43 protein-coding genes (2 of these 43 running past the window's edge) are annotated in these 57671 nt (G+C 43.0%); 6 read left to right on the top strand and 37 right to left on the bottom strand.

From position 1 onward, the window contains the following. The 8 genes from AC58QC_RS08110 to AC58QC_RS08075 form a co-directional block, all read right to left on the bottom strand. On the bottom strand, positions 1-849 hold the 5' portion of the coding sequence (locus AC58QC_RS08110; protein ID WP_497414666.1) for an AraC family transcriptional regulator. 750 nt of this gene lie to the left of the window's left edge; 849 of the gene's 1599 nt are visible here — the first part of the coding sequence; it begins with the start codon at positions 847-849; the stop codon falls past the left edge of the window. Beyond that, positions 842-2641: a cache domain-containing sensor histidine kinase gene (locus AC58QC_RS08105; protein WP_497414665.1), complete on the bottom strand. Its 1800-nt coding sequence runs from the start codon at positions 2639-2641 to the stop codon at positions 842-844. The genes AC58QC_RS08110 and AC58QC_RS08105 overlap by 8 nt, the downstream gene beginning before the upstream one ends. Before the next feature lie 135 nt (positions 2642-2776). Continuing rightward, positions 2777-4114, bottom strand: a complete 1338-nt coding sequence (locus tag AC58QC_RS08100; protein WP_497414664.1) for an ABC transporter substrate-binding protein — start codon at positions 4112-4114, stop codon at positions 2777-2779. Positions 4115-4242: 128 nt separating this feature from the next. After that, complete coding sequence (locus AC58QC_RS08095) at positions 4243-5031, bottom strand: carbohydrate ABC transporter permease (protein ID WP_497414704.1); 789 nt, start codon at positions 5029-5031, stop codon at positions 4243-4245. 134 nt (positions 5032-5165) lie between these two features. Next, positions 5166-6071 (bottom strand): carbohydrate ABC transporter permease, encoded by a 906-nt coding sequence (locus tag AC58QC_RS08090; RefSeq protein WP_497414663.1) that lies wholly within the window; start codon positions 6069-6071, stop codon positions 5166-5168. Positions 6072-6261: 190 nt separating this feature from the next. Beyond that, positions 6262-8070 carry a galactose-binding domain-containing protein gene (locus AC58QC_RS08085; protein ID WP_497414662.1) on the bottom strand — a complete coding sequence of 603 codons (1809 nt, stop codon included), beginning with the start codon at positions 8068-8070 and terminating at the stop codon, positions 6262-6264. Positions 8071-8318: 248 nt separating this feature from the next. Beyond that, positions 8319-8933, bottom strand: coding sequence for a PH domain-containing protein (locus tag AC58QC_RS08080; protein ID WP_497263455.1), 615 nt, complete (start codon positions 8931-8933; stop codon positions 8319-8321). Between the two features lie 92 nt (positions 8934-9025). Further along, complete coding sequence (locus tag AC58QC_RS08075) at positions 9026-9925, bottom strand: AraC family transcriptional regulator (protein ID WP_497414661.1); 900 nt, start codon at positions 9923-9925, stop codon at positions 9026-9028. A gap of 100 nt (positions 9926-10025) precedes the next feature. Here AC58QC_RS08075 and AC58QC_RS08070 point away from each other — a divergent pair, with 100 nt between their 5' ends. Continuing rightward, a complete protein-coding gene (locus tag AC58QC_RS08070) occupies positions 10026-10808 on the top strand; it encodes a phytanoyl-CoA dioxygenase family protein (protein ID WP_497414660.1) in 783 nt (260 codons plus the stop codon). 193 nt (positions 10809-11001) lie between these two features. On the opposite strand, the gene AC58QC_RS08065 is transcribed toward AC58QC_RS08070, so the two are convergent. The 16 genes from AC58QC_RS08065 to AC58QC_RS07990 all read right to left on the bottom strand — a co-directional run bounded on the left by AC58QC_RS08065 (position 11002) and on the right by AC58QC_RS07990 (position 34044). Further along, positions 11002-12429: a glycoside hydrolase family protein gene (locus AC58QC_RS08065; RefSeq protein WP_497414659.1), complete on the bottom strand. Its 1428-nt coding sequence runs from the start codon at positions 12427-12429 to the stop codon at positions 11002-11004. Between the two features lie 120 nt (positions 12430-12549). Further along, on the bottom strand, positions 12550-15288 hold the full coding sequence (locus tag AC58QC_RS08060; RefSeq protein ID WP_497414658.1) for an alpha-mannosidase: 2739 nt from the start codon (positions 15286-15288) through the stop codon (positions 12550-12552). 88 nt (positions 15289-15376) lie between these two features. Then, positions 15377-16927 carry an ABC transporter substrate-binding protein gene (locus AC58QC_RS08055; protein ID WP_497414657.1) on the bottom strand — a complete coding sequence of 517 codons (1551 nt, stop codon included), beginning with the start codon at positions 16925-16927 and terminating at the stop codon, positions 15377-15379. An 83-nt stretch (positions 16928-17010) separates the two neighbouring features. Beyond that, complete coding sequence (locus AC58QC_RS08050; RefSeq protein WP_497414656.1) at positions 17011-17895, bottom strand: carbohydrate ABC transporter permease; 885 nt, start codon at positions 17893-17895, stop codon at positions 17011-17013. Between the two features lie 20 nt (positions 17896-17915). Continuing rightward, positions 17916-18779 (bottom strand): ABC transporter permease, encoded by an 864-nt coding sequence (locus tag AC58QC_RS08045; RefSeq protein WP_497414655.1) that lies wholly within the window; start codon positions 18777-18779, stop codon positions 17916-17918. 300 nt (positions 18780-19079) lie between these two features. Continuing rightward, positions 19080-21275, bottom strand: coding sequence for a helix-turn-helix domain-containing protein (locus tag AC58QC_RS08040; RefSeq protein WP_497414654.1), 2196 nt, complete (start codon positions 21273-21275; stop codon positions 19080-19082). A 306-nt stretch (positions 21276-21581) separates the two neighbouring features. Then, positions 21582-22340 (bottom strand): DeoR/GlpR family DNA-binding transcription regulator, encoded by a 759-nt coding sequence (locus AC58QC_RS08035; protein WP_497414653.1) that lies wholly within the window; start codon positions 22338-22340, stop codon positions 21582-21584. 31 nt (positions 22341-22371) lie between these two features. Then, positions 22372-22917 (bottom strand): D-lyxose/D-mannose family sugar isomerase, encoded by a 546-nt coding sequence (locus AC58QC_RS08030; RefSeq protein WP_497414652.1) that lies wholly within the window; start codon positions 22915-22917, stop codon positions 22372-22374. Positions 22918-22920: 3 nt separating this feature from the next. After that, a complete protein-coding gene (locus AC58QC_RS08025; RefSeq protein ID WP_497414651.1) occupies positions 22921-24144 on the bottom strand; it encodes a carbohydrate kinase family protein in 1224 nt (407 codons plus the stop codon). A 2-nt stretch (positions 24145-24146) separates the two neighbouring features. After that, positions 24147-25304 (bottom strand): Gfo/Idh/MocA family protein, encoded by a 1158-nt coding sequence (locus AC58QC_RS08020; protein WP_497414650.1) that lies wholly within the window; start codon positions 25302-25304, stop codon positions 24147-24149. A 27-nt stretch (positions 25305-25331) separates the two neighbouring features. Further along, positions 25332-26165: a class I fructose-bisphosphate aldolase gene (locus AC58QC_RS08015; protein ID WP_497414649.1), complete on the bottom strand. Its 834-nt coding sequence runs from the start codon at positions 26163-26165 to the stop codon at positions 25332-25334. Positions 26166-26249: 84 nt separating this feature from the next. Next, positions 26250-28181 (bottom strand): DUF8034 domain-containing protein, encoded by a 1932-nt coding sequence (locus tag AC58QC_RS08010; RefSeq protein WP_497414648.1) that lies wholly within the window; start codon positions 28179-28181, stop codon positions 26250-26252. A gap of 31 nt (positions 28182-28212) precedes the next feature. After that, positions 28213-29112: an aldo/keto reductase gene (locus AC58QC_RS08005; RefSeq protein ID WP_497414647.1), complete on the bottom strand. Its 900-nt coding sequence runs from the start codon at positions 29110-29112 to the stop codon at positions 28213-28215. Positions 29113-29282: 170 nt separating this feature from the next. Beyond that, entirely contained in the window at positions 29283-31544 is a 2262-nt protein-coding gene (locus AC58QC_RS08000) for an AraC family transcriptional regulator (protein ID WP_497414646.1), read from the bottom strand. 371 nt (positions 31545-31915) lie between these two features. After that, the gene (locus AC58QC_RS07995; RefSeq protein WP_497414645.1) at positions 31916-32722 is read right to left on the bottom strand and encodes a sugar phosphate isomerase/epimerase family protein; all 807 of its coding nucleotides are present in this window, start codon (positions 32720-32722) and stop codon (positions 31916-31918) included. 14 nt (positions 32723-32736) lie between these two features. Then, a complete protein-coding gene (locus AC58QC_RS07990) occupies positions 32737-34044 on the bottom strand; it encodes a DUF455 family protein (protein WP_497414644.1) in 1308 nt (435 codons plus the stop codon). Positions 34045-34184: 140 nt separating this feature from the next. On the opposite strand from AC58QC_RS07990, the gene AC58QC_RS07985 reads away from it, so the two are divergent. Then, complete coding sequence (locus tag AC58QC_RS07985; protein ID WP_497414643.1) at positions 34185-35039, top strand: AraC family transcriptional regulator; 855 nt, start codon at positions 34185-34187, stop codon at positions 35037-35039. A 61-nt stretch (positions 35040-35100) separates the two neighbouring features. On the opposite strand, the gene AC58QC_RS07980 is transcribed toward AC58QC_RS07985, so the two are convergent. The 4 genes from AC58QC_RS07980 to AC58QC_RS07965 form a co-directional block, all read right to left on the bottom strand. Continuing rightward, complete coding sequence (locus tag AC58QC_RS07980) at positions 35101-36660, bottom strand: ABC transporter substrate-binding protein (protein ID WP_497414642.1); 1560 nt, start codon at positions 36658-36660, stop codon at positions 35101-35103. 63 nt (positions 36661-36723) lie between these two features. Then, positions 36724-37605 carry a carbohydrate ABC transporter permease gene (locus AC58QC_RS07975; protein WP_497414641.1) on the bottom strand — a complete coding sequence of 294 codons (882 nt, stop codon included), beginning with the start codon at positions 37603-37605 and terminating at the stop codon, positions 36724-36726. 47 nt (positions 37606-37652) lie between these two features. Further along, positions 37653-38576 carry an ABC transporter permease gene (locus AC58QC_RS07970; RefSeq protein ID WP_497414640.1) on the bottom strand — a complete coding sequence of 308 codons (924 nt, stop codon included), beginning with the start codon at positions 38574-38576 and terminating at the stop codon, positions 37653-37655. Between the two features lie 560 nt (positions 38577-39136). Continuing rightward, entirely contained in the window at positions 39137-41170 is a 2034-nt protein-coding gene (locus AC58QC_RS07965; RefSeq protein ID WP_497414639.1) for a beta-galactosidase, read from the bottom strand. Positions 41171-41291: 121 nt separating this feature from the next. Here AC58QC_RS07965 and AC58QC_RS07960 point away from each other — a divergent pair, with 121 nt between their 5' ends. Continuing rightward, positions 41292-42113, top strand: coding sequence for a helix-turn-helix domain-containing protein (locus AC58QC_RS07960; protein ID WP_497414638.1), 822 nt, complete (start codon positions 41292-41294; stop codon positions 42111-42113). Between the two features lie 637 nt (positions 42114-42750). Here the strand turns inward: AC58QC_RS07960 and AC58QC_RS07955 are convergent. Further along, positions 42751-43335, bottom strand: coding sequence for a TetR/AcrR family transcriptional regulator (locus tag AC58QC_RS07955; RefSeq protein ID WP_497414637.1), 585 nt, complete (start codon positions 43333-43335; stop codon positions 42751-42753). Between the two features lie 280 nt (positions 43336-43615). Here AC58QC_RS07955 and gdhA point away from each other — a divergent pair, with 280 nt between their 5' ends. Then, positions 43616-44989 carry an NADP-specific glutamate dehydrogenase gene (gdhA, locus tag AC58QC_RS07950; RefSeq protein ID WP_497414636.1) on the top strand — a complete coding sequence of 458 codons (1374 nt, stop codon included), beginning with the start codon at positions 43616-43618 and terminating at the stop codon, positions 44987-44989. Positions 44990-45082: 93 nt separating this feature from the next. Here the strand turns inward: gdhA and AC58QC_RS07945 are convergent, their stop codons facing one another. From AC58QC_RS07945 to AC58QC_RS07920, 6 genes are all read right to left on the bottom strand, one after another. After that, positions 45083-46087, bottom strand: coding sequence for an asparaginase (locus tag AC58QC_RS07945; RefSeq protein WP_497414635.1), 1005 nt, complete (start codon positions 46085-46087; stop codon positions 45083-45085). Between the two features lie 25 nt (positions 46088-46112). Then, on the bottom strand, positions 46113-46985 hold the full coding sequence (locus AC58QC_RS07940) for a sugar phosphate isomerase/epimerase family protein (RefSeq protein ID WP_497414634.1): 873 nt from the start codon (positions 46983-46985) through the stop codon (positions 46113-46115). Positions 46986-47005: 20 nt separating this feature from the next. After that, positions 47006-48280 (bottom strand): alpha-L-fucosidase, encoded by a 1275-nt coding sequence (locus tag AC58QC_RS07935; protein ID WP_497414633.1) that lies wholly within the window; start codon positions 48278-48280, stop codon positions 47006-47008. Between the two features lie 35 nt (positions 48281-48315). After that, positions 48316-50022 (bottom strand): ABC transporter substrate-binding protein, encoded by a 1707-nt coding sequence (locus AC58QC_RS07930; RefSeq protein WP_497414632.1) that lies wholly within the window; start codon positions 50020-50022, stop codon positions 48316-48318. Between the two features lie 99 nt (positions 50023-50121). Then, complete coding sequence (locus AC58QC_RS07925) at positions 50122-51057, bottom strand: carbohydrate ABC transporter permease (protein ID WP_497414631.1); 936 nt, start codon at positions 51055-51057, stop codon at positions 50122-50124. Between the two features lie 12 nt (positions 51058-51069). Then, positions 51070-51975 carry an ABC transporter permease gene (locus AC58QC_RS07920; RefSeq protein ID WP_497414630.1) on the bottom strand — a complete coding sequence of 302 codons (906 nt, stop codon included), beginning with the start codon at positions 51973-51975 and terminating at the stop codon, positions 51070-51072. Between the two features lie 132 nt (positions 51976-52107). Between AC58QC_RS07920 and AC58QC_RS07915 the strand changes: the two genes are divergently transcribed. Together AC58QC_RS07915 and AC58QC_RS07910 are read left to right on the top strand one after the other, a co-directional pair. Beyond that, the gene (locus AC58QC_RS07915; protein WP_497414629.1) at positions 52108-53886 is read left to right on the top strand and encodes a sensor histidine kinase; all 1779 of its coding nucleotides are present in this window, start codon (positions 52108-52110) and stop codon (positions 53884-53886) included. After that, positions 53883-55403: a response regulator gene (locus AC58QC_RS07910; protein ID WP_497414628.1), complete on the top strand. Its 1521-nt coding sequence runs from the start codon at positions 53883-53885 to the stop codon at positions 55401-55403. The genes AC58QC_RS07915 and AC58QC_RS07910 overlap by 4 nt, the downstream gene beginning before the upstream one ends. Positions 55404-55528: 125 nt before the next feature. Here the strand turns inward: AC58QC_RS07910 and AC58QC_RS07905 are convergent, their stop codons facing one another. Both AC58QC_RS07905 and AC58QC_RS07900 read right to left on the bottom strand, forming a co-directional pair. Continuing rightward, on the bottom strand, positions 55529-56419 hold the full coding sequence (locus tag AC58QC_RS07905) for a glycoside hydrolase family 43 protein (protein ID WP_497414703.1): 891 nt from the start codon (positions 56417-56419) through the stop codon (positions 55529-55531). 24 nt (positions 56420-56443) lie between these two features. Further along, on the bottom strand, positions 56444-57671 hold the 3' portion of the coding sequence (locus AC58QC_RS07900; protein ID WP_497414627.1) for an MGH1-like glycoside hydrolase domain-containing protein. 428 nt of this gene lie beyond the right edge of the window; 1228 of the gene's 1656 nt are visible here — the last part of the coding sequence; its start codon lies beyond the right edge, outside the window; it ends in the stop codon at positions 56444-56446.

The following is a 57671-nucleotide window of genomic DNA, read 5'->3' as shown; positions in this document are numbered from 1 at the left end:
CTTCAATTCACTAGGTGTAGAAATAACATCTCCCGTAATAAACGAAGTATTCACTTTCACATATTTGGCGAGTGCTTTCTGGATATTGGAAATCGTATCTCTAATCGTCTGATACACATTGACAACTAAGGAATTCTGATAAGGAAACAGTAAGATGGTTTCATTGGCTTGGTAAGGGAATACGATCGCTGTTTTGGAATCCACAACTTCATTGAGCACATTTTCTATGGCAAATTTCAACGTATCTTCCGCTTGAAATCGCTCTAGCGTACTCTGGTAATGATTGACAAAGCAAGTAACTGGAACAATCTGTACGGAGTGAAGTCCACAGACTTCTCGTGCTTTACTCCACTCTTCTTCGCTCATAATCGGTTGATGCAGTAAAGCACGAATGAACTTTTCCTTGTAGATGAAATTATGCTGTTCAGCAATCTGTTTGAAGCGCTCCGTGTGCTGTCTAGCATGTTGAGCAACATCCAGATTCTCAATAAGCTTGCGCAGGATGGGCACGATGGTTTGAGCATTCAATGTCTCTTTCAGTACATATTCATGAACATTTAATTTCACAGCCATTTGGGCATATTGAAATTCATTATGGCAGGACAGAATGACGGCATGTAGATCCTTATGCTCCTCTTGCAGGAGCTTAATTAATTCCAGGCCGTCCATAATCGGCATCCCGATATCTGTTATTAGAATATCTGGGCAATTCTCTAAAGCTGCTTTGTAAGCTTCACTACCATCTTCGTGCATGCCTACCACATGCAGCCCAAGCCCTTCCCATGGAACAATTTCTTGCAAATAGGATAGGACCAGGTAATCATCATCAACAAGCATCACCTTATACATTTGTCCTAGCCCCCTTCCGTTCATTCGGAATAAATAACGTAATTGTAGTCCCTTTTCCTTGCTCAGAATGGATCAACATCTCGAAATCTTGTCCGCACATAATTTTCAGCCGATCATACACATTTTTCATCCCTATACCAGATACTTTCGATTGGTGATTCTCGCTTTGCTTCAGCTCCGATCGACCGTATAGTACGTCTGAAATTGCAGTCAATTGCTCCGCTGTCATCCCGATGCCATCATCTTCAATGGAAATGAAATAGCCACCTTCTGATTTTCTGGAATCAATCAGAATTAATCCGCGCTTTTGTTTTAAACCATGGATGTAAGCATTTTCAATAATGGGCTGCAGCGTAAATCTAGGAAGCTGTTCCAGCAGTGTCTCCGTCTCTAAATTCACAATCAATTCAATACCTTCTTTGTGCCTGAAATTCATTAATTTAATATAATGTTGGACCGTTTGCACTTCCTCGTGCAGCGATACGAATTCATTATTCCGATTAATTGTCATTCGCAGCAAATTGGATAAAGAACTAATTAATTCTGCTCCCTCGAGATCACCGCGCATTTCGATGCGAATCCGCATGGAATTCAAAATATTAAACAAAAAGTGCGGATTGATTTGCGCTTGAAGCAAGTCAATTTCCGCCTTATGCTTAAGCTGCTGCTCCAGCGTAATCTGCAAAATCATGTCTTGTATATGATCGAGCATGTTGTCGAAGGATTGACCCAACCTGCCAATCTCGTCATCCCCACGAATATGTGATCTTACGTGCATATTCCCTGAATCTACATGTGCAGCCACACGATCTAATTTCATGATTGGCCTTGTGAACCTTCTGATTAAATAAAATAGGAACACTGAAAACATAACCATAAACGCGCATTGCACAAGAAAGTTGATCTGATATAAATAACTAAATTTAGCTGCAGCTTGCTTGAAAGGCGTTAGACTCACTATTTTCCAATCTGCAAAACGAAGATCATGTTTATTGGCTAGATACTTAACATGATTTATGGTAATGATATCTGCCGCTTTACCTTCAGATAACAAATCCAAATAAGGAAAGGTTTTTCCTATTTGACTTTCATCCCGATGTGAGACCAGCACGCCATTCACATCCATCAAGAAGATGTCACGACTTTGATCATATTTCTCAAGAATTGGACTAATTTGTTTAACTGGTCTGCTAACTATCACTTGCCCCGGCGGCAATTTACTGCTTACCTTGAAATTTCGAACCACAGTTAGCAGGCTTGGCGTATTCCCCGTTTCCGGTTTCACATAATTCGGTTGAATGCCTGCCCAATAGGTCTGATTCACAGGTTTATCCCTGATTTGGGTTAACCACTCCAATTGAAGCAGGGAAGCCGAATTACTTTCATTAGCAGGATAATTGGTAAAAGAAAACCCATCTGGCATCATGATCGTAATATACGTATTTTCACCCGCGACTGACATACTTTGCAGCCGATTAATAATCTGGCGGTATTTTAATACGTCGATGTTCCCCGTTTCGTTTAAGCCATACCAGACTTCCTTCATCTGGGATTCCATTTCCGTATCCGAGAAGATCGAGTTTAAGAAATACATCATATTGCTGCTCATATTTGAAATAAACAAATCAATCACATTCAGGCTCTCATTCGCTTTTTCTTCTGCTTGATTCTTAATAATATCTTGTGTGATGTAATTCGTAACACCTAATGTAATGAAGGCAGGCAATATTAAGCACAATAATGAAGTAAGAATAAGCTTCTTTCTCCATGAAATTTTATAAGATCGAAACATCTATTAGCCTCCTCTACTTCACTATGATAAATCTTCTAAAGAAGTGATTCAAGGAGGATCTTTGTGGTAAAAGGGCAAAAGAAGAATGCCAAAATGGCATTCTTCTTGCATATGATTTACACGACTAGCTAGGTCCTACTTCTTATTGGCATCTACGATTTTCTGCAAGGATGTTTTGATCCCTGTCATTGTCGTGGTGATATCAGCCTTACCTAACAAATATTTCTCAGCTTCAGCTACATAAGCTTTTTCCAATTCAGCCAAGTAGTCAGGCACAACTGGGGATTTACCAAATTTGGATACTTTCAACGTATTCACCAATGATTCTTTGTCAATCAATTCTGGTTTCAACGACTGTTTAATGATAACGTCTAATTCTTTGTTTAGGTCCGCCTTCTTCCAGGAGGATAATCCACCTGTTGCTTTCAGAGAGATCCCCTCAGTCGTTAAAAATCTTGCAAATTTATAGGCTTCCTCTTTATGTTTGGAATTTGCGGAAATAACGATTGGATTAGAAGCTCCATTTGAGTAAAAATCATCTGATTTCGAATTTTTCGGTACAGGCGCAAAAACAGTTTTAAATGTAGTAGGAAGCTTATCATTTCCACCAGCCTCGCCTGCCAAGAATGAACCGATGACCATCATTGCTGCTTTTCCGCCAAAGTATTGATTGCGGTAAGGGATTTTTTGTGAAATAACATCTGAGTAGGAAGCCGCAGCTTTATCCACATTTTGTAATTGATTCATTAATTCCAAGGATTTTTTGAAGTTAGGGTTATCAATATTTAATGCCGAAGCGTCATCTTTCATCAACCCTTGATCTGCAGGCAAGTTTAATGTTGTCAGACGGAAAAACTCTTTAAAGGTATGGAAATGAGTACCATAACGCTTAGCAGCACCTTCGCCTTTCGTTAACTTCTTCGCGTAGTCCACATACTCTTCCCAAGTCCAATCTTTCGGCACCGGGAGTTTAGCTTCATCCAAGAAATCCTTGTTCAATACAACCAACTGTTGTTGGAACAGACCTGGCAATGCATAGATCTTGCCATTCAAAGCCATATCACTTTTATATTCATCGGCAAACTTCACGCCTTCTTTGGTCAAGTAGCTGTCCAATGGCTCATAATTGGTCAAAGCGCGCTTGGCGTAGTTCGCCATGCTATTGATCTCAATAACGTCCATTTCCTCGCCAGATGCGCTTAGAATGTCCAATTTCTTCATCGTTTCCGTTGCATCGTTCTCAACAACAGATACAACTTCTACTTTAATATTCGGATTCTTGGACTCAAAGGTCTTAATGACATTCTCGAAATCTTTCGCAGGAATCCACGTGTGATATTTAACTGTCACTTGTTTCGCTGGAGCCTTGCTCTCAGCCGCCGTTGTCTTTTTCTCCGCTGCTTGGCCACAACCCACTGCGAACCCTGCTACGAGAAGAAGTGATAAACCTGCTGCAATTTTCTTTTTACTCATCAATACCTAGCCCCCTATTTAGTAAGTGCTGCATCCGCTTTCATGATCCTAATTTATCATAGTAAATGATTACACAATACATCCTATTTCTACATTTTAGATAAAATTTTTACATTTTCGACTCTTTGCTATCCTTTAACACCGCCTGAAGCAATGCCTTCAATAACTTGTTTCTGAGCAAAGATAAAAATAATGATCAACGGAATAATCGCCGAAACTGCACCGGCCATCATTAAAGAATAATACGCTCCGCTCGCGCTGGCAAACTTTCTCATCGCTAATTGCAAGGTGGCCATATTATCTGTTTTCAAGAAGATCAATGGATTTGAGTAATCATTCCAGGTCCATATAAATCTTAGAATCGCATAGGTTGCCAACGACGGACGAACAAGTGGCAAAGCGATATGGGTGAATGCCTTGAGATGGCTGGCTCCATCGATCTTCGCCGATTCAATGTACTCATTATGAATACTCATAAAAAACTGCCGCAGCATGAAGGTACCTAACGCACTAAACGAACCAAGTAAGATCAAACCGATATGTGTGTTGAATAAGCCAAGATATTTGAATACTAGAAATTGCGGAATAATGATCGAGAAATGCGGGATCATGTACGATGAAAGGACAATAAGAAAGATAAAATCCCTGCCTTTGAAGGTAACCTTCGAGAATCCATAAGCTGCTAAACTAGATACCAGCACGGAAGTAATCATCGTCAGTACACTAACTTTAATCGTATTCCAGTAGTACAGCGTAAATGGATATTTGCCATTCCATATTTCCTTGTAATTCTCAACAATGTTCCAATGCCTAGGAATCCATTCAATTGGGAAATTAAATACATCTAATTCGGGCTTAAAGGAAGTTGAAAGCATCCAAATAAAGGGCAGTATAAACAGGATGCCAATACCAAACATCACAATGGTTAAGAAGATCTTTGTATAATCAATTTTTCTACCCTTCGCTCTCAATACATTTGATTGTACAACATTCGCTTTCACTACGTTTACACTCACAGCATTTGTTTTCATAGTTACACCCTTCTTACGATTTAATAGTTTACCCATTTCTTCTGGCCATACCATTGAACCGCTGTAATGACCATTACACAAGCGAATAAGAACCAAGCCATAGAAGAAGCATAACCTGTTTTCAAATCCTCAAAGGCCGTCTTATATAAGTAGTAGCCGATAACAGATGTTGAATACGAAGGTCCACCCGAAGTCAGTACGGAAACGATGTCAAAGACTTTGAAGCTGGCAATGATCCCTGTGATGAAGAGGAAAAAAGTAGTTGCTGATACCATTGGCACCGTAACATTTCTAAACTTACCAAAAGCACCTGCGCCATCGATATCTGCTGCTTCATATAAATCCTTCGGAATGGATTGCAAGGCCGCTAAGTAAACGATGAGGAAGAATCCAATCCCCACCCAAACCATAATCATCATGACCGATGGAAGCGCGTAGGTCAGATCGGCAAGCCATTTTGGCGGATTCTCAATGCCGAGCGCCATTAATGTTTGGTTCACAGGACCAAGTGATGGATGGAATAACACCTGAAATACGACTGCAACAGCGACAATACTGGAAATGTAGGGCATGAAGAAGACAACTTTGAAAAAGCTTTTGAAGTACACATACTTGTTTATTGTGACGGCAAGTAATAAAGAAACGATAATTTTAATCGGTACCACCAAAATAAGCACCACGTTGTTGCGAACAGATAGCATAAATTTATCGTCATTGAATAAATGCACATAATTTTTGAAGCCTGCGAACTTCATATGCTCCAGTTTGGTCACAAAATTCCATTCGGTAAAACTAATAATAAGTGAAGCCAACGTTGGGATAATCGTAAAGATGATTAGTCCGATCAGCATTGGTGTTATGAACATATATCCAGCAAATGCTTCTTTTAATTGCAGCTTGTTTCTTCGCTTTATGACTTGGCTCATAGTGTCCCATCCCTTCTTTTTCATCATTATATAAATTAAAGGGGGGCATCAGTAAGTTACAATCATGTCATTTTTGATAAAAATTTTACATTTGTCGTCAATTGTATTAGGGAATGATGTTAGTACCGATACAAAAAAATTCCTGCCTCCCCAGTAGGAAGACAGGAATAACATCATGAATTGAATCGAATTAGTTAGGTGTAAGGATTACAACAGAAACATCGTTTGGTGCAAGTGGAAATGTAAATACCCCATTTGAGAGCGACGAAACAATGGTGCTTGTTGGTTTTTCAAGTGTCGTTGCACCGTTGTAAACATAGTTACTATGCGTTGCCCCCACGATATATCTTTCCACTTTAATATTCTTGCCAGCAAAACCTGGAGGTAAGGCACTTATATTTAGTTTCACATCATAAGGAGTAGTTCCTGTATTTTGATAGTTCCAAACTAGAACGGCTACTTGATTATTATTTTTTGTAGCAAGCGCTCTTACACCTTGACCACCGCTCGCCGTTTGATCACTAGTTGTATTCACACGGGAATTTGTACTTTCGTCTCCCAGCATATTCTGCATTTTTAACAAAAAGCCAGTTGGATACGTTACTGAGACACCAAAGACATCATTAAAAACAACTTGATCCGTTGAAGTCTGAACAGCGAATTTGTATTGCCGTAGATGTCCGGACTTCCATGAAATCTTAACAGAACTGACCGTTTTGGATGAACCCAGGTCCAGTGTGACCTGCCTTTTCCATGTTGAGTCCTCTTCCCACCAAGTATTGAAATTATTATCGTACATTTTATTAAGATTACTAAAGTCCCCACCAGCATAAGCAGAAACTATTGGAATAACTTGGCCGTTCTGATCCAAGACTTGAATTTCTTTAATTGATGTAAAATCGTCAATTTCATTCCCATAGCCCTGAATTCTAACGTATCTGGCTGTCTCATTCGCAGGGAAAGGGTAATTCTCTAACTGAGCCGTCGTACCTGTGCTCCATTTAAAATTATAGCCATACTGACTTTTCAAATAATTTGCCGAATGTTCATTGATCCATTGAACAGGCTTTGCTCCCGCAGCAATGAACTGATATCCCATACTCGCTACTAAAGCCGTTTGTTTAGCTAGTTCGGTTGCTGAAGGATTAAAATCTGTTCCTCCTCCTACAATGCCATATTCAGAAATGATGACTTCAGCATTCGGATAACCATACTGAGTTAACCAACCCTTAACTTCACCCACACTCGGACCAACATTTGCATCGGAGGAATAAGCATTCCAAGTAATAAAGTCAAGTTTTCTGCTATTTGCTTGAGCATCCTGAATAAATGGTAAAATCCAGTCTGTACCATGATAACTCGCAGTAATCGGTCCTCCCAGTTTTAAAGGTGCACCATGATTCACATCCGTATTGACTCTATCGACAGCTTTTTGAAATACGCCATACAGTTCATTATAGGTGGTTACATTTGCAGCACCGTTGGGCATAGGTCCATCGGGATGATTAGGCTCATTCCAGCAAGTAATATATTCCAGCTTGCTATATTTTTCCTTCATATACTTTAGTCCTTCATAAAGGACATCCTCAAATTTAACTGCGTCCCAATTCGCTCCAGACAAACTTGAAGGCGCAGACTTTATTGGCATAAGGATAGAATCCGCGTACAGCTCAGCTTGGTTCAACCTGTTGTACCATTGGTCAAACCAATCCATATCCATCGTTGTTAGGTCAGTTGGATCTGTAAACCAATTTTCGATGTGAGAAAAATATCTAACCATTTTGGTGTCATAGCTATTAAAATCATTGATCTGAGTATCTACAGCGCCTCTGGGGTTAAGATTGTTATATTGCGCGAGGTTGTAATAGTTAGGTTTGACAACGGATAGATCCACCCCAACATTTGCCACAGTAGCCGCACTTGCGGTGCCCATACTGCCAAAAAGCAAAGACATGCCCATAGAAATTCCTAAGATTTTTTGGAATGCTCGTTTTCTCATTAATTAAACTGCTCCTTTCGATTCTGAGATAAAGCTTGTGATTATAGCTAAATAATTTTCAACACTTCCTTATCAACCGAGTGGCAGCACCCCTTTCTATTGTTAGCGCTTACATTCATTTTATATATATTAGTGCGATTTCGGAAAGCAATAATCTTGTCATTTCTGATAATTATTTTACTTAATTAAAGAAAAGAGCCCTCCCTATTCGGAAAAGCTCTTCCCTATATCGTTGCTGACCGAGACTATTAGTTGTTAATATAACGTTCAAAGATGGAACCGAAATCCTTGACCTTTAACTCCGTATGCTTGCCCTTCAACCAATTGTAGGCTGATTCATTAATCGCATCGAATTGCGTGACAGGTGAGGTCGTCTGTGTCGATATACGACCTGTTGCTTCCTTCGCAATAACGACACTTTGCTTGGCATAATCAAACAAGTCCTCGTTATGCGCCACCGTCTCAGAAATCTTGATTAAGGCTTTGTATAAGTCTTTGATCTGTTCAATTTGCTTCTTATCCACATCAATCGAGAAGTTCGTGTGACCGATAATGAACTTGATCTCAACGTCAAGATCAATCGTTCCTGCCGTTTCCATATAGACCTCGGAAATCGCATGTTTGTGATAGCTGTAACGTTTCAGCACACGCTTACTGCTAATCGCACTATCGCCATCTAGATGAATGAGGGCAAGGTTCGTAAAGCAGTATTCGTCCTTCTTCGATTTGATGATGAAGAAAATTTTCTCGCCATCCTCATGCATGACGTAATCATCGGAATCTACCTTATCGAAATCAACCGGACTAATCACTTTACCGATATCGCTTAAACCTAATGCATCCGCCGCAAATTTCTTGAACAATGGAATCATCCTCTCATATTAGAAGCTTATTTCGTTCTAATCTATTATACAAGATTGGTAGAATTTACATAAGTAGTAGATTGTTACCCATTCTATCGCTTCTCTTTTTGGCGGAATCGGCCAGGAGGCACCTTTTTCTCCAATAGGAACGTACGTGTAAAATAATGCACCGAAGAAAATCCAGTCATCTCTGCAATTGCTTTAATAGGCAAATCACTGCTCAGTAAGAGATAGGCAGCTTGTCGAATACGTTCACTCCGGATGAAATTAGTGAAGCTCTCATGGATTCCCTCCGAGAATAGACGCGATAGATGACGCTCCGATACACTCAAGTAGCTTGCAACATCTTTGAGTTGGAGTGCTTGGGAGAGATTGTCGCGAATATAAAGCTTGGCTCGCCGCATCAAGACATGTGTACTTTTATGACGAATGACAGGCGACTTGCTCAGCGTTCCGAATACAGCTGGAAACGAAACTAGTAAGGCGTAGGCCACAGACTGAACAGCCGCAAAGGGGAGACTACCCTGCCCTTCTCGGATGAGAAGTGACCGCCATAATTGCGCCGTCGGTTGATCCTCAGCATCGTATACAATGACATCACCATGGAGTGCAAGCTCATTGAAAGCTTCCTGCATCCTATATTCACTTAAGGTCTCATCTAGCTCGAAAGCAATATATAAAATGTTTAGCCCTTTTTCTGTACGAATTTGGTGGATAATGCCAGGCTTTGAGCAAAAAAGAGTACCAGCACGTAGTGAATAGACCGTATCCTCTTCCGAATATTCCCCTTCTCCATCCAATATGTAACAGATTTCGAAAAAGGAGTGCTTATGCGGTTGATTCTCAAACAAACAAGGATCCACGCCCCAATAATGAACTTTAAAGCAGGCTCCTGGTCCCTGGATAACATTGACGGCCTCATTAAGCATCGAGTACGTTTCCTTATATAGATACATGGCTTCACCTTCCAGAAAAGTGTCCTTATTGTGCAAAACTATGTCCTCTGTTGAAAAAGATTACTTTGGCATATGCTCTTATAATTATAGATAGATAGCGGTATAAACAGCAACCACAAAATGGAGGCATGGAACAATGATACAATCCAAAGATGTCGATTTTTACAAAGAAAATGGCTACTTACTCGTCAAAGGGGTCTTCAATGAAGATGAAGTTGTTGAGATGAGATCAGCTGTGGAGAAGATTATTCAGCGCGCAGCACTCGCTAAAGCAGATAGAAATGATACTTGGCAGGGCGACTATCTACCAGCTGAAGAGCTGAAGAAGCTTGTTCTTAAAGGCTTTCATGATGTGCATTACCACGATTCCGCGTTTATGAGAGCCGTCATTCACCCTAATATGGTAGCTGTTCTAAGACAAATCATCGGGCCAAACGTTCAGCTTCATCATTCGAAAATGCTTGTAAAACCGCCTGAAAACGGTGCTGCCTTCCCTATGCATCAGGACTACCCGTATTTCCCGCATGAGAAGCATACGATGCTCGCGGCAAGTGTCCATTTGGATCGAGCGGATGAAGAGAATGGCTGTCTGCGTGTCATTCCAGGATCCCATCTCGCGGGAAGCTTACCCCATATCGGCACCCATTATCTGAATCATAAAGAATATCCGATTCATATGGGGACACCTTGTGAAGCGGAAGCAGGCGATGTATTGTTCTTTAATTATTTAACCATCCATGGATCTTCCTCGAATAAGAGCACAAGAACGAGAAGAAATGTGCTGTTTCAATATCGAGAAGCTAGCGATTACCCTAGCAATCAGGAACATATTAATTGGGGCATGGGACTGATGGTTAGCGGGGAGAATCCCAATTTCACGAAAGTGAAACCGAACTTCCACATTATCAAAGAAGCTTAAAGATTACCTAATAGGCTGTTCTGAAGTAAAGTCATCTACTTCAGAACAGCCTATTCCTTTAGGTAAATACACTTACCTGCAAATGGCTCAAGCCCACTAGAACATATACAAAAAAGGACCGCTGCAATTGAACGCAGGCAACGGTCTCTTCACGCTTTAGGTCTAAGTTCTTATCTTAATAGATCGCCAAAGGTCAGTTAACCCCAACCTTATCTTCTCTCACATATGACGTCTGGTACCATAATGTACGATATTCTAGTTGATGACCTGAACGCCAAGAATCCAGATAGAATGGTACCGTGAAGAATTCGTAATGCCAGGTTGAACTAAACTGCTGCCTAGTTATCGTTCTGGAAGCGAGCACAGCCCCTCCATCACTAGCATCGACGACTTCCAAGGTGACAACGTCTAAGTTATCCGCATTGTTGTTGTCGACCATCAATTTCCAAACAGCCGTATTTTCGCCAACATTCGTAACTGTCGTGTAAGGTCCGTATTGCATGTAGTTTGGTGAATCCAAGCCCGTATCGGCAGACCAACCATCCGCATCCGCCCTGCCAATGACATGCCCCAGACTTTCAGCTTCCCAAGAATTCGTGATCCCGCCGTTCAATTCATTCGCGATGCGAGCACGTCTCGTATGATTGTCTGATGAGCCTCCGCCAGGTACAACGCCACGGTAATAAATATAAGGTACCCCGCTAACTGTGATAAAAGCTGGACCGTCATTGCCGTAATAATTTTGAGTTTGTGGCAAAATTGGATTTTGCGAATATTTGGTCCAGCTAATCAAATTGGAAGAACGTGCCAGACCGCTGGACCATTTGGCCGAGCCGAAAGGAGCATCAGTACTTCCTTCATACACCATATAGTAGTATCCGTTCTCATAGATGATATCTCTTTTGCCAACCGTACCAGAATCCCAACCGCTGCTGGAGGTGTTAATGATCGGGTTAGCACCGTTCCTGCTAAGGCTAGTTAGCGATGTTCCAGTCGCAACGCCCACACGGCAATCCGTCCAATCGTATCCGTGATAGAACAGATACCACGTTGATCCTACCTTATAAAGACTCGGCGTTCCAATATTCGCTGATTCCCAGCCAGATGTATTATGCGTAAGTATACGCCCCTGTCGAGTAAAACTAGTTCCATTCGTGGAAGTGGCGAGCCCTATATCCCCCGCTGATCCGTTACCCGTCCCTTCATATACCAGATAAAAGGTGCTGCCATCGTACCAGATGCCGGGGAAGCTGGCCATGTTGTCGTCCCATTGTCCGGGAGAGCCTACATCCAGTACGAGACCATTATCTGTCCAGCTCGTGCCATTTGTTGATTTGGCTAATCCGATGGCTAATTTTCCCGCTCCATTGAGTTTAATGTAATAAGCCCAAATCGTTCCACTTATTGTAACTGTAGAGATATAATGCATGTCAAAGCTAGCACCCATGTTGTTATTCGTTTTATCCAGCTTTGCGAATGCTTCATTCGAATTAAACATCGTACTTACAGAAGCGGTGTAACTGCTGTTTGTGGCGAAGGATGCGGAACTAGTGCCGAATAGTAGTGCGACTATGAGTACCATCATCGTTACAGACCTTCCGAACCGAAACCGAACCTTCATGGAATCACTCTCCTCATTTATGGTTGCAAATATAAATACTACGATCCTCCTTTCTCTTAAAAATTCCATCAGAGACAGCACTGCTGAGCACTGCCATCAATGAAGGCTTCCAGTCTTTATTTAAAAAGAAATCTGGATGCTGATAATTTGCTTCGACCTTGCTGCAATGGCGATGACATTCTCAGTGAAATCCGCAAGACCTTGCGTTTCTTCATCCAAATTAACGTAATCAGCACTCATCAGCTTACGATCACATGTAATCGTTCCTTCTACGGATTTGTCCGCGATGTTGAAGAGACGAATAACAAACGTATCGTCTCGATCTTCGGACGCCTTGACGGCGCTAACGATAAGCTCAGCCGGACTTACTTGAAGAAATGAATGCAAGAGTGATAAATCCGCCTCGCGTCGTTGCAGCGATTCGTAAACAACTTTTTCCAATTTTCTGTCAATTGTACGAATTCCCGCCACAAACTGCTGATGTTCATTCCAAATGCGGCTTGTATGCGCCTCGTTAACGGCAAAGGGACTGATCGCGTAATGAAACTCAAGCTCTGTTAGAAGCTGACCACCATCCCCGCCATCTGAAAGAACCTCTTTGCCTGTACTGCGAAATAAAGTCAGAGCTACAGTTCTCGATTCATCCCTGCGAACTGCCGCTTCATATAATCCCTTGCTGTACACAGCTAATCCACTGGTGCCATCATCAATTGTAATGATGCCATTATGTGGAACAACGTCTCGCGACTTTTCCATGTACCCCGTATAGTCCGGAGGTTTAATGTTTCTTTTCACATAGTCAAACGGCGTACTCGTGTGGAAATGTTCCGTTTGCAGCCCCGAAGGAAACAACAGACGCAGACGGTGATCGCGCGCACGATTGTTTACCACGGTTCGGCATCGCAGAATCGGATCATCCTTCCGTATTTCCAGAAAGGTCGTGACTTCAACCGTAACAAAATCTTCGCTTCTTCTCGTTTCTTGTGGATGAATGGCATGTGGAATGCATAGCGAATTGCGGATTCGAATACGCGTCTGCAGCGGGCCGTCGTAGACAACAGAAATGTTGGCGTGCGAACCATAGGAAGTAAAGACTTCGTTCGTTACTGGGCTCACATGGTTCCAACCTTCACCGATATCCGCTTCATCCTCAAGGAGCAGCAAACCAACATAACACCGCCCCGTCTCTAAATCCGTTATATCAATGGTGCCATTCGGACGGACTTCCACCCGGATTCGCCCATTTTCCCAAGAATTGGCGTTCATCCCCATGGACCCAAGTAAACGTACGGGAGCCGTTAAATTAGGTGCATGGTATTCACCAGGACCAGGGCCAATTAACGGTGTTTTTTTAGTTACATAAACGGCATATCCGAATGACGGAACGCGGGCATGGAAGGCAATGCGGCACCGATCTACCGTGTCGGAATAAGGAATATCCCGGTAAGGCCTCCACATACGTGATCTGTTTTTGCGAAGCTCCAGCAGTTGATACGGAATCTCGTTTCTTTCATGATCATAAAGACGGAATGAAGTTCCGCCCAAGTGAAACATCGTCGCAGCTGCATCCGACATCACAGGCATGGCGAACTCAATTTCAATGACACCGTCAATTGCGGACTGGGAAGCATTGAAAACAGTAATTACTTGATCTCCGTCTTGGTCTGAAAGCCCGTGATGATTAGAAATATAAAGGAGCTGCTCTCTAACCATTCCTTCGGCAATGAGTCTGCTCTGATCAAAGCGATACATCATATCGCGATGAACTTGATCGATCGAACAGCCGCATATGGAATCGTGAGGATGATTTTGAATCAAATACTCCCAAGCTTTCGCTAAGAAGTTTTTGGGATATGCACGCCCTTGGAGCGATGTAAATACGCCCCACGGCTCCGCCCATTTCTCTAGCAGCGTTTCGCAAGCTTGATTGTTCATCTTCAAATGAATCCGAGAAGAAAGCACATTAGCAAGCACCCAATTATTTACGCCGTTATACCCAGGTGATCTTTGCTCGCCTCTATACACTTGGAGCTCACCAATTTTTTCACGCAAATCCCTGACATAATCTTCTAAAGAACAATGCTCAAACTTGGCACCCAAGTTAGCTTCATTCAGTGTTTTCAGTATCCACGGCAAACGAGGTTCAATCTCGATGTGATCTACACCGTCAAACCCAGCAATGATAGAGGTTGTAGCTCGTTTGGATTTGTAGTCCAACATGTCATTTGCCCGCCTGATTAATTCCTCGGGTTCATACTGAAATTCCCGATCTGCGAAGGGCCACCGAATAAAGAAGTAAAAGTCTCCATAAGAACGATCCTCATCGAGTTTAAGCCCCAATACACGACTGCCGTCAACACCCTCCCACCAAATCTCCGAAGCGTCTGCATCTCCGTAAAATCCACGGAACAATACGGCATTATCAATCCCGAAGCCTTGCAAGATTTGTGGAAATTGACTATTGTGACCAAAAATATCGGTGATATACCCGGATTTCATCGGGCGGGCGCCGAAAGAGCGTGATCTGCGGTATCCAATTAGAAGATTTCGAATCAAAGATTCCCCACTGACGAGAAATTCATCCGGCATGACATACCAAGGACCTATGGAGATCCGACCCTCCTGGATAAGCTTCATGAGACGCTCTCGGTTCTCTGGCCGTATCTCTAAGTAATCGTCCAAAACAATGGTCTGACCGTCCATCATAAAATGGCTATATGCTGGATCTTGCTCCATTTTTTCAATGAGCTCATCAACTAAATAAACAAGCCTTGTGCGGTATCCCTGAAAATCCTGATACCATTCGCGATCCCAATGTGTATGAGAAATCACGTAGACCTTTTCTATTTCTTGAGGCATATTCATCCGATCTCCTTTTTAAAAATAAAGACGGACAGTCCGTATTTTACTTCACAGATTGTCCGTCTGATTCTTTATCGTTCCATGCCTATTTTTTACTAGCCATAAACGCATCCAGCTGTTTCTGAACTTCAGCAATCGCTTTATCGATGCCGGCCTGTTTCATTTTTTCTTTAAATTGCGGCAATACTTTATCCACATCGGCAGTACCGCTTTTTAATACCGTTCCAAATTCAGCATTTACGCTATCAAGGGAAGCAACCTCTGTTTTAATCGTACTCGTATCAAAGAGGAAGCCCATCGCAGGGAATCTCAACGTAACATCCTTATCATAGTCTTTATAGGCTTCAAAGAACCCCTTCACATCCGTGCCTTTGGACTTCATAAATTTCGGATTTTGCCAGATCCATTCAAATGGCAAGTAAGGAGGTTTAGCAGGGTCAACGCCAGCTGGGAAGTTCACTGCGCCGTCTTTGATGACATAATGTTTGCCCTCAACCCCTAAAGTTAAGAGATCGTAGTTTTGCTGGTTTTTTTGGAACCAGTTTAGGAACGCAACCGCCTTCTCAATATTCTTGCTTCCTGCTGCTATACTTTGGTAGTTCCAGGTGGTTACCTCTTGGTAGACCTTAGGCGTGATCTGAATTCTGACGAATTCGACTTGAGCGCCTGGTATGGCGGATGCAGTCCTTGCATTGATATTGTACTCCGGTAGATCTCCTATCACGGAAGCTGCTTTACCTGCGGCAAAAGCCGCCCGGAAATCCTTGATCGATAAGACATCCTTCGAAATATATCCTTTGTTGAACAGTTCCCTATGGAAGTCCAGCCCTTTTTTGTACGCTGGCGTATCCAATATATTCTCGGCCTTCATCGTGTTCATATCGATCCCAACACCGCTTGGTAATCCGCGAACAAATTCTTCTTTGAAGTTTAAGTCAAAGGAGGTGTTGCTTTGGCTCAGCGGTATGATTTCAGGATTGTTCTTCTTCACTGCTGCGTAGAACGCTAACAAATCATCCAATGTTTTGATTTCTGGCAGTGCGTATTTTTCCCTTAAATCTTTCCGAATCGTGAATGTGGCATAGCCGGCAGCCGTGCCAATCTGAGCTGCGGGCACACCGTAGGTTTTACCCTTCACTTGAACGACAGGCCAGTAGTAATCTGGAATATTCGCTTTTAAATCTTTACCTACCTTAGCAATCGCATCGTCAAGCGCTGCGACGGAATTAGAGCTGATCAGTTGGGCAAGCAGCTCCGGATGCGTCCAGAGAATATCTATGTTTCCACCTGTCGAAGTCATCACTTTGACTTTCGTTGCATAATCGTCCCATGGCACGTAAGTATAGTTGAGTTTAACATTAAGCTCATCTTTGACAGCTTTCTCAATCGCTGCATTTACAGCGGCTTGATCAGGCTGCGGATCCCCAGGAAACACAATGTTTAAGGTCACTTGTTCAATTGGCTTTGCTGTTGCTACAGGCTGAGCAGTTGCCGTTGTGGCCGTACTGGCGGCAGGTGTAGCTGGTGCAGGAGTGGATTCGGACGAATTGGAAGAACAGGCTGCAAGTGTTGCCATCGTAGTAATCATCATCGTGGAAACCAATATCTTGGAACCTTTCGTTTTTTGTCCTGACATGTTTTGAACCTCCCATTTTTTATTGTTTCGGGTGAAATTTATATATATAAACGGCGTTTAACCGCGTATATCGAATCTTCAAGCTACCCTTTTACGCCACCGACCGTTAAGCCTTTAATAAAATATTTTTGCACGAACGGGTAGACAAAGATGATCGGCCCGATTGTCACAATCGTAATGGCCATTTTGATCGATTCTGCGGGAACAGCTGAAGCTGCATACGTACTGCCAACACCTCCAGAAGAGATATACTGCATACTGGATAAGACCATTCGCAGTAAATACTGTACCGGATACAGTTTCTGATCATTAATCAACAAGAGTGGAAGCCACCAATCATTCCAATATTGCAGCGCATAGAACAATCCGACCGTCATAACCCCAGGCAGGGCTAAAGGGAATACGATCTTAAACAAAATGTTGACTTCACTAGCGCCATCTATTCTTGCCGATTCCAACATCGCATCGTCAATCGTCGAGAAAAAGTTCCTCAGCAGAAACATGTTCCATGCGTTTACCGTGTAGGGCAGAATAAGTCCCCAAATCGTATCGCCAAGATGCAAATATTTCGTCGTAACGATATACCATGGCACCAACCCCCCATTGAACAGAATCGTAAAGAAAACAATAAACGATAGGCTATTCCGAAATTTCAATTCTTTTCTAGACAGTGAATACGCAAGTAATCCAGTTATGATCATACTGAAAGCGGTACCAACAACAGTTACAAAAATAGTCACCCAATACGCCTTTCCTATCGATGAATTCCCCGAAAAAATGTAAGCGTATGCCTTTAAGGAAAAAACATGAGGAAGAATGCTGTAACCGTTCAACTGCAAATATTTCTCATCCGTTATGGAGCCGGAGAACATGATGAAAAAGGGGATGACACAGAGCAAGGCCAGCAATGATAAAAACACATACGCTGAATACATCACGATTTTATCCTGCACATAGTTATTTTTCATTCACTATCTCCTAAACGTAGTTAGAATAATGAACCTTCGCTTTTGTACTTTTTGACAATCGCATTGAATCCCAGCACCAAGATAAATCCAACCAAGGATTGATATAGCCCCGCGGCAGATGACATCCCTGCATCACCAATGGTTCGTAAGGAACGATAGACGAACGTATCAATGACATCCGTTGTGGCATACAGACTCGCATTATCACCAACGAGCGCATAGATCATGCCGAAATCCCCGTAAAAAATCCTCCCGACTGACAACAGCACCATAATGGTTATTGTCGGTGAAATAACGGGCAGCGTAATATAACGAATTTGTTGTAATTTCGTAGCGCCATCCAATGCTGCGGATTCAAAATACTCCATGTTCACGCCCGTTATTGCTGCAATGTAAATTACAGTCAGAAAGCCTGCATACTTCCAAATCGAAAATAAAACGAGAATACCCGGCCATAAGTCCGCGCGCTGACCCCACGCTACCTGAGGCATATGGAGAAACGCCAGAATACTGTTGAGCAAACCACCTTCAGAAGCAAACAAATTGTAGGCAAAAACGCTTACCACGATCCATGAGATGAAATATGGCAAAAAGATAAAGGACTGGGTCACCTTTTTAAAAAACTTGGAACTGACTTCATTAAGAAATAGGGCAGTGACGATAGCGATTGCTTGTTGAAAGAAGATAAACATGGAATTCAAGAAAACGGTGTTCCATGTAACTCTTAGCACTTTATCGCTGCTGAATAGGAATTTAAAATTATCAAAACCCACCCATTTGCTGCCTAATATACCCAAATTCACTTTATAATCTTTAAATGCTACGATAATGCCGGCCATAGGCAGATAAGCAAATAAGAGAAAATATAGTAACCCAGGTAGCATAAAAAGATATAGGGCTTTGTTTTTTGAAATATCCAGCAGAACCTCAAATACGATGAATTTCCTTTTTCTGATTTGGCTCCTCCACCTTTCTCCGGCCGCTTGCTGCTTGGCTGTTTACACCGTTAGTCTATAAGTGTTTGAGCAAATTTGGAAGTTAAAAGACTATACATGGTTTATATTTGCATACTTCTAGGCCGATAAATTAGATACCCCGGTTGCAAAAACATACTTGTTCTAACGAAAAGGCCACTCCTTGGTGAAAATAGGACGTGGCCTTGGAAGTTTCAATTATAATAGCTCTCAGATTTTCAATTTATTTCTATATTCGCTCGGGGACATTCCGGTATGTTTTTTGAATAGCGTGACGAAATAGGACGGGTTGTTAAAGCCAACTTTACTGCCCACTTCTTTAATGGCGATTTGATCTTGTTCCAAATAGGCCTTTGACTTATTTAATCTCATTTCCGTGATGTATTCTGAGAACGATTGGTTAAATAGCTCCTTAAAGAGCCTCCCAAAATACATCGGATTATAGTCAAATCGATTCGCAACCATCTCAACGGACAACTCCGTATTGGCGTAACAGCCTTCAACGAAACCGCGGATTCTCTCTAGGAGGTCAGAATTTAGGTGCTTTCTTTTCTCCTTAATTCGTTGCATGTCATGAAGAATATATTGAGCGAACCAAAGCTTCATCTGCTCTAACGTCTCCAATTGCCTTAGTTTGCTAACCGCATTGTTAAAGTTCGTTAGAAGGTCATCCTTTACATCATGGATTGAAAGCTCAGTCGTAATAAACACCGTAAGCAATAGATGATTAACCGATAGCTTAATCAATTCGTATTGGCATTCTTTTAAAGCATTAAAAATATCATCCAGTGCTCCCCTAATATGCTCCTCTTTACCTAGCTTGATTGCATCCAAAAGCGTTTTTAAATGCTGCTGCGGATAATCAAACTCATGCTTCAAATTAGCACAGACCGCCTCATACGTTAGAATACTTTCTAAGCCATACACAATTCGATAATCCGCTGCTTCCAACGCTTCTTGAAACGATGTGTGGAATTTCGCTGTATCATTTACATATGTCCCCCAGGCTGCAGTGACAGAAGCATCCATAGCTTGTTTGAACTGTTCTTGCAGCCTTTTTATTATATCTATTAAGAGTTGATTATGATTGGAAGCGTTGTCATGATTGATCAACAAAACGATATCTTTATTAATTTCAAGTGATTCATAGGCAAAATGTGTGGACATGAGCTCGAAAACCATATTCAACAAGTTCGACCTCATTTGTTTGTGACTTTCTTCTGCAAGCTCTTCTACTTCCAAAGTAGTTGTATCAAAAAGCTCATCTATTCGAAGGATTACGATGCTCGTACCCTCAAGCAAATCGACACGCAAAAGAAACTCAAGTTCGCTGGAAGCCTGCGGTGCCTTTACACCACCCAGGATATCTTTCAAATAATCGACCTTCAGATTGTTCTTTGATTTCTCTTTCATTAATTCCAAGGTTTCAACAAGTCCGCGTAATGGCGATGAAAGCTTCCCGCTCACGAATAAGGAGGCTATCCCGCTAAAAGCAAATAAAATCAAGCTGATCCAGATTACAGTGTTTCGAAGTTGACTGATACTGATGACAGCTGCTTGATAAGGTACAACATGAAAGAAATGCCACCCCAATTTACTAGAAAAACTATGTGTGACCAACACTTCTTCACCGCTGAAGCTGTTGTCTACGAAACTGTTCGTACCTTCCTCCGTCAGACTCTTCTTGATAGTGCCTAGCTCTGAGTAGTCCTTCAAAAATGCGCCGCCTGTTGGATCCGAAATTACTCTGCCGCTTGAATCTAGAATTAGAATGTTCCCTTGATCTAAACTTTCATTCGGATTTATGCCATTACGAACCGCTTTCTCCTTCACATTTACAATGAGAGCATTGAGGATGGCGTCGGTTGATTTATCCCTGTTGTAATAAAAAATAGAATACACATTTTCTTCTTGGCTGCCAGAATTCAGCTTTAATTTGCGGGGCATAAGCCGGATTTTCGTTTTGGGATCGGAGTTTTTCAACATCTCAATAGCTTCCGTATCTATATTCGGATAGTCGCTCGTAAGATATGTGGCCTTATTCCCATTGTATATCCCAATCGAATAAATACTTTCATTGATGAAGATGATATCGTTCAGCTTTTTTAAAGAATTGTTTTCTACAATAGGATCACTCTCAGCGGTATTCATTTGTTGAATGATTGGATAATCGAACGATAGCTGTGCGGAAATTTGCATGGCTTGGTTCATAAGGTACTCGGTAGAATTTTGGCCTTGCATCAGAGTACGATAGGAAATCTCATTGATTTGGCGAATGGCGCTGTTTGAAAAAATGTGAAATAACCAAATCGAAATAATTGAAATTGCAAGCGTTAACAAAAGAATGTACGCGAAAAAAAACTTCGTAAACATGGTTTTGACAGGAAACCTCGTTTGAATGAACATGACACCCCGCCTTACATATTCAATGTATTCTATCTCTACTTCATTTTATATTCTGTCCATCCGTCTTTTACCATTCGTTCACACAAAAAAATCTAACACGTTTCCATTTCCACCAAAAGCTACATCCGCTACAATAAATGCTGCTATGTTATTCTTCGCCATCTATTGTCGACCTCCTCTGTTGTAAACCTACATAAAATAGCTTTTGCAAAAAAATTAGAGATATAGCAACTCGTTCTAACACAATGAAGCCGTTCACTCTTGCTGTTGCAAGGTTGACGGCTTGTGATTAGAGGATCAAATGATTCAGTTACTCGCCACAATGTTCACAGCTTCTTCTTTGAAGGCGTCTTCTAAGACCTGATCAGGTAATTGGTCCGTAATAATGCGGTCCACAGCCTTTATGCTTGCGAAGGAGAACAGGTCCTGCCTGCCAAACTTGGAATGATCCATCACAATATTCACTTCGGATGACTGCTGGATGGCAAGACGTTTGATCTCAGTCTCGTGCATATTGGAGTTGCTGAAGCCATGCTTCAGGCTCACACCTGTTGTTCCAATAAATGCCCTGTTAAATGCCATTTTCTCCAAGGCCTCCGTTGCAATTGGTCCTACAAGTGTAGAAGTTTGGCCCATCAGCATGCCGCCAATAACGATCGTCGAAATCTGCTTACCTTGCAGCTCCGCAGCAATATTGAGTGCATTGGTCACAACCGTAATATGCTGGTTCATCTGTATAAACTTAGCCACCTGGAGCGTTGTCGATCCGCCATCAAGAAAGATAGACTCCCCAGGCTGAATCAGCTGCGCGGCTAGTTTTCCAATCCTTATTTTTTCTTCAATAAAAACGCCGGACCGCTCGTGCAGCGTAATATCATTACCGACTAATATCGCTCCACCGAATGTTCGCTTAATATATCCCCCTTGCTCAAGCTTCTCCATATCTCGGCGCAGGGTCATCTCTGTGACCTCGAACATTTCTTTTAATTCGGCCATTTTGACTTCACCATCGACAGCCATCCGATCCAGAATTTGCTGCTGTCGGTGATTGATTGGGTTTTGCATATGGAAAGCCTCCGTGTCAGTTCTGATCTTACTAGTCTTCTTCAATAAGCGGCATCCGTTCAACGCGCGGGTCGGTGAATATATCAAACTCATCTCGACTGGTGCTGGAAAATTCAGAAACAACCGCGCCATGATCCCCTGCTTGAAACCAATGTTTAATGCCAGGCTCAATTGTATACTGCTCACCTGGAAGTAATTCAATTTCGTGAAACACCGTAAAGTAAGCCTCACTTCCGGCAGGAATTACTGCGTTAAGTACGACAGCTGCTTCACCCTCCACATATAGCCAAACGCTTCCTGAGCGGCAGCGAAACGTTTCCATTTTACCGGGATCATTTCCTACTGGAGGATGTAGATGCTCTGGGCAGGTCTGTCTAGGGAACAAAACTAATTCCTTCGCGCAATAACGGTCTGTATTCACATAGGTAACCAACTCGAGACCTTGAACATCCAATTGCTGGAGCCCGAAACCAGCTACTTCAATGCGCCGAATTTCATCCTCCGTCAACACAATTCCGCTCAACTCCAATAGGTGCGCCGTACGCTCCTGCGCTTGACGAATTTGACTTCTTTTCATGGATTATCGGCTCCTCCGGCTTTTTTTGTGTTGCGGCCCGATCCATACGAGCTGCTCATTCAAGACCCAGTTAGGTAACTCTAACTTCATCTCATGTTTGGCCCAAGCGTTATTTATACGTTCCCAAACCTCAGAACCCGTTCGAATTCCGCTTATCGCATCCGCATGCTCCACATTGAAAGCACCGACACCAAGTGCGGTTTGCAGGATATGCTCAAGCTTCATTCCGTTTAATAAACTATATAAGAATCCTGCAATCGTGCAATCACCAGCTCCTGTTGTGCCAACAACATCAACTTGATAACACGATGAAATCAATTCATTATCCAACCAATTCTCAATCAAATCCTCTGCAGGTGAACATCTTCCCATTGCGGACAGACGAGCCTCGTCACCAGTCGTACGAACATACAGTCCATGCTCGCCTAGCTTTAATCCGACGATTGCGACTCCCATTTCCAATAGTTCCTCTGCTATCTTAGAAAGAAAGTCTCCTGTAGCAAAAGGAAGCAAATCTCCTGAGACTGATTCACGCATCCAAGCCTCATACCGCTCCCGATGAAGCATATAAACAATCTCTTCAAAGCTAGGCAGAAACACATCAACGTAAGGAAGGGCTTTTGTTAATATCGCACGCCAATCCGCGCGCCCAGCATCGGATGCAGGGTCAGGCTTGGCGAGATCAAGGGATACTGTCACCCCACTGCTCTTAACCTTTTCCAGTAAGAAAACCAGCTCATCACCATTATTCTGATACATGCTGCGCATCAAAGGCGGATACCCAAAATGAAACAAACGAGCAGCTTCAAGCTGCTCTACGTGCAGGTCAGCCGCTGAATACGTATCGTTAGCTCCAGTCGAATGCAGAAAGATCCGATCGGTTTGCGGCGGACTAATGACAATAGAGTAAGAGCTGTTTTCACCTGAAGCAATGATCATCCCCTGTGCTAAGGATGGATTGTGACCGCCAAGAATAGATAGTATGGCTTCACCAAATAAATCATTGCCCACTTTGCCCATTAGACTAACCTTGCTGCCGAGGCGATAGAGCGCTATCCCCGTATTGGAAACAGCACCTCCTGTCGAGATCACAGCCTTTCCAACATCAACAAGCTTTCCCGGTACAAATAACGCATCCAAACCTATATGCTGGCCACGAATCGTTGGGATAATATCCAAACAAATATGTCCGGCTACAATCACTTCCGCTTGGCTCTGCCTGGACAAGTTTAGTTCCTCCAGTCAATGGGTATCGTTTGACCTGTTCGATGCGATGCCAATGCCGCTGTAAAGATGATATGGCTATCTCCTGCTTCCTCAGGAGTAGCGCAGTGAAAAGGCTGTTGAATTGCCTTATTGTGAACCAGTTCATCGCAGAAGGCTGCCCACATTTGGAGAATCGAATCGGAGAAGCCAAATTCGAAAATGCCTCCTGTAATCGTAGCGTAGGCTGATTTATATGGCGCATCTGCCACATGCCAAGCCTGAACGCCTCCTGGTGTATAGGGTAAGGATGCTACCTGCTTCGGATTTTTCGTTGTGAATTCGGCAGAGAATGCCGTTCCCGTAATACGAATAAACCAAGTATTGGCATGGCCTGGAGCAATTCGTTTCGTAGACAGCACCATTGGAAACTGCTGGCTCACCGTCTGAACATCACAGGCGAGAATGGCATTATCCCAAGTTTCACATGGCACCATTACCCCATTGCCGTCAGGTCGGTTAGGCACAATTTTGGACAAGAGCGCTCTCACCGATTGGGGCTTCCAACCAAACCGCAATGGCAGATGCAGGACATGCATGCCTAAATCCCCCATGCATCCATATTCGCCATTCGTGGCGATTTGCCTTTTCCAATTAATAGCTTTGGTAGGGTCCAAATCGCTGGAATGCCAAAAGCCGGCCTCCACCTCAATGATTTTCCCGAATTTATTTTCTTTCACCCAAGCCGCAATTTGCTGCGCCCCAGGGAAAAATGGAAACTCCGAAGAGCATCTAACGATAACATGAGGATTCTCTTGAATGGCTTGCTGGATAAGGGAATTCGCCTCTTGATCGATACCGAATGGCTTTTCCCCTAACAAATGTTTACCAGCCTTGATAATGTCTATATAAATTTGAGCATGTAGATTGTGCGGAACGGCACAATAAATGGCATCCACATTCGGATTAGTCAGCAATTCCTTATAATCCGTATAAGCAGCTTCCACACTAGGGACATTCTCTTGAAACCACTGGGTAGCGGAAGCGTTTGCATCACATACGGCTATGATACTTGGCGCAAAATCTACCTGTGTCAAATGACACCAACGGGCAGCCGCGCTAGCGAATTCCTTGCCCATAAGTCCACAGCCAATAACACCAAAGCGAATGATTGTTTTTGACATATACGCATACTCCTTTGTTTGATTTGGTTAGGTGGACAACTGGGCAAGTGCTTGCTCGGCTGTTGCGCCATGATGAACAATAGACATTAAAGCTTTGGTCATTCCTGCAGGATTCGGATGTTGTATGACATTGCGCCCATATACAATTCCCGAAGCGCCTTGCCTCATCAATTCAACCGTACGCGTCATGATTTCTTCATCACTTGCTCGGCCACCCCCGCGCACCAATACAGGAATACCGGAAGCAATCTCAATGACGCGGGCATATTCCTCTACGTGATCGCATGGATCTGCTTTGATGACATCTGCCCCTAGCTCAACCGCCTGCCTAACCAAAGGGAGAATTTTATTGATATCTCCATCTACCATATAACCGCCCTTAGCTTCGTTAGCCAACATAACGAGGGGTTCCACCATCAGAGGCATTCCATACTTTTCACACTCTGTTTTTAGGCGGGAAACGTTCTGAACACATTGATAATGAAGCTCTGGCTGATTCGGCAATAAGAGTAAATTAACGCAAACCGATACGGCATCCATACGAACGGCTTGCTCGATCGCCTGATGAATTAGTTCACTAAACACAAAACGAGGAAGTGTATTTCCATAGATATTTGCTGCGTCAGTACGAAGAACAAGCCCTGGCTTATGCCCGCCAGGAATCGATTGGAGATGTCTCGCCTGACCAATGCTGAGTTGGATACAGTTTGGACCTGCATCCACAATCGTTTCAATCGCTTGCTTCACATTTTCAATGCCGGATAAGAAACTTACCTCATTAAAAAAGCCATGATCAATCGCAACATCAAAGCATTTGCCCTGCTTGCTGAACATCCGGTTAAGTCTAGGTTTCAATGACATCTTAAAGTTTCACCTCACTCATTTTTAATGTTATTTTATAACGATATATGTTTGTTTACAACATATTTTTTTCTTTTCAAACATCTATGTCATTACCCGGGTAATAATTGTATGGTTACTTGGATCCGGCCAAGGCATATCATAAGTTGGGCTATTTACATAACGATCCATTGCTATACATAATGTGACTCCTGTTCCAGCTGGCAATGAAACATGCAACCACTTCCCGTTTACGTCCACAGTTCCGGTCACATCACCATTTCCGTTGACAATCTCCCCATTCCTAAACTGATGTTCACCAAAAACGCCAGCCTGGATAATGAGCTCCCGATCATCAAACGGATTCGTATTAACCAATTGAACGGTCACTGAATCAGCAGTCAGCTTCTCTACTAAAGCGGATACGCCAGCTGGCAATCCCGGTCTCTTCGCTCCAGCATCAAAATATCGAACGCGCCCATGCTGCAAACCCCCATGAGAGATGTGCATAGGTCCGCCCAGTGTTAGCTGCACAAGACCTTCAAAGTAGAGAGGGCACATTTCCTGCCAAATGTGTATGGCAGAGTAAATACCTTCGTTATAGTGCTCTGTCCAGCTATACGGATCACCTTCTGGTGCTCTCATTTTGGCTAGCTGATTGCCAATCATCGCGTAATTCGCTGCTAATATTCGCTCGGGATAATCCGGCAAAAGTCCGCGAATATATTGATACCATGGCTGCGTATTGCCTATATAGTGCTTCGTCTCTCTACCCGTTCTCGGGTCTCTGCCGGAGAACTCAGGTACGATGACCTCATTCCAGTCATGGTCTTTCGGGATGCGTTCGATTCGTTCTAAATCCTCCTCCGCCATGGACATCGACCATAGGTAGACGGGATACTTGGGATTTGCCCCGCGATAATCGGACCAACCACTATCGAAATACTTGTAAGGGACAACCCATTTCCCATCCTGTTCTTTGCGGAGCTCCCAGTTTTTGTCGAGTTGTTCCCTCGCCAACTGCAGCCCATCGAGGTCACCGGTGAGCAAGACCTTATTCATACAGGCGTTCGTAATCGGCTCAAGAATCGTCATGAACCCATGAGGCCATCTCCAGCCATAGTAACCGCCCCACCATTTCCCATCATTGTATTCCCCAATTTGTCCACTAAGCCCGACATTGTCGGGAATAATCCCGCCATTCAAGCGCGCTCGCTCCTGCCAGGCATTCACATAGTCGATCACCCAGCTCTTCAAGCTCTCATCCCCGGAATGCAGAAACGCATGCGTAATTAACCCTGTTGCATTCAAGTTTAACGGCACATCACCGCGATTCATTCGCTCGTTCATCATGGTAATCAGATGGTGATAGACCTCATCATCGCTCCATTGACATTTAAGACTCTGGAAGTCTACGCCTGGAATATCTTCATATGGGGCTAGGTAATCATCCAAGATTCCGCGATGCGTGCTCCAGTCCTCTTCAGACACCTCGAACCGCGGGCCTTTGCTGCCGTTAAGTGGAGATCGAATCAGCTTCAATGCTTTATCATAGTTAGGAGCTTCCGGGTCATCCCCCGTGTACATCGCCGCGAAATTCTTCGCTCGTTGGCGATCCTTCAGCGTTGATGGCCCTGCCAAACCTAAGAAGTACAAATACAAGTAGCCTTCACCATGATGCATCCAGTCATAATACGCATCAAATTCTCGGTGGATTTGCCCGTATTCGGTCCACTGCCACGTAATGCCATCCCATATTTTGCGGGATATTTCGTGCAGCTCACTGCTTCCACCAAGCACATACAAGAGCGCCAAATTCATAAAGCCTTCATAAGGATCATCTGATCCGTCCATCCCCGGCCAATGCTCGAACCAAATGAGCGTGCCGTCCGGATGCGTATATCTAGCCACGAATTCCTTAGCTGCTTTATTCAATGTTTCAAAAAGAAGCTGTTCCTGCAAAGCCCACTGCGGCGGTATTACACGTTCTGAGGCACGAACAAACGGCATAGCATTATCATTTTGAGATACTGTCATTTCACGCTTCCCCTTTTCATTTAAGAATCAACTAGTCAAACAAAGGCTGCCCTTGAAATAAGTTAAAAACCTGTTGCTGATCTGCTACCTCTAAACCTTTTCCATCACAGAAAGACAAATTTGTACGAAGTGTGCTCCGCGAAGATACCCCCGTTAACGTCACATGAATATCCGGATTACTTAAGCTAAATCTCATCGCAGGCTCGATGAGTCCATGCGGGTCCGTCTTTCGCAAGAACGCTAGCTTCTCAATTCGACTTAAGGATTTTAATCGCACATCCTCTTCTAGAAAATGAGCCGGAGCATCTGCCAGCATCCCAAGCCCAAGGACACTTCCGTTAATAACACCCATCTCTTTTCCTTTAGCAAGCGGTATAACTTCATCCTTAGCCGTATGATCGATCAGCATATAACGCGCATAAAATTGAATCGAATCGAACCGATCCGTTATCATGTAGCTCATCAGTAAAGGTAAATTCCGTGTGCTTACACCCAAATAGCGGATCTTACCGTCCTGCCTCAACTTTTCCAATGCAGGAATTGTCTCGTTGATGATTAGCTCATAGGACTGCGTTTCCACATCGTGAATTTGTAAGATATCCATATAATCCGTTTGCAGCCTCTGTAAGCTATCTTCCACGGAACGAATTGTCGTTTTGTAATCATAGCTCATGTCAAATCTCGTGGCTTTGGATGCAAGAACAACTTGATCTCTTCGTCCTGAAAGCGCTTTACCAATGCGACGCTCGGATTCCCCGCTGCCATATTTAGGAGCCGTATCAATGAAATTAATCCCTGAATCAAGCGCTTCATGAATGAGAGTCTGCACTTCAGTTTCATCCGTTTCACCAAAATCGCCGGCAAGTGGAGCGCCCCCCAAGCCTAGTCGAGACACCCTGAGTCCTGTTTTCCCGAAGGTTGTATACTCCATTTTCTTCTCCTCTTTCTTCTCAATTTCTATGTCTTTCGATTATTGTATCACCCATAAAATGGAACACAACCCCTAAAAATATCATTTAGTTCTCCACATTGAAAAATGGAAGTACTGATTGTAACCATTTGTTCTCAAATGAGTGTTAACGCAAAAAAACGCACCTGCGATCATTCCACAAGTACGGATTTTTTGGCATTCGTTCTATAGTGATTAGGTGTTACTCCATACGCCTTCTTAAATAGTGTGAAAAAATGGCTGCGACTTGAGAACCCTGACTTCTCCATAATGTCATTGATCGTCTCTTCGGTTGAGGCAATCTGATCACTTGCATAAGCAAGTCGTACGTTATTCATATAATCGGTTACTGAGATGAGCCGGTGTTTTTTATACAATTTCCCTAGATAGGAGGGTGATAAATTCACTTTCTCCGCGATGGTATCCAAGGATAAAGATAGATTAGCGAAATCCTCGTGAATGATTTGATTCACGTCTTCAAGCAACTTGATGTATTTGTTATCTTTCTTGGATTCCAACTCCATGGACAAATGATCAAACAAATGATAGAAATCGGCTTGAATATCTTCTAACGTTTCCATCTTTTGAAGATTAGCCAGATAGGTGTTGAAATTGAATTTCACCTTGATGGATTGATTCGCTTCTACCACTTCAATCGCGTGACGAATGGATAACAGCATACGAATGAGCACCGAATTGAGAATTGTAAAACTATACTTAGAAGCACTCCCTATCATGAAGGATAATGCTTGCTTGGCTTCGATGAACTGGCCTTGAATCAAGGCATCCGTTAGTTCTTTCTCAAGATCCTGCGGATATTTGAAGTCTTCTGTCACATATTTTATGTTCTCGTTAAAGATGATACACTGGTGACCCAAGATCAATCTGTAATATGATAAATCCAGTGTTTTTAAGTAGTGAAAGTTCAAAGGATATAAGGTCTCAAATACTTCTCCACATGTAATCGATGTTGCTATATTTAAAAACTGTTGTGTGCTAGTTTGAATTTCCTTCGCGAGTGAGACCAGCTGTTCATTCTCAGAAGGATAGAAGTCATCAGATCTGTACTGGATGAGTACTAGAATTTGATCTTCCTCTACCTCAATACATTCATGTTTATAAGCCTTTGAAACCAATTCCGAAACAATATTAACCATTCCGAATTTGAGTAAATTTCGATCTCCCAGATTATATTTTGAACAAAATTCAGAGAATCGATCTATTTTCACCAATAATAGCAAGTAGGAATCGGAAGGTTCGAGATCTACTTTATAGGTATTAAAGCGGGAATGAAGGATATCACCAGAGATGATATCGCCTGAGAGTACCATTTTTCTCAAGAAGTTTTGTTTTCTATAATAGAACTCATTCCTCTTCTCAGACTCCAACACTTTGAAGTTTTGAATAACCAATTTAATTGGAGCGTAAAGCCTTCTGGAAAAATAAAACGATAGTAAGATACTTCCGATAATGAAACAAAGAACAAGGAGATACGTCTTTTTCCTCATTTTCTGTACATCTTGAACGATCACTTGGTACGGTGTAATGCTGATTAATTTCCAATCAAAAGCATCTGTGGCTGCATACGTAACAAATGAATCCACGCCCTCGACATCCATACGCATGGTTCCACTTGGTTCTTTCGAGGTATTTATGACTTTAATGTAGTCTTCTTCATTAAGATCACTAAGCAATGGATGTTTATCATCAGTAGACATCAGCTTACCATCTTGATTGACGATAAAAATGCGATTCTCGTTTTTATGGTCAGATGAGCTAACACTTTTTCTAACCGCTTCTTCCGAAATATTAAGAATAATGGCTTCACTTACTTTGCCGCTTGTAACTTGTGAATCGAAGAAAAGATAAGAATACACATATATTTCTTTCTCGGTAGAGGAAATGCCGTATAGGACATTAGGAATTCGTCTCAGCACCATGCTATGGGATTTATTATGTTGAATGTCATCCAAAATTGGAAATATCCCTTTATCCTCAAAGGAGGAACGATCATAAACAAAACTTGTGCTGGGAATAGCATGTATTTTATTGCCATTGTAGATATAAATAGACTGCAGAAAGGGATATATATTTTTATACGCTTCCAATTTGAGCTGATATTTAGTAAATTCTTCAGAACGAACATCCGAATATAGGATGTCTTTAATGGTATCATCGAAAAAAGCTGTGGTGGAGACTGACTTTGCTGATTGGGCCATAACGCTTACATTCCGACTTGTATTTTGCAGGTCGGTTTTTTGTTGATTGTAGACCATATCCAAGGCAAAATTCTCGAAATTGCGGCTTAAGAATGAGGATTGTACAAAAAGCAGCACCAATGTGCTTAGTAGGAAGGGTAATAGAATAGTAAGGAACAGCTGAAAAGGATTTTTCAGTATGAATTTCTTGAGCATTTCAACAACTCCCCCTATTCAAAGAGTAACACAAGAAATTAAAACAAATCAATTTAAAAAAATATAAAAGGAATAAATACATATTTTTTGAACAAAAGTATCAATTGTTTACTTCTATCTGTATACAAAAAGGTACCCACACCCTAAACACTTTTTTTAAAGTGTCCAGTCTGTGGGTACCAGTTTAACTAATAAAAATTACATTAATTGGCTTTTATGTTTAAAAGTGAGAGTTTCCCTATTGCCCGTATACCTCAACCTCGACGTAGTGGTGGAATCCATTTCCGGTACTGCCATTAGCGTAAAATCTGGAAACAAATCCAACCATTCCGTATTAACGGAATTAGGTTGGTTTTTTATCCTTGATGAATTTATGAATTAATCCACGTTGGAAACTTCATTTGGAGTCTTTGGGACATCCACAAACAAACATCCCAGAGATCGGTCACCGGCTGATTGGTAAACGGCAACGTAGGCATATACCCTGGTGGCCCGAACTCAGTTGTCATCGTAATTGCTGCAGCACCTTGCGATGAGAGAGATTTTACAATTTGCCTCCACCATTCTTCATGTGTTGCAAGCTCGCGTGCATACTCTGGAGCGCCTGGGTGAGAAACCTGTGGACCTTGTGCGAACCCAACACGAGCATGCACATGTATGGCTCGCTTCATAGCGATTTCGAGTGCTTCCAACTGATCTTCGAGCAGCGACTCACAGACACAGCACCAATGACTAAAATCAGCCGTAATTTTAAGCTCCGAAAACTCCTGTAAGAGAGCGGATGTCGTCCAGGGGGTGAACATAGCGCGATGTCGATGTGTTTCATGCGCAACGGGTATGCCTGTTTCTTTTTCGATTTCTATCGCTTGTTCAAAAAACTTAAGTTGTTCCGCCCAGCTCATGCAATCCCTTGCGCTTTGAGAAACAATTAGTTTGGGATGAAATGTTGCCGCTCTCGTAACCAATTCACCGAAAGTCTCTGAGTGATTATCAACAGTCTGTATTTGCGCTATGAAATCCAATTGATACTTGGCGAGGAGCTCCTTAAATAAACTTTCATGCTGAGTGTCAGGAAGGTTCGTTTCCACGCCAGCGTAACCTGCATCTGCAATCTGCTTGAATAACTCCTCATAGGAGCCCTTCATTCCCCAAGTAGATTTAATCAGCTTTAATTCCATGGTGTACTCAACCTTTACTTTCCAAGTTTTTTGTTTAAGTGAGTCGTTGCTGCTTGAATCAACGTTTCATTACCCGTCATTTTTTGCGATTTCGCTTCAATTCTTTCCATAAACTTCTCATACCCATGTTTGCCACTTTCATGCCTATACTGAATCCAATCTACCCATTCGGTGACGATTTGCTGTGTTTCTTCCATGATCCGCTCTTTATCCCACTCTGGACGAATAGCTTTGATCCAGGAAAGACCAAACGAAATATGATTAGACTCATCCGCCCAATCATAATCACAATCTTGAGCCCCATTCAAATCGTTTACTGCAAACAATTCGTTTCTCAATTTGGATTTATGAAGCGGACCTTTCTGCTCCAAACCGTGAAGTAGTAATACTAGGGACAAGATCCCCCTATCGCGAAAAGCTCGCCAATGATCCGGCACCATCGGAACATCAATACCCATTTCAAATCCAAGCTCTTTAAGTCGTTGCTCCCCCATCATGGCGTGCCGCATTTCATCGTAGGTCCACCTAGCCGCGCCATAATATAGGTCCCACTTCATGTCCTCATATTCCCAGATCACTGCAGCAGCCGTTTCACAAGCCCAAACCTCATTCGCATGATCAATAGCAATCCACAAACGCTGCTCAAGCGAGTTCTTTGGGTCTCGTGGCGGAACTTGCATGACGGCTGGTTCCCATGAAGCATCGCGCCCTCCTTCTAGTGGAAGTTCATAACGTTTTTGCGGATAAATAAACCCGTTTTCCCGGTCTGGCCCATGAACGCCACCACAACTTGCAAATAAAGCATTAAATTCCGCTTTGTTGTTCTCCACTTCAGGTGTATGAATATCCAAGAAGTCCAAAATGGTTGCAGCTTCCTGAAGTTGTTCCTCCAACTCCATGACAATCCGTTTTAAATAGGCATGGCTAGGAGCATCATCGAGCGGATCCGTTTCCTTCATGTACTCCTTAAATGCGCTTAAAAGTAGAGGTTTTATAACGTTATAAATATGAATGAGGAATTGTTCGTCCGATTGAGCATTAGGAATATTCCGAAGAAAAACAATCAAGTTAGCGTCGGATTGGTTGTCGGCATCCACTCTTGGATATCGCAAATCCAAAGTTCTTGACCGGAGCATATCGGCATGCATGGCATCAAACCAAATATGCCTAGCAAGCATTTTTTTCGCAGGCCAGTTTTTCATTGTGGGCAGGTACCCCGCCATCGCCCTCATCGTCTCTTTCACCGTACAATAGTAACGCCTCATCATTTGGCTCGCTGTTTCAACATCTCGAAGCAGAATTGATTGATCAACTCTTTCCATCCCTATATCCCTCCGTTATAATAAATGTGTTCAACGCATGTTCGCATGACATCTATAATCTTTTGCAAAGAACGTTGAGAAAAGTTAGTTACCCTACACACTTAGAATAATGGTTTTTTTTGCAGGAAGGAATGAAGCGGATGACAAAGTTCTTGGACTATATGATCAGTCCCTTCCCCATTCGAGTGGCTGATCTGCAAGTGGATAAATCGAAGCTGAATATCAAATCGTTGACAATTACCGAAATGGGACATTTACCAGGAAGAACCTTACAACGTAACCAGGCAACATTCGATAGTTGGGCCTTAGCCTATATCGCTGGAGGAAGAGGCTTCTACCAAGTAGATGGCGGAATCCGACAGCCTGTGGAGAAAGGCAGCTTATTTTTTGTATATCCCGAAGCTGCTTTTCATTATGGACCCGAAGAGAATGGTAATTGGGATGAGTATTACATCCGGTTCGAAGGAAGTCGTATTCAGGAATGGCTAACAAACTGGCTATTCCAGATAGATACAGTCAAACACATCGGATGGGAAGAAGCCTCTGTACATAAATTAGAAATGATTTTTCTCCTTATAGAAAGCGGTGTTCCTTCTAAAGTAGACCAGGCCTCCCTATTATTAGAGTCACTTCTTTATGAATGGATATCGAAATCAAATGAACCGCATGAAAAAGCAACCAAATTACATATTGTCCAATTAGTCCACGATATTTCCAATAACTTATATGAGCCTATTGATTCCGAAAAAATAGCGAGACGTAATCATATAGCGGTTCCTACTTTGCGAAGGATGGTGAGCCAATATACCGGATATCCCTTAAACGAATATATTCATCGCTTGAAAATAGCGGAAACAAAAAGACTACTCTTAAATACAGACATGCAAATTAAGGATATCTCTGATGCATTAGGTTATTCGGATGAATGTTACTTCTCTCGTTTATTCAAAAAATATGTCGGTATGGCTCCCAAGCAATATCGTAATAATAATTGAAAGAGCTGCCCGTTAATCACTTGCGATGATTAAAGGACAGCTCCATTTTAATTATTTCGTTTTATTTCGTTGTTTTCCAAGCATCAATCTGTTTTTGCATTTCAGCAATGATCTTATCAGATCCAGCTGCTTTTAGTTTTGCCAAGAATTCGTTATATTTCGCTTCATCAGAAACACCAAGCTCAATCGCTCTGTAATACTCGTCATAAACTGCGCTTGCTTTCGCAATATCAGCTTTTACTGGTGTAGCATCGAAAGTAAACCCTAACAATTTGGATGGTACAGCATCATTGTTCATTTTTTTAGTATCAGCCCAAACCGTTTTAGGCATTCCTTTGTCTACATAGGCAAGGTAATTCGAAGCAAACATCCAAGGTACATTCGCAGCATATTGTTTAGCTGCATCCCCAGGAACCATGAATCCATCTGAATCAATTTTGAAGTGTTTATCTTTAATCCCGAAGTTTAAAAGGTTATAAATTTCTGGATTCGTATTTAAAAGTTCAAGAAGCATCATAGCTCTTTCAGGGTTTTTGGAATTTCTGTTGATCGCATGCATAGTTGCTACAATTCCACCTGTTGTGAGATGGGCTACGCCAGCCGGTACATCCACAGTTGGATAACCTGCTAATTTATCATTAGCAACATTAACACCCGGTTTGTAAGCTCCGCCTATCAAAACGCCCATTTTTCCAGCTTGAGAGAGTTCTTGGCTATTATCCAATTTGGTGGAAATACGCTCTTTGGAGTTCAAATAACCTTTCGCATTCCAATCTCTCATGATGGCAGCAAATTTTTTAACACTATCCGTTTCGAATTGGTTGACTACTTTAAGCGAATCATCTGTATACACCACAGCTCCAGGAACATTCATTCCTGAAATGGCTTCAAAATTGAATCCATCCCCAAATTGACTTAACCCGGTAACAAATGCTTTCTTCGGATCATCTTTCGTTACAGCTTGTATGAATGGCTCGAGTGCACTAAAGTTGTCGACTGTTAATTTACCGCTTATTGAATTAATATCAAACTTGTACTTTTCAGCCAATGCTTTAGGGATAATGACATCAGGCGTTCTAGCTGAGATTTGTTCATTTACAAATCCATAAATTTTCCCATTTACTTTAGTTGCTGTCCAGAATGTTTTCGGGACCTGAGCAAATGATTTGGGAGCATATTTCGCAAGTAAATCATCTAATGGCAAGAATGCGCCTTTAGCAACATTTTGCGTATAATTGTTAATCCAGTTTGAAGTAAATACCAAATCGTAGGCTTCGCCAGAGGCAATAACGACTTGCATCTTCTGATCATATTCACCAAAACCGACAGGCTTGAAATCTACGGTAGCATTGATTTTTTCTTTAATAACTTTGTTGACTTCAGCAAATACAAGGTCTTGGTCAGGCTGTGGGAAATTACCTGGGAAATACCACGTCAATTTCACTTCTGGTAAAGCTGCAGTTGTTGCTTGAGGAGCTGTAGTTGCTGTAGCTGCTGTAGCTGCAGCCGATGGAGTTGGTTCTTTCGTAGACGAACTGCATGCAGAAAGCAGCATGCTAAACATGACTACCATACTTGTTGCTACGATCCCCGTTTTTGAAAATTTTGATCTTTTCAACATAGGTGAATCCTCCTCTATAATTTCTTGATCTATTCTTACAATGGATATGACTCCATTCATAAGCTAACCTTTTACTGCACCAACAGTTAAGCCGCGAACGAAATGTTTTTGGAACATTGGAAACACAAGAAGCATAGGGCCTGAAGCAAGGATTGCCATCGCCATACGTGCTGATTCTGATGGAAGCAAATTAGACTTCATATCTGGAGGCATCATATTTGAAGAGCTAGTCAAAAATTGAATATTGTTCATCATCCGGTATAACATGAATTGCAAGGGGATCAGGCTTTCCTTTTCAATATAAAGCAAACTTAGCCACCAGTCATTCCAATACGTCAGTAGTGTAAACAAACCGACAGTTGCAAGTCCTGGTTTGGCAAGCGGGAGAATGATTTGAACGAAAATTCTAAATTCGTTGGCCCCATCCATCATGCAAGATTCGATGATACTGTGCGGTATCTTCTGCATGAATGAGCGCAGGATTAGAATAAACCAAGGTGCTGCCAAATAAGGAAGAATCAAAACCCATATTGTATTTTTTAAATGCAGGTAGTTGGAGATTAATAAATAAGAAGGAACCAGACCGCCATTGAACAGCATTGTAAAAAAAACATAAAAGCTGAGTTTGTTTTTCCATTTATAGTCTTCTCGCGAAAGTGGATAGGCAATTCCAGCCATAACCAATAAGGAGAGAAAAGTTCCTACTATACTTACAAAAAGTGAAATCTTAAAAGCGTTTACAATTTGCAGCGGTTTATACAAAATATACGCATATGCGGTAAGATCAAAGTTTAGCGGGATGAGACTGTAACCATATTTTGCAATGTCCTTTTCGTTTGAAAAAGAAATTGAGATTATAGATATAAGCGGAACTATGCAAGAGAGACTAAATAGTATGAACACGATATTGATTATTGTTTGGGGCAATGCTTTCTTTGATAACATTCCATACCTCCTATGCGAATTCTAATGTAGCGAATAACATACTTTTCTTAAAAAAGCTTGTTATCATCATTTACTTTCTTCACGATATGGTTGCTTAGCAATACAACGATAAAGCCCATCGTGGATTGGAATAATCCAACCGCTGAAGACATCCCAAGATCTCCGGAAACCCTTAACATGCGGTAAACATAGGTATCAATAACTTGTGTAACCGGAAATAGCTGCCCAATTTCTCTTGGAACAAAGAAGAACAAACCAAAATCCGAATAAAATATTTTACCAATGGATAAGAGAGTTAAAATAATAACTAATGGCATTAGAAGAGGAATCGTAATATTGCGGATCACTTGGAACTTGGAAGCGCCATCAATTTCAGCAGCTTCAAAATACTCCTGTGAGATCCCCAAGATGCCTGCATAGAAGATAATACTGACGTAGCCTAACCCTTTCCATATATTAATGAAGATTAATAAAAATGGCCATATCCAGGTTGAGGTATAATAATCCGTCGTAAAGCCCAGTTTGGCCATTATCGATGTGATCACACCAAAAGGACCGATAAAGGAATATACCATATAGGCAACAATGATCCACGAGAAAAAATAAGGAAAGAAAAAGATCGTTTGATATACTTTTACTAACCTGGTACTGAGTACTTCATTTAACAGAATTGCAAAAACAACAGATAAGAATGTCCCTACTCCGATGAATATAAGATTATAGGAAAGTGTATTTCTTACCACGAGCCATGCATCGCTTGATGTGAAGAAAAATTTAAAGTTCTCGAAACCTACCCACGGGCTATGAAACAAGCCTTGTTCATAATTAATACTCTTAAAAGCAATGAATATCCCCCCCATAGGGATGTACGAGAAAACAAATATTAGCAAAATTGCGGGAAGAGCTAGGATACTTAATTGTATATTTTTCTTATATGAATGATAGTTCATGAATCCTTTCTTTTGTTTCACTTTAGCTTCACTCCTTTTCAGTCATCGTTGCTCTATACCCAATGTTAGCCTCCATTCTTCAAATAAACAATTTCTAATCCCTTATTTAAGTTCTATTTCGAGCAAAATGAGAGTTCTTAATGCTTCCATTTGTACTGTATTTCGCTTTTTTCTACTTTTCCAACCGCATTCGAGTTTCATTTAAGCATTTAGGACAGGCATTCAACATATACGGTCAAGTAAATGAACAATGACCTATGAGACGGACACTTTGAAACAAAGTGCTCCTCTTATAGGTCATTTATGTTCTGAAGGTATGTTATTTCTGCAAGTCGTCAAATCCTTGAAGTTGCCATGACGCGGCATCGAAAAGAAAACCTAGGTGCGCTATTTCCACAATATCGGCCATTATTGGCCTGAAGAGGAACGTGGGTACCTATTTGACCAATTTTATGGTATTTATGCGTTTTTCGGACAAATAAGGTCCTGTCGTTCCCTTTCATTGTCCTTTTAGTGCGTTTAGCTGCAAATAGCGCATCCTAGTTCCCTTTCCATTTGGATCCCATTATGAGATTTACCGATTATTGTTGCTTCTCAATAATAAGGACTGCTTTAGGTGGAAGTGTAACGTCGTTTGCTAAGAAATCGCCGGATAGTATGTCAATCCCCTTCAGATCACCTAATGCAATCGAAGTAGCTTGATCATTATGATTTAATATAAACACAAATGACTCATCATTACTTGTAGTTCTGATAGAAACCTCAATCCCAGGCACAGGGGGAATGGCTGCGGTGATTCCTTTATCTAGGCATAAGTTGCCAAGGAGGCCTTGTAAGAATGCTGGCTCTGGACTCGAGGCTACATACCAAGCTTGGCCCGCCCCATATTTATTGACCGTAAGCACAGGCATGCCTTGATAGAAATCCTTGCCATAGACGGCTTTCACTTCTGCGCCTTCAGCATGGATTAAATCACACAGAATGCCACATTGGTAGCTGCCGTCAAGCCCTCCCCATTGCTCATTCAACTGGATTTGGTTGCTCTGATCTGGGAACAGCGCATCGATTTCTTCCGCCCAAATACCAAGAACATTCCGCAATTCGCCTGGATAACCGCCAAGGGTTACGCGATCATGCTCATTGACGATGCCGCTGAAGAAGGTGGTAAGAAAGGTGCCGCCGGCATGAACGAATTCTTCTACGCGTTGGGCATATCCCTCTTTCACCATATAGAGAACAGGTGCAATGACGATATCGTAGCCAGCGAGATCCGTAGTGGTGCCAATGAGATCTACTTGAATATTTTGCTGGAACAGGGCGTCATAATACTTATGCACTTCATCTACATAATTCAAAGCGATAGTTGGACCGCTCGAGAGTCCAACCGCCCAGCGGTTTTCCCAATCGAACACAATGCCGACACGCGCATTCACTCTTGCGTCCAGTACTTTATCTGATAGCCGCTCAAGCTCATGCCCTAGTTCCGCGCATTCACGAAATACGCGTGTATGTTCATGTCCAACATGCTCAATGACAGCCCCATGGAATTTCTCACAAGCACCTGCGGATCGACGAAGCTGGAAAAATAAGATAGTATCCGCTCCATGAGCAATCGCTTGATAGCTCCAGAGCTTCATGACTCCTGGTCGTTTCAACGAGTTGTACTTCTGCCAATTCTGTTGACTTGGTGTTTGTTCCATCAGCATGAACGGCTGACCGTCCTTTAATCCACGCATGAGATCATGCGTCATGGATGTCAGACTGATCGGCGTATCCAAGGCCGGATAATTGTCCCATGAGATCACATCCAAATATGGCGCCCATTTGAAATAGTCCAATTCTTTGTAAAGACCCATTAAATTCGTGGTTATCGGCAATTGGGTTGAGTGCCGTTTGATCGCGTTATACTCCAACTTATAGCAATCTAGCAAACTATCGGACATAAATCTGCGATAATCTAATGAAATAGACTGAAAGAAAGAACGATCGCCTTGCGTTTCCTCAGTAAGTGCATTAGGTGGCACGATTTCTTCCCAATCATAGAACGTATGCCCCCAGAACCCTGTATACCAGGCTTTATTTAATTGATCTAATGTCGTATATCGTTCTTGCAGCCATGCGCGAAATGCGCCAGCGCAATTGTCACAGTAACAATAACCACCATATTCATTGGAAACGTGCCAAATCAGTATGGCTTCATGATCTTTATAGCGTTCAGCTAACTTGTCTGTCATTCGCTCCGAATAAGTACGGAACGTTGGACTATTGGGACAAGAATTATGCCTTTTGCCAAATTTACGTTGGCGTCCTTCAAAATCCACCCGACAAACATCTGGGTATTTCCTTGCCATCCACGCCGGGTGAGCGCCCGTACTTGTAGCTAAACAAACGTAGGTCCCATTGGCATGGAGACGCTCGATGGTCTCATCCAGCCAAGTAAAATCATAAGTATCTTCGTTCGGTTGTGATAGTGCCCACGAGAATACATTGATTGTCGCTACATCAATACCCGCAAGTTTAAACATCCGTAAATCTTCATCCATAACCTCTTTATCCCATTGCTCAGGGTTGTAATCCCCACCGTACCAAATCTTAGGCAGCTTTGTATGTATCACGCTTCGCACCTCTTCAATTGATTTTCATATAAGAATAAATACATTATATTGGATTCATAATCGCGTTAAAATATAATATATTTGCAACCCTATATAAGAAAATGGAACAGGATGATTCGAAATGCATACCCGATTTTTATTAACACCTAAGTCAGCCCAACCTTACCCCTTATTTATCGATAGCATCGGTCATCATGAAGATCAGGAAATACGCATCAGAAATGAAGGCTTCCCTTATTATCATTGGCTACAAACCTATGCGGGCGAAGGTGAGTTTGAGATGGACAACAGAACGGTGCGTTTACCGAAAGGAACAGGCGTGCTTTTGCTCCCAGGTGTACCGCATTCTTATTACGCCGTTACCGACACTTGGTGCACACAATATGTCACATTCGGCGGCAACTGCGTGCACGCTATTTTGAACACATTAGAAATGCTCGAGTCTGCCGTTTTCCGATGGGATGCCGAAGGCCCTTTAAGCTTAGCTCTTGGACATATCCTAAATAACTTAGAGACAAAAGCAGATTACTCTGGCTACGATGCCTCCGCAGATTTGTATCATTTCTTGATTCAAATTAAAAAGCACGCTCAAATCAATAACCGCACCTCGATTGGTAATCAAATGCTTCATTTGCAGCCCTTAACGGAATGGCTAGAAGCTCACTACGCAAATCCGGATACCGGGATTGAACAAATGTCTGCTGTTCTTCAAGTCACACCGAGGCATATGAATACCTTGTTTCAACATGCTTTCGGCCTTTCACCTTACGCTTACCTCATTATGATGCGAATTCGCAAATCCAAAGAAATGCTGCTTAGCGACCGACATCAAGCGATTAAAGATATAGCTACTCACGTAGGATTCCGTGATGTAAGTCACTTTATTGCGAGCTTTCGCAAGCAAGTCGGTTTTACACCAGAGAGATTCAGAGAAATGAATTAAGGATTACTCTGCCAAACGGCGAAGCCGTCCTAATAACTGGAAAAACTCCATCTATTTTTTAGTTTCACGCTTATTTTTTTATAATAAGTGGAAAAAGTCCATTTATTTCTTTGCATTCTTCCGTTTTCGACGAAACATCTTCAAATTAACTGTATTTTTTTACAGTTATTTGAAATACAGTGAGTATCCGGACGAAATTAGCAGTATTTTTACAGTTATTAAATAGAATACTCCCTAGATTTAGCTGCTATGGAAGTCCTTCGAAGATGAGCGACCGCGTTTTAAAGGTTGTTCTATCCCCAATTAAAAAGACGTTTTCGGAAACCGAAAACGTCTGCTCTCTAACATGGTAAATTGGGGTGTGCTTCGCTCACCCCCTACCCCATACATATAAATTCTAGCGTGTTAAAAAACGAGGCTTTACTTATCCACAATGCTGGGCGGCACACGAAGTCCGAAACGAACAAACGTATAGCGATCCACATACATCGAGACGCCTTGAGGTATACCTTTGTAAATTAATTCCAAAAATATGCTTTGAATCATAAATTTAACAGTAGGTTTTCCAGCTAAGTTGTAAGGTGGTGGTCAGGGAAGCGAAGCCCGGCTAGTTGGAGTAACTGTAAAGCTCCAATTTTTACGAAAGTGTTCGCATCAACATAAATTGTTTGGCTAGAAAAATCGGCGTATACGGCATATCCTTTCGCAGCCAAGCAACGATCGTACCGATCAAGGCTGATGATCCGTACCAAATGGCAATGTCCTTTTGAATACCTGCTGATGTAATTGTGGCTTCGTTCCCCATACTCTCAATTCTTAAAGTAACCATTTCTGTCAACAGTTTTAACAAACGATCCGTAAAGATCGGAATACGCTGTGCCGCAAAAATGACCTTATAAAACGCAGCATTTTCAGCAATATGTTCGAGAAGACTCACAAGTACCGACCAATCTTCATCTTCTGCGGAAGTCTGATTTCCCATCGCTTTGTTCAAAATTGTAGATATTTCCTCGATCATATCATCCGCCATTTTGTCCATCATATCGGGAATGTCTCGATAATGCAGATAAAAGGTAACGCGATTAATCGTAGCACGCTCTGCAATACGATTGACCGAAATTTTATCGATATTCATTTCCTGAAGCAGTGCCACAAAGGCATCTTTGAGCAATTGACGTGTTCGAAGTATGCGCGGATCTGTGCGGTTTGTTCGATTATCCATGTAGCTATTTCCTTTACTTTGTACATTGTAGGCTTGAAACTTAATGATCTTTCCATTAAGAGTCTGTAAATTATACTACAATCTGTAAATTTAGTCCAAGTTTAGCTCCTTATTTCACTATACCTGCATAAGTGACATCTCCCATTTCATATGGGCACTTTAATCACACATAAAAGTAAGCTTACATGACATGTAAATTTTATTTGCCCAATTGGCTGGAATAAGGTAAAACTATACTAATATACTTTTTTACCATAATTGAATTGTGAAGGTGGAGGACATGGTGTTAGTTCAAGTGGATAATGATATTGCTGCAAGAGAGTATGTACATGGCATTTACGAAACCGTAGTCAAACGTAATCCGAATGAAACTGAGTTCCATCAAGCTGTGAAAGAGATTATCGAGTCGTTGATTCCGGTTCTCTCCAAGCAGCCGAAGTACATGAAACACGGTATACTTGAACGGCTCGTTGAGCCGGAGCGTTTAATCACTTTCCGGGTACCGTGGGTAAATGACCAAGGGATTACGCAAGTGAATCGCGGTTTCCGCGTTCAATTCAATAGTGCAATTGGACCTTACAAAGGGGGATTGCGTTTCCATCCCTCCGTTAATGCGAGTATTATTAAATTTCTTGGGTTTGAACAAACACTTAAAAACTCCCTTACAGGTCAGCCAATCGGCGGCGGTAAAGGCGGCTCTGATTTCGATCCAAAAGGAAAGTCTGATAACGAAATTATGCGTTTCACCCAAAGCTTCATGACAGAGCTTTATAAATATATTGGTCAAGACACGGACGTACCAGCTGGAGACATTGGCGTAGGCGCGCGTGAAATTGGTTATATGTTCGGTCAGTATAAGCGAATTCGCGGAGCTCATGAATCTGGTGTATTGACAGGTAAAGGGATCATCTACGGCGGCAGCTTGGGACGTACCGAAGCGACTGGCTATGGTTGTGTTTACTTTGTGAACGAGATGCTGAAATCCAAGGGACTTAGCTTCGAGGGAAGCACTGTTGTCGTTTCCGGTTCTGGCAACGTGGCCACATATTCCATTGAAAAAGCGGTACAGTTAGGCGCTACGGTCGTTGCTTGCAGCGACTCCAACGGCTATATTTATGATAAAAACGGAATCTGCCTTGAGACGCTTAGACGGTTGAAAGAAGTTGAAAGAACGAGAATCAGCGAGTATGTAAAAGAGCATCCGTCCGCAACCTATCATGAAGGTTGTCATGGCATTTGGTCCATTCCATGTGATATCGCACTTCCTAGCGCAACACAGAACGAGATTAATGAGGCATCAGCGAAAATTCTTGTAAGCAACGGGGTAAAAGCAGTTGGGGAAGGCGCAAATATGCCATCAACCTTGGAAGCGATTGATGTATTCCTGCAAGCAGGTGTGTTGTTTGGACCAGCTAAGGCAGCGAATGCAGGCGGTGTTGCCGTATCTGCACTAGAAATGTCGCAAAATAGTATGAGATACTCCTGGCAGTTCCATGAGGTAGACGACAAGCTCCATACGATTATGAAAAATATTTACAGAAGCGCTGTCCAAGCTGCAGAGGAATATGGCCATCCAGGCAATCTCGTTGTAGGAGCCAATATTGCAGGCTTTACCAAAGTAGCCGACGCTATGATTGCACAAGGTGTCGTTTAGGATGCCAAAAATAAAGGAGCTAAGCGCGCACAAGCCACTTAGCTCCTTTTTCATCTAAATATTTACCTTTTCCAACGAGTGAATCTATCCCGATCATTTCAGTTGAAATCCGATTCGATGTCGACCAACTACAACCCCTAAGCTGTTACGAATTTCATCCGGGCACAACTCCCGGAGTCGCGCAATTGTAGTTCCATCCTGATAGCCAATTTGTGAAAGAATAGCTGCCACGATATACGCCCACTTGTCTTCGCTCCCATCTGCAACCTTTAGAGCGAAAGCCAATCCCTCTCGTTTCAGCGCAAAGCAGTATATGCCTTTGGCGCCGCCTTTCGCAACAATATTAGCGTCCTTCAACAACGCAGGACAGATGAGCCCTGTCCCGGATACCCAATCCGGGCAGGCATTCATTGCGATGGTCAAGTCCCGCACAGCAGCAGAAGTGGCGGCATCCTCAATCATTTCGGGTCGTGCGAGCTTCAGAAACGCTTGCGCCGCATGGTACAAAGGCATCGCATATACAGGAAGGCCGCAGCCGTCTATGCCAAGCTGTAAGCGATCCCTGTTGAGCCCCGCCATTTCGCATATGATCGCGCTCAACTCCTGCTGCAGCGGATGGTCGTTATCTTCATAGCCTTGAAGTGCGTATCCATCTGCCTGACATACCGCAAGCAAACATAAGTGCTTCCCTGAACAGTTATGATAGAGCTTCCTCTCCAGATGACCATCATGAAACAGCCGATAATGGCTTGGTGTTTGCAGTGGAAAGGATGCCCCGCAAACCAATTGCTCTTCATTTAAAGCAAGCTTATCTAGCAAATCTTCTAAAGCGTTCACATGAAACGACTGACCTCGATGCGATGCTGTCAGAACAGCCTGCTGCTCCAACGTTAGGCCATATTTCTTATGAAGCTGTCTGCGAAAAAAGGGGATCGCCTGGAAAGGCTTTGACGCCGATCGTAAATACGTGACATGATGGGGATCGCCCACCTGATATCGGATGTTACCCTGTAAATCGATCCCAACCACATGCCCCCAAAATTCGCTTTCCACTAGATATCCACGCCATTCTTCCACAAGCAAAGCCGCATTCGTCATTCGTAGCTTCGTACCTCCCTACGCCTCATGCCTCCTGCCACAACCGTCTTGCATTGTCCATCGCGATCTTCGAGGCTGATTTGCACTCCTCCATGCCTTCAAATTCAATTGTAAGATATCCGTTGTATCCCGAATCCTTAATGAGCTTCATAATTCGACGCATGTCGATATCTCCTTGGCCGACGATTGCGCCTCTTAAATAGTTGCCATTAGCGGTTGTAAACCATGCTCCTTCTCCAGGATGCTCATCGTACGGTCTAAAATAAAAATCTTTCACATGGATGAGTGAAGCAAATGGCAAATTTTTGCGCACACCGATTAGGGGCTGCTCATCCACGCACATAAAATTGCCGATATCCAGTGTCGTCTTGAAATTAGGACGATTGACCTCAGTTAGAACGCGTTGCACACGATCACTTGCCTGTACGCTGAAGCCGTGGTTTTCAATGGTCGTGGTGATCCCGTACTGCGCTGCATAATCGGCAATAAGCCGACTCCCTCTTACCATCGCGTGTAAATTCGATTCGAACCATTGAATCGTCATCTTTTCAGGCGGTAAGGTAAAAGCTGTAACATCATGCCGCATATGCAACATGCCAAGCCTGTTGACCAAATCAACATGCTGCTTGACTCGCGCTACCTCCGCTTCGAAAGCCTCTTCCGTCTCCTGGACGAAGTTGGCCGGCATCGAATAATTGGATAACTCGATGCCAACTTCCTTAGCCTTCAAGCGGACTGCGGCCGCTAGATCAGGTTTGTCTATCAGTGTAAAGCCATAGGGAACGATTTCCATATGCTCGCCGCCATGATCCGAAATCCACTGTATGACGTCTAGGACTGTCATATCCCCTGTTTTTAATGCACCCAGCAAGCTATATGTGCTAAGACCGATTTTCAACGCTTATTCACCTCTGCCACTTATTCGATTTCCAGCGCTATTACAGTATCCACATCATCTGGGAGCTCGGCGCCGGTCAAATGAATGAATGCCCCGCTTTCGGTATCCGAATAATGTTCCGCCATCCATGGCGTGGAAACCTTAAGTTCTGAGCCGTCTGCCAGGAGTCTCGCCTTTTTGATTTTCCCCTTTAGCCCCTGGAAATAAATCGGTCCGATGCCACGATCAAATACGTGGGCATATAACATATTCCCGTTTTGCGTATAGCGTCCCCATTCAGGCTTCGGAAGTGAGGATGCTCCACATCCATAGATGCTTTCACCATTACGCCGCATCCAGTCACCAACCGACGTCAATATTTGAATGGACTCAGCCGGAATTTCTCCTCTTGCATCTGGCCCGACATTTAGAAGCATATTTCCGTTCTTACTGATGCATTCCACTAAAGCTCGCACGACCTGCTTCGGTGATTTGTAGGCATAATCCTTCGCATGATAGCCCCAGTTATCGTTGAGCGTAATACAGGCTTCCCATGGTACGTTTAGTCCGTTTTCATCAACGATGCCGCCGGGAGGAACGATTTGCTCAGGGGAATAAAAGTCGCCGGCATATACCTCTGGTTCTGCCTTTTTAATATCTCCGCCAAGTCGGTTGTCAATAATAATATTTGGTTGCAGGGATCGAATCATGTTAACAAGCTCAGTAGCTCTCCACTTCTCACCAGTCATATCATCGTACGAGAAATCGAACCACATCACATCTATTTCACCATAATTTGTAAGCAATTCCTTCACTTGTGCATGCAAATAATTCACATAGCGCTCGAATTGGGTGGAACGGTTTTCATAAGCTTCATTGTCTCTCATCGGATGAATGCGGTCCCCATATGCGGGATAATCATCGTGATACCAATCAATCAGTGAATAGTAAAAGCCGACCTTCAAGCCTTCTTCACGAAAAGCTTCTACATATTCCTTGATCAAATCCCGCTGCGCAGGTGTATTCGTCGCTTTGTAGTCCGTAAACTCGCTGTCAAATAGACAGAAGCCATCATGATGCTTCGTCGTTAGGACAGCATATTGCTGTCCCGCCGCCTTAGCTGCTCTCGCCCAAGCCCGCGGGTCATAGCGGTCCGGTCGAAACTCTCGGAAGTACGGTTCGTACTCCTCATTACTCAGCTTCTCGACGCTTCGGACCCACTCCCCCCTAGCGGGGATTGCATACAATCCCCAGTGAATAAACATGCCGAACCTTGCTTCTCGGAACCAGTCTGTTCGCTCCCAACGCTTGTTCATGTTTTCCCTCCATTTTCAAGAATCGTTGCTAACCCTTATTTTTTATACACTTTATCGTAGCCATCCTGATAGATTTTGATAAATTGATCCATGCCGGAATCTTTAAGACCCTTCACATAAGCGTCCCAATCTTTGTCAATGCTTTTGGCCCCCATGATGAACTGCAGCATAGACTGTTTGACGTAATCCGTAATAATTGGCTTCAATTGTTTAACTTGATTAGCCTGATCGTTCGTTAAGAAAATATCCGTCGGAAACTCTTCTTTCGGTTGGTGTCCTTCATACAATTCTTTGGTAGCCTTGTACAGACGGGTTTCCAAACCATCCATCGTATAGATGTCCTGGCTAGCTGCATAGGCAGTTTCTCGATATTCGGAGGAGCGAAGGCCCGGCCCCATTTGATTCCAATGGTCATTTTGCACCTGACCAACACCATATGTCGTTTCTTTCACCTTGAACTTGGCTGCGGTTCCGCGTATGTTTTTATCATTCGCATCAGCCTTCACCCAGTTGCGGCCTTCTTCCCCAGAGTTAGACAGTGTCGTGCCCTCATCTGTATACAGATAGTCAGCTAGACGAATTGCTGCTTCCGGATTTTTATTTTTATTCGTCACGGCAAACACCGAGTTCCCAATGCCAATGTAGTGAGGCGCGAACGATGCCCCATCTGGACCAGTAAGCGGCGCAATCGGATCATAGTCCTTGTGGCGCGTTGCGGTTGGCGAGGCATCTGTGAATTCGCCGAACCAGCCTGCCGGAATAGCACCAGCAATCGCTGTAGCAGGACTATTCCCTTTTTGGGAAAGCGCATCCGATTTCTGTGTAAATGCTTCCTTATCAATCAAGCCTTCCGCATACAGTTTGTTCAAGAATTGCAGACCCTTTTTAAAGCCTGGTTGGTCGACCGATGTTGCCAGCTTGCCGCCGTTCATCATGAAATAATTGTTGTCCGCATTGTAATAAACGAACGCATTCATGACGAATGTCTCAATATCCGTATGCCAACCTGTCGGTGAACCCGTGAACGCAATTTCATCTGCTTTGCCATTCCCATTCGGATCTTTTTCCTTAAATGCTTTTAGCATGTTGTAGAAATCATCGGTCGTCTTCGGTGCGCTAAGGCCGAGCTTTTGCAACCACTTCGTATTCACCCACATTTTGGCAGAAAACTGGCAGTGATAGCATTCATTCACGGAAGGTATCGCATAAATATTGCCGTCCGGAGCAGTGATCGCCTTCTCCAAATACGGAATGTCTTTGAATGCTTTCTTAATATTCGGTGCGTATTGATCGATTAACTTATTTAACGGGAGAAGTACGCCTTGTTGACCGTACAGCAGCTGTTCCTCTTTCGTTAAATTACCTTGCATGAAAATATCAGGATAATCGCCACTTGCAAGCAGCAGCTGTTTTTTCTCATTTAAAGCCGCTGATTCTCCGGGCACAAGCTGCCAGTTCAAATGAATATTCGTCTTTCCTTCCAAATATTTGGTAAACCAATTCGTATTCAAATCGGCAATGTTCGCGGATTGCGGCGCAAAGGCACTCATTGTAATTTTATTTTTAGTAATAGGGAAGCCAGTAGCATTAAGTTCTTTTCCGCCGCCTGAGCTTCCAGCCTCTGTAGAACTTGCGCTACCCTGTGGATCATCATTATTGGACGTGCAGCCAACTACAGGCAATGTTATGAGTAAAATCAGGACCGCCGATAACCAAGTTTTTCTGGTTCCTTTACTTACCATGCGCAAACCCTCCTTGTTTTTCATAGCTATTTAATTCCCATATGGTTACTACCTGGTCAATTGCTTCCCGGCATCCCTCCCCTCAATGTGTAACTGGATTCACCCTTTCAGAGAACCAATCAGTAGTCCTTTCACAAAATGCTTTTGCACAAAAGGATATAACACAAGAACAGGCGCGCTCGCTACGACGATCAGTGAATATTTAAGAAGTTCCTTTAAGCCTTGCCGATCCGCAAGTTCTTTGACATCCTTTATCATCGTTGGATCAATGGAGTTCAGGATGAGAATGTTTCGTAAAATAAGCTGCAGCGGATACAATTTAGGCGATTTCAAGAAAATCAACGCTTCAAAATAGGAGTTCCAATAGCCAATGGCATACATAAGTACGAGAACGGCGATGATCGGTTTGGACAGCGGGATGACGATTCGAAGTAGAAACTTAAAATCGCTGCATCCATCCAAATGTGCCGCCTCCGTTAGTTCCGAAGGAATCGATGTTTGGAAAAACGTCCTCGCCAGAATAACTTGCCATACCGAAATGGCACCAGGAATAATCATTGCCCATCTCGTGTCGAGCAGCCCCATTCCTTTAACTGTCAAATAATAGGGAATTAACCCCCCGTTGAACAGCATCGTAAAAATGAACAGTGCAGTGATGACGTTACGTCCATAAAAGTTTTTGCGTGAAAGCGGGTAAGCCGCTGTTATCGTCAACGTCACGCTAAGCAGTGTCCCGAAGAAGAGATAAAACAAAGAGTTCCCGTACCCCGTCAAGATTTGCGGATTCTGAAATACGGCTTTATACCCTCGAAGGGTAGGTTCAACAGGGAACAGCCACACTTTGCCTGAGATCACAGCTGACGAGGAGCTGAATGATGAACTAATGATATAAATGAGCGGATAGGCCACAATGATTAAGCAAATAACTAGAAACACATAGACAAAGAACAAATACATTCTGTCGACACTATTTTCAAGAATGCGTGTAGGTGCCTTTCTCGCTTTGAGCAGCACGGTTTGCTCGGAATTAACCATATCATTTACCTCCTACCACAAGCTTGTCTCAGAATTTTTCCTTGCCACATAGTTGACCACAATGAGCAGTATTAAATTGACAATCGAATTAAAAAGTCCGACAGCTGCAGAGAAACTGAAGTTCGCTCCAACTAACCCCATTTTGTAAACATACGTAGATATGACCTCGGACGCCCCAACATTAATCGCATTTTGCATCAGATACACCTTCTCGAATCCAACGTTCATGATTTGCCCAGCATTTAGAATGAGTAAGATAACAGCCGTCGGCATTAAGCTCGGCAAATCGATATTCATCATCCGTTGAAACCGGGATGCACCGTCTACTTTTGCCGCCTCATACAAATGCGGGTCTACCCCTGCCAGAGCGGCAATGTAAATGACCGAGGCATATCCTGTGAACTGCCATACGTCGGAAAGGACATAAACGGTTTTGAAATACGCCGGCTTTGACATGATATTTTCCGCTGGAAATCCGAACTTATCCGCTAACAGATGAACGAAGCCAAGCTGTGGAGAAAGGAACAGCATAATGATCGAAACCATGATGACCGTTGAAATGAAATACGGCGCGAAGGTGACTAACTGGACAGTCCTTTTAAAAATCCCGTTTTTCAGTTCATTTAATGCTAGAGCAAGTATGATCGGTGCCGGAAAGCCGACAAGAAGTGAGTAAAGGCTGAGCAGCGCCGTATTTTTGATCACCCTCCAAAAAATGGGCAGATGGAAAAAGTCCACAAAATGCTTGAAACCGATCCAATCGCTTCCCCATATTCCTTTCGTGACCATAAAGTTCTTAAAAGCGATTTGGACGCCAACCATCGGTATGTATTTAAAAATGATCAAATAAACGAGTGATGGCAGAATAATCAGATAGAGTTGCCAGTTTTTCTTTACCATTTTAAGTGCTATACTCATGGTACTCCCCCTCGATGCAATGACTATCCGCTTGTATTAAGCGCTTACAAATCCAATAATAACGGAGTGCGGCTCATAATTATAGTGATCATTTTTAAGCAGGCAGTGTCCGTTTATAAGGTGGTGTGATCCGTGAAACTGAAGCCTGCTTTCAGCTATCAGAACTTGTCGATTGTAAAAAAAATGGCAATAGGCTACATTTTCATCATCTTCATTCCGATTATTTCATTCGGCCTGTTCCTTTATAACCAAAACTACAATAGCTTTCTCGAAGAGTATGCGCAAGGCAGACAAAAAATTGTGAATCAAGTCCTTAATAATGTCAACGTAAGTACGGTACAGATCGAATCTGCGTATCAGCTATTCCAAAATAATTCGAACACGATTGCCTATTTAAGCGGGAACTACCGGAGCGATTTTGAGCAAGTTTCCAATTTTTTGACCTACATCAGACCTTTGTTTTCTTATATTTTGTCATCCAATCGAATGATCGATGGGATGACCATCTACATGGAGCAGCAGAACGGTATGATTTTCCGTCCCGAAATGGCCAAGATGGACGAGTTCAAGCTGGATGAGAGCATTAAGAAGCTTCCGCTAGGTATAGGTAAATGGATAACGTTTACTAATGGCTCAGATCAAGACATCAATCTACATTATTTCCACAAAATTGGAAACCGGAATTTCGAGCAGGACATTGGTCTTCTCGATATCAAGGTAACCTCTAATTTCATAAAACCTTTATTGGAATCGCTTAATTTAAACAGCAGAAGCAATTTTTATGTACTAGACCAGGATTATCAGGTCATTTCTCATATTCAAAAGATCCCCTTATCCAAAGATTCAGAGAAGGCCTTACTATCCCAAGCTTTTGGGCCAAATGCGAAATACGCGTATCACACGATTAACGGAAATAAAATGCTGATTGAATCATTTTATTCTGACAGCCTTAAGCTGCAGTTTGTAATGATGGAGCAAGTAGACACCGTCTTTATTGGGATCAAAAAAAACAAGTATCTTCTCGTATTAATCGTCGCACTCCTTTTATTACTTCTTTCCGGCATCTACTATCTGATCGCCAGTTCGATTACGAAGCGCATTCTGAAGCTTTCCAAGCATATGCGGCAAGTTGACGAAAACCATTTCCCTCTCTATCGCGGGGAAATTAATAAAGACGAAGTCGGACATCTAACTTCCTCTTATAATGCGATGATCAGGCGCATGGATGAGTTGGTTAATACCGTCCATCGTTCGGAAATGCTGCGAAAGGAATCAGCCTATCTCATGATGCAGGCGCAAATCAAGCCTCATTTTTTATACAATACGCTCGAATCGATTCGCATGATCGCAGAAGCCAACGATGACCCCGAAGCAGCTGAGATGTCCTATACGCTAGGCAAGCTATTCCGCTACAGCCTATCAGGAGCGAAAAACGAGACTTCACTTCGGGAAGAAGTGGAAAATGTCAAAGACTATATTAAAATCCAGCAAATTAGATTGGCTGATCGCCTGAAAGTATCTTTTGAGATCAACGCGGCTATCGATAATTTTCAATGTCCTCACTACATGCTGCAGCCGATCATTGAGAATAGCATCGTTCACGGGATCGCGAATGTAAGAAAGCAAGGCTCACTTTCGATCCGTATTTGGGAAGATGCTGCGTTCATGTTCATTACCGTTGTTGATTCTGGTACTGGCATTGAGAAAGAACGACTTGTACTCATCCAAGGCGTGTTAAATGGCACCATGGATGTCCATCCTTTGCAGAAGGGTGGCGGAGGTATCGGGATTATGAATGTAAACGAACGTGTAAAAATGTTTTTTGGCGAAGGTTCGGGTATTCAACTGGAGAGTAAGCTTAATGAGGGGACGACATGTATACTCAAGTTAGCTAAGGGGGCAACGCCATGAGGTTGATGGTAGTCGATGATGAACCTATCATCTTAAATGGGATTATCCGTATGATCGAGAGAGCGCATACTCCGTTTATCGAGATCGTCGGCGCTGCTGACGGCATTGATGCGATGCACAAGCTAGCGGCCTTTCAGCCTGATTTGATCCTTACAGATATTCATATGCCTGAAATGGACGGACTCACGCTGATAAAGGACATACAAACTCTTAACCTTTGCAGCCGGTTCGTTATCTTAACTGGTTATAGCGATTTTGCTTATGCCAGACAAGCACTGCGCTACCAAGTCATCGACTATTTGTTGAAACCGATTAATAAGGAAGAGCTCATCAGCGTACTGGGTAGAATCGGGAGAACCATTCAGGAGGAACAAAAGCAAATCATCGAGCATGACCTACTTCTGCTCAAAGAACATATCCTATTCAATACGCAGTTGGAGGACTTGACGCTTAAGCCTGAACAGTTGCACTCCCTGCTTCCCCATCCTTATACGACGATAATCGTCATTCAAGCAACCGAGCATGTACCGCTTTTGACAGCCGAAAGCCTCACAGGAATGAGTGCACATCTAGCACGTATTTTCCAGAAACATTACACATTCCAATCTCGCTTCTTGCAGCAAACTGTCATGATTGCGAATAGTGTGCATAGCCCTATAGATGAAGATCTACAGCTTGCATGTGACGAGTTGTTCGATACCGCGAGAAAGCAAGGCAGCGGATATTGTATTGGGGTCAGCTTCAAAAAGAACGATAACGAGCATATACGCGATCTGTATATTGAGGCAATGGCAGCGATGTTATTCAATCGGTACTTTTCCTCCAGCAGATTAACTTTCTATCTACCAGAGTCGGAAAACATTCGTCATCACTTTGATCATCTTGTACAATACATTGAGCGTTCAATTGACAAGCAGCTTACTCTCGAGCAGATTGAAAAGGATGTGCAGTCCATACTGCCTCATTTCCCAGGCAATACGGAATGTAATAACAAGCTTCGCGAGCAGTTTCTTATCTGTATCGGTGTTTACTTGCAAAGTGTTGGCCTAACACCTGAAACCATCTGGGGTGAACATGCAGCAACCAAGCTATTTGCATCGAACAGTACATTACATGCAGATATCCAGATCTCGGAGATCATCGCACAGCTCATTCAATATACTCGCACCACTGACCACCACCAGCCGAACATCCATACAATTGATAAAATTGTCGCTTTCGTGGAACAAAATTACAAGCAGGATTTATCGCTTGATGCGGTTGCCGATCATGTGCAAATGCACCCCAATTACATCAGCATGTTGTTTCGGAAAGAGATGGGACTGACCTTCCTTCACTACTTGCATACCTTTCGACTTGCCAAAGCCAAACAAATCATGCAAGAGAATCCGGAATGGCCGATCAACACGATTGCGGAGCTAGTTGGTTACGAAAACCCACGGCATTTTTTCAAGGTATTTAAAAAATTCGAGAACATTACACCTGGGCAATACAGGCTTGAGAGTTCTTCTTTTTGAAGTTCTATTCGACCTAAGCGCCCAGACTCACTGAAAAGGGGACAGATCTCAAATGGATCTGTCCCCTACAATTTGTCCGATAGGGGGAGTCGCTGACTCCCTCTTATTTAAGGACAACTATTCATTTACACCCCAAGTACCCTCAGCTTGCCATCCTTCTCTTCAATTTCAAGAAAATGAGGCCGCTCATTCGGCGTTTGATTTGGGGAGTGGATCGCGAGCATCAAGCTTCCCTCAAAGGTATGGAATAGCATCGCATGCCCTCCATCGCTCCGAAACAGTGCTTCCTCCTCCTGTACCCATGGACCCAACACGTTCCCGGATACGGACTTAGCAACACCTAACGCATACGTATTATTAATAAAACTTGCCCACAGCATCAGCAAATCCCCGTTCGCTGCGCGATAGAAGGACGGACCATCCGTCACGTAGTTATCCTGACCTGGGAAACGCGGATGCTGGAAGGATGTAGGCCATAAAGCTTGCGAAGCGGAAAATAGGACGACAGGTTCACCGATAATGTCCTTAAGATCCTTGGTCAAGCGTACTGCACAAACCTGACCATCACGCACTTGCTGCCACTCACGGCAAAATACGATCCAAGGCAGCCCCTCGTTATCGATGAACAACGTCCCGTCCAGCGAGCACCAGTCCTTCGGCGTTACGGGGCCGTCACTGTGAGGCGTGAAAGGCCCTAACAGACTGTCACTTGCCAAGACAGCTGTTCCAAGCAAATTATTGTCCTTCCGGCGAAAGGTCGCGAACATAAAGTAGCGGTCCTCGTATTTGTACACTTCCGGTGCCCAGAAATTGTTCTCGGCATAGAAGTCCGCTCCTGGTCGAAACACACTATGCGGACCCTCCCACTCCTGCAAGTCCCGTCCCACGTACACGTCAAATCCGGTCCCCTTACCCCAAATATTCGCGTCGGTGCTGCCAAACAGATAGTACTGCCCTTCCTCTTTTATAGGAACAACAAAAGGGTCTCTAATCTGTATATCACTATTTTTTATCATCGCCATACCTAGCTACCTCCTGAATTACCGATACGTTGGATAAATAACGCCCAGATCGCGCACACTAACAAATCGCCCTTCTAAAAGATCTACCTGCTCATTACCTTTCACAATAAGTGAAATTTCTTGACCTTCATACGAAACGGTCCCCTCAATGGTACGAACACTCAACCCGATGATGGCTTTCAGTTGACCGCTGCGATCTGTCACTGCCCTAGTCCCGAACGGTATCTGCAAATAAGCTTCTCCGTTGCGATAAACAGTGCTGCCGTCTCTTGTCGTGATGAACTCAAACGTGACCCCATCGACGATTCGACTATAGCCAGTCTCCGCAGCCATGATCTCACCGTGATCCTGCGGATACGGCACCAATGAAGTGAACCATAGCTCCCCATCCGGTCTTGGCAAAATTCCACACAACCGCTCAACGAAGTCCAGCAGGCACAAAATGGCTGGCGAATAGGACTCCGTAAATCCTTCCTTCCCCGTCCAAGGGCTTACCGTTTGGGCAAATCGGGTCATTTGTGCCAAGGCAGTAATGATCGGGTTCAGCACCCAAGTCAGCTCCACATAGCGATGATGATGCTCGAAGGCATGCGGCGTACGAATCAAGCTCAAGAAATTCGACGTGCCTGCCCATGTATTGTAGCTAGAAAACGGATCGAAGCGCGGATCATCCATCGCAACGGACGTGAAAGGATATTTGGCGAAAAACTTACTCGTGTTGAGCAAATACTTCCGCAGCGAAGCTGCGAAGAACTCGTCATCGCCGACCTCGCAGGCAAGCACACGCAATAAAACATCAGACTGAACACGAACAAACTCGTCGTTACGATCTACATCATAGAAGAAAGCATCCGCTTCATCGAAGCAATGCACGAACAAGCTGTCCAAGGACTGTTTAGCTTTTACGTCCCACTCCGCAGCCGCCTTCTCATCACCCAGCTCCTTCGCCATTCGCGATAAATAGAGACGCTGACAATACACATTCGCTGTCAGATCCGGCGCTAAGAAAGGCAAGGTCGGTGAATCTGGATTATACTGCCGAGCATCGTCCAGATGTGCGGAATCCGGCACATGCCAGAATCGCGGAGATAGATCATGCCCCGTATCGAATGTACAAAAGGCTTCTACGCAGCCGGTATTACGAGTATCGCGATAAGACACAAGCCATTCATCATAGCGTACCATCGCTTCATACATTTTCCATAAAAAATCTTGATTTCGCCCATTCAACGTATAGTGATTCCAC

The organism is Paenibacillus sp. J22P51 (assembly GCF_059692215.1).
Note: the sequence above shows the minus strand (reverse complement) of the source record. Positions and strands in the feature narration are given on the sequence as shown.

Coding starts and splice junctions, on each gene's coding strand:
- AC58QC_RS07925 (WP_497414631.1), bottom strand. CDS start 51,057: ATGGTTAATTCCGAGCAAACCGTGCTGCTCAAAGCGAGAAAGGCACCT.
- AC58QC_RS07930 (WP_497414632.1), bottom strand. CDS start 50,022: ATGGTAAGTAAAGGAACCAGAAAAACTTGGTTATCGGCGGTCCTGATT.
- AC58QC_RS08060 (WP_497414658.1), bottom strand. CDS start 15,288: ATGCCTCAAGAAATAGAAAAGGTCTACGTGATTTCTCATACACATTGG.
- AC58QC_RS08085 (WP_497414662.1), bottom strand. CDS start 8,070: ATGAGAAAACGAGCATTCCAAAAAATCTTAGGAATTTCTATGGGCATG.
- AC58QC_RS08070 (WP_497414660.1), top strand. CDS start 10,026: ATGATACAATCCAAAGATGTCGATTTTTACAAAGAAAATGGCTACTTA.
- AC58QC_RS07960 (WP_497414638.1), top strand. CDS start 41,292: ATGCATACCCGATTTTTATTAACACCTAAGTCAGCCCAACCTTACCCC.
- AC58QC_RS08055 (WP_497414657.1), bottom strand. CDS start 16,927: ATGTCAGGACAAAAAACGAAAGGTTCCAAGATATTGGTTTCCACGATG.
- AC58QC_RS07935 (WP_497414633.1), bottom strand. CDS start 48,280: ATGAACAAGCGTTGGGAGCGAACAGACTGGTTCCGAGAAGCAAGGTTC.
- AC58QC_RS07945 (WP_497414635.1), bottom strand. CDS start 46,087: ATGACGAATGCGGCTTTGCTTGTGGAAGAATGGCGTGGATATCTAGTG.
- AC58QC_RS08035 (WP_497414653.1), bottom strand. CDS start 22,340: ATGCAAAACCCAATCAATCACCGACAGCAGCAAATTCTGGATCGGATG.
- AC58QC_RS08090 (WP_497414663.1), bottom strand. CDS start 6,071: ATGAGCCAAGTCATAAAGCGAAGAAACAAGCTGCAATTAAAAGAAGCA.
- AC58QC_RS07985 (WP_497414643.1), top strand. CDS start 34,185: ATGACAAAGTTCTTGGACTATATGATCAGTCCCTTCCCCATTCGAGTG.
- AC58QC_RS08095 (WP_497414704.1), bottom strand. CDS start 5,031: ATGTTTGGTATTGGCATCCTGTTTATACTGCCCTTTATTTGGATGCTT.
- AC58QC_RS08040 (WP_497414654.1), bottom strand. CDS start 21,275: ATGTTCATTCAAACGAGGTTTCCTGTCAAAACCATGTTTACGAAGTTT.
- AC58QC_RS08050 (WP_497414656.1), bottom strand. CDS start 17,895: ATGAAAAATAACTATGTGCAGGATAAAATCGTGATGTATTCAGCGTAT.
- AC58QC_RS07955 (WP_497414637.1), bottom strand. CDS start 43,335: ATGGATAATCGAACAAACCGCACAGATCCGCGCATACTTCGAACACGT.
- AC58QC_RS08015 (WP_497414649.1), bottom strand. CDS start 26,165: ATGTCATTGAAACCTAGACTTAACCGGATGTTCAGCAAGCAGGGCAAA.
- AC58QC_RS07990 (WP_497414644.1), bottom strand. CDS start 34,044: ATGGAAAGAGTTGATCAATCAATTCTGCTTCGAGATGTTGAAACAGCG.
- AC58QC_RS07980 (WP_497414642.1), bottom strand. CDS start 36,660: ATGTTGAAAAGATCAAAATTTTCAAAAACGGGGATCGTAGCAACAAGT.
- AC58QC_RS08065 (WP_497414659.1), bottom strand. CDS start 12,429: ATGAAGGTTCGGTTTCGGTTCGGAAGGTCTGTAACGATGATGGTACTC.
- AC58QC_RS08105 (WP_497414665.1), bottom strand. CDS start 2,641: ATGTTTCGATCTTATAAAATTTCATGGAGAAAGAAGCTTATTCTTACT.
- AC58QC_RS08030 (WP_497414652.1), bottom strand. CDS start 22,917: ATGAAAAGAAGTCAAATTCGTCAAGCGCAGGAGCGTACGGCGCACCTA.
- gdhA (WP_497414636.1), top strand. CDS start 43,616: ATGGTGTTAGTTCAAGTGGATAATGATATTGCTGCAAGAGAGTATGTA.
- AC58QC_RS08020 (WP_497414650.1), bottom strand. CDS start 25,304: ATGTCAAAAACAATCATTCGCTTTGGTGTTATTGGCTGTGGACTTATG.
- AC58QC_RS07910 (WP_497414628.1), top strand. CDS start 53,883: ATGAGGTTGATGGTAGTCGATGATGAACCTATCATCTTAAATGGGATT.
- AC58QC_RS07905 (WP_497414703.1), bottom strand. CDS start 56,419: ATGATAAAAAATAGTGATATACAGATTAGAGACCCTTTTGTTGTTCCT.
- AC58QC_RS07975 (WP_497414641.1), bottom strand. CDS start 37,605: ATGTTATCAAAGAAAGCATTGCCCCAAACAATAATCAATATCGTGTTC.
- AC58QC_RS08100 (WP_497414664.1), bottom strand. CDS start 4,114: ATGAGTAAAAAGAAAATTGCAGCAGGTTTATCACTTCTTCTCGTAGCA.
- AC58QC_RS07995 (WP_497414645.1), bottom strand. CDS start 32,722: ATGGAATTAAAGCTGATTAAATCTACTTGGGGAATGAAGGGCTCCTAT.
- AC58QC_RS08010 (WP_497414648.1), bottom strand. CDS start 28,181: ATGACAGTATCTCAAAATGATAATGCTATGCCGTTTGTTCGTGCCTCA.
- AC58QC_RS08000 (WP_497414646.1), bottom strand. CDS start 31,544: ATGCTCAAGAAATTCATACTGAAAAATCCTTTTCAGCTGTTCCTTACT.
- AC58QC_RS08005 (WP_497414647.1), bottom strand. CDS start 29,112: ATGGAGTATACAACCTTCGGGAAAACAGGACTCAGGGTGTCTCGACTA.
- AC58QC_RS07920 (WP_497414630.1), bottom strand. CDS start 51,975: ATGAGTATAGCACTTAAAATGGTAAAGAAAAACTGGCAACTCTATCTG.
- AC58QC_RS08045 (WP_497414655.1), bottom strand. CDS start 18,779: ATGCTACCTGGGTTACTATATTTTCTCTTATTTGCTTATCTGCCTATG.